This window comes from Marinomonas sp. ABL3_031, from assembly GCF_056161265.1.
On the sequence record NZ_JBSWYU010000014.1, the window covers coordinates 57672 to 106593 of the forward strand.

The 48922-nt window shown below is 42.3% G+C and carries 45 protein-coding genes (1 of these 45 running past the window's edge); 21 read left to right on the forward strand and 24 right to left on the reverse strand.

The window, feature by feature from the left end:
* Positions 1–242: the 5' end (the start) of a bifunctional D-glycero-beta-D-manno-heptose-7-phosphate kinase/D-glycero-beta-D-manno-heptose 1-phosphate adenylyltransferase HldE gene (gene hldE / locus ACXAH2_RS14620; protein ID WP_475079508.1), read on the reverse strand. It extends 1186 nt beyond the left edge of the window; 242 of the gene's 1428 nt are visible here — the first part of the coding sequence; its start codon is at positions 240–242; its stop codon lies off the left edge, out of view.
* Between the two features lie 96 nt (positions 243–338).
* On the opposite strand from hldE, the gene ACXAH2_RS14625 reads away from it, so the two are divergent.
* Genes ACXAH2_RS14625 through waaF form a run of 3 tightly spaced genes read left to right on the forward strand, consistent with a single transcriptional unit; the run spans position 339 to position 3437 of the window.
* On the forward strand, positions 339–1499 hold the full coding sequence (locus tag ACXAH2_RS14625) for an AGE family epimerase/isomerase (protein WP_475079510.1): 1161 nt from the start codon (positions 339–341) through the stop codon (positions 1497–1499).
* A gap of 2 nt (positions 1500–1501) precedes the next feature.
* On the forward strand, positions 1502–2449 hold the full coding sequence (gene rfaD, locus ACXAH2_RS14630) for an ADP-glyceromanno-heptose 6-epimerase (RefSeq protein ID WP_475079511.1): 948 nt from the start codon (positions 1502–1504) through the stop codon (positions 2447–2449).
* Positions 2442–3437 (forward strand): lipopolysaccharide heptosyltransferase II, encoded by a 996-nt coding sequence (gene waaF, locus ACXAH2_RS14635; protein WP_475079513.1) that lies wholly within the window; start codon positions 2442–2444, stop codon positions 3435–3437. Before rfaD ends, waaF begins: the two co-directional genes overlap by 8 nt.
* 37 nt (positions 3438–3474) lie before the next feature.
* On the opposite strand, the gene ACXAH2_RS14640 is transcribed toward waaF, so the two are convergent.
* The 5 genes from ACXAH2_RS14640 to ACXAH2_RS14660 form a co-directional block, all read right to left on the reverse strand.
* Positions 3475–4263 carry a glycosyltransferase family 2 protein gene (locus ACXAH2_RS14640; protein WP_475079515.1) on the reverse strand — a complete coding sequence of 263 codons (789 nt, stop codon included), beginning with the start codon at positions 4261–4263 and terminating at the stop codon, positions 3475–3477.
* Complete coding sequence (locus ACXAH2_RS14645) at positions 4253–5017, reverse strand: glycosyltransferase family 2 protein (protein ID WP_475079517.1); 765 nt, start codon at positions 5015–5017, stop codon at positions 4253–4255. The genes ACXAH2_RS14640 and ACXAH2_RS14645 overlap by 11 nt, the downstream gene beginning before the upstream one ends.
* A gap of 5 nt (positions 5018–5022) precedes the next feature.
* Positions 5023–5961, reverse strand: a complete 939-nt coding sequence (locus ACXAH2_RS14650; RefSeq protein WP_475079518.1) for a glycosyl transferase family 90 — start codon at positions 5959–5961, stop codon at positions 5023–5025.
* 2 nt (positions 5962–5963) lie between these two features.
* On the reverse strand, positions 5964–7133 hold the full coding sequence (locus ACXAH2_RS14655; protein ID WP_475079520.1) for a nucleotide sugar dehydrogenase: 1170 nt from the start codon (positions 7131–7133) through the stop codon (positions 5964–5966).
* A 119-nt stretch (positions 7134–7252) separates the two neighbouring features.
* Positions 7253–8092 (reverse strand): sulfurtransferase, encoded by an 840-nt coding sequence (locus ACXAH2_RS14660; RefSeq protein WP_475079522.1) that lies wholly within the window; start codon positions 8090–8092, stop codon positions 7253–7255.
* A gap of 119 nt (positions 8093–8211) precedes the next feature.
* Between ACXAH2_RS14660 and ACXAH2_RS14665 the strand changes: the two genes are divergently transcribed.
* A complete protein-coding gene (locus ACXAH2_RS14665) occupies positions 8212–8979 on the forward strand; it encodes a TlyA family RNA methyltransferase (protein ID WP_475079524.1) in 768 nt (255 codons plus the stop codon).
* Positions 8980–8990: 11 nt separating this feature from the next.
* Here the strand turns inward: ACXAH2_RS14665 and ACXAH2_RS14670 are convergent, their stop codons facing one another.
* A complete protein-coding gene (locus ACXAH2_RS14670) occupies positions 8991–10403 on the reverse strand; it encodes an MATE family efflux transporter (protein ID WP_475079525.1) in 1413 nt (470 codons plus the stop codon).
* A 145-nt stretch (positions 10404–10548) separates the two neighbouring features.
* Positions 10549–12984, reverse strand: coding sequence for an endopeptidase La (gene lon, locus ACXAH2_RS14675; RefSeq protein WP_475079527.1), 2436 nt, complete (start codon positions 12982–12984; stop codon positions 10549–10551).
* Between the two features lie 242 nt (positions 12985–13226).
* Between lon and upp the strand changes: the two genes are divergently transcribed.
* Positions 13227–13883, forward strand: a complete 657-nt coding sequence (upp, locus tag ACXAH2_RS14680; RefSeq protein ID WP_475079528.1) for a uracil phosphoribosyltransferase — start codon at positions 13227–13229, stop codon at positions 13881–13883.
* 88 nt (positions 13884–13971) lie between these two features.
* Here upp and ACXAH2_RS14685 read toward each other — a convergent pair whose 3' ends face one another.
* The 3 genes from ACXAH2_RS14685 to ACXAH2_RS14695 form a co-directional block, all read right to left on the reverse strand.
* Positions 13972–14595 carry a LysE family translocator gene (locus tag ACXAH2_RS14685; protein WP_475079530.1) on the reverse strand — a complete coding sequence of 208 codons (624 nt, stop codon included), beginning with the start codon at positions 14593–14595 and terminating at the stop codon, positions 13972–13974.
* Positions 14592–15239: a TetR family transcriptional regulator C-terminal domain-containing protein gene (locus ACXAH2_RS14690; protein ID WP_475079532.1), complete on the reverse strand. Its 648-nt coding sequence runs from the start codon at positions 15237–15239 to the stop codon at positions 14592–14594. Before ACXAH2_RS14690 ends, ACXAH2_RS14685 begins: the two co-directional genes overlap by 4 nt.
* 373 nt (positions 15240–15612) lie before the next feature.
* Positions 15613–16776 carry a GGDEF domain-containing protein gene (locus ACXAH2_RS14695; RefSeq protein ID WP_475079534.1) on the reverse strand — a complete coding sequence of 388 codons (1164 nt, stop codon included), beginning with the start codon at positions 16774–16776 and terminating at the stop codon, positions 15613–15615.
* Between the two features lie 108 nt (positions 16777–16884).
* Here ACXAH2_RS14695 and ACXAH2_RS14700 point away from each other — a divergent pair, with 108 nt between their 5' ends.
* The 3 genes from ACXAH2_RS14700 to ACXAH2_RS14710 all read left to right on the forward strand — a co-directional run bounded on the left by ACXAH2_RS14700 (position 16885) and on the right by ACXAH2_RS14710 (position 20964).
* Positions 16885–17865, forward strand: a complete 981-nt coding sequence (locus tag ACXAH2_RS14700; RefSeq protein WP_475079536.1) for a glutathione S-transferase family protein — start codon at positions 16885–16887, stop codon at positions 17863–17865.
* Positions 17866–18042: 177 nt separating this feature from the next.
* On the forward strand, positions 18043–18891 hold the full coding sequence (locus ACXAH2_RS14705; RefSeq protein WP_475079538.1) for a glucosaminidase domain-containing protein: 849 nt from the start codon (positions 18043–18045) through the stop codon (positions 18889–18891).
* Positions 18892–19047: 156 nt separating this feature from the next.
* Entirely contained in the window at positions 19048–20964 is a 1917-nt protein-coding gene (locus ACXAH2_RS14710) for a beta-ketoacyl synthase (protein ID WP_475079540.1), read from the forward strand.
* A gap of 51 nt (positions 20965–21015) precedes the next feature.
* Here ACXAH2_RS14710 and ACXAH2_RS14715 read toward each other — a convergent pair whose 3' ends face one another.
* Positions 21016–21897 (reverse strand): LysR family transcriptional regulator, encoded by an 882-nt coding sequence (locus ACXAH2_RS14715; protein WP_475079541.1) that lies wholly within the window; start codon positions 21895–21897, stop codon positions 21016–21018.
* 139 nt (positions 21898–22036) lie between these two features.
* Here ACXAH2_RS14715 and ACXAH2_RS14720 point away from each other — a divergent pair, with 139 nt between their 5' ends.
* Positions 22037–22576: a YceI family protein gene (locus ACXAH2_RS14720; protein WP_475079543.1), complete on the forward strand. Its 540-nt coding sequence runs from the start codon at positions 22037–22039 to the stop codon at positions 22574–22576.
* Positions 22577–22595: 19 nt separating this feature from the next.
* A complete protein-coding gene (locus ACXAH2_RS14725) occupies positions 22596–23459 on the forward strand; it encodes a hypothetical protein (RefSeq protein ID WP_475079545.1) in 864 nt (287 codons plus the stop codon).
* A gap of 20 nt (positions 23460–23479) precedes the next feature.
* On the opposite strand, the gene ACXAH2_RS14730 is transcribed toward ACXAH2_RS14725, so the two are convergent.
* The 4 genes from ACXAH2_RS14730 to ACXAH2_RS14745 form a co-directional block, all read right to left on the reverse strand.
* Entirely contained in the window at positions 23480–23887 is a 408-nt protein-coding gene (locus tag ACXAH2_RS14730; protein ID WP_475079578.1) for a hypothetical protein, read from the reverse strand.
* 112 nt (positions 23888–23999) lie between these two features.
* The gene (locus ACXAH2_RS14735; protein ID WP_475079547.1) at positions 24000–24875 is read right to left on the reverse strand and encodes an SDR family oxidoreductase; all 876 of its coding nucleotides are present in this window, start codon (positions 24873–24875) and stop codon (positions 24000–24002) included.
* The gene (locus ACXAH2_RS14740; protein ID WP_475079548.1) at positions 24872–25651 is read right to left on the reverse strand and encodes a TatD family hydrolase; all 780 of its coding nucleotides are present in this window, start codon (positions 25649–25651) and stop codon (positions 24872–24874) included. Before ACXAH2_RS14740 ends, ACXAH2_RS14735 begins: the two co-directional genes overlap by 4 nt.
* Before the next feature lie 133 nt (positions 25652–25784).
* The gene (locus ACXAH2_RS14745; protein ID WP_475079550.1) at positions 25785–27341 is read right to left on the reverse strand and encodes a phosphoenolpyruvate carboxykinase; all 1557 of its coding nucleotides are present in this window, start codon (positions 27339–27341) and stop codon (positions 25785–25787) included.
* 503 nt (positions 27342–27844) lie between these two features.
* Here ACXAH2_RS14745 and gndA point away from each other — a divergent pair.
* Positions 27845–29368, forward strand: a complete 1524-nt coding sequence (gene gndA / locus ACXAH2_RS14750) for an NADP-dependent phosphogluconate dehydrogenase (RefSeq protein ID WP_475079551.1) — start codon at positions 27845–27847, stop codon at positions 29366–29368.
* A 119-nt stretch (positions 29369–29487) separates the two neighbouring features.
* On the opposite strand, the gene trmJ is transcribed toward gndA, so the two are convergent.
* Positions 29488–30210: a tRNA (cytosine(32)/uridine(32)-2'-O)-methyltransferase TrmJ gene (trmJ, locus tag ACXAH2_RS14755; RefSeq protein WP_475079552.1), complete on the reverse strand. Its 723-nt coding sequence runs from the start codon at positions 30208–30210 to the stop codon at positions 29488–29490.
* 258 nt (positions 30211–30468) lie between these two features.
* On the opposite strand from trmJ, the gene ACXAH2_RS14760 reads away from it, so the two are divergent.
* Positions 30469–31257 carry an inositol monophosphatase family protein gene (locus ACXAH2_RS14760; protein ID WP_475079554.1) on the forward strand — a complete coding sequence of 263 codons (789 nt, stop codon included), beginning with the start codon at positions 30469–30471 and terminating at the stop codon, positions 31255–31257.
* A gap of 65 nt (positions 31258–31322) precedes the next feature.
* Here ACXAH2_RS14760 and ACXAH2_RS14765 read toward each other — a convergent pair whose 3' ends face one another.
* The 4 genes from ACXAH2_RS14765 to ACXAH2_RS14780 form a co-directional block, all read right to left on the reverse strand.
* Positions 31323–32363, reverse strand: a complete 1041-nt coding sequence (locus ACXAH2_RS14765) for a Gfo/Idh/MocA family protein (protein ID WP_475079556.1) — start codon at positions 32361–32363, stop codon at positions 31323–31325.
* 82 nt (positions 32364–32445) lie between these two features.
* Entirely contained in the window at positions 32446–33111 is a 666-nt protein-coding gene (locus ACXAH2_RS14770; protein ID WP_475079558.1) for a YceH family protein, read from the reverse strand.
* A 13-nt stretch (positions 33112–33124) separates the two neighbouring features.
* Positions 33125–33910 carry a sterol desaturase family protein gene (locus ACXAH2_RS14775; RefSeq protein WP_475079559.1) on the reverse strand — a complete coding sequence of 262 codons (786 nt, stop codon included), beginning with the start codon at positions 33908–33910 and terminating at the stop codon, positions 33125–33127.
* Positions 33911–34058: 148 nt separating this feature from the next.
* Complete coding sequence (locus ACXAH2_RS14780) at positions 34059–35204, reverse strand: MalY/PatB family protein (RefSeq protein ID WP_475079560.1); 1146 nt, start codon at positions 35202–35204, stop codon at positions 34059–34061.
* Between the two features lie 369 nt (positions 35205–35573).
* Here ACXAH2_RS14780 and betI point away from each other — a divergent pair, with 369 nt between their 5' ends.
* The 5 genes from betI (at position 35574) to ACXAH2_RS14805 (ending at position 40816) form a co-directional block, all read left to right on the forward strand.
* Complete coding sequence (betI, locus tag ACXAH2_RS14785; protein WP_475079561.1) at positions 35574–36197, forward strand: transcriptional regulator BetI; 624 nt, start codon at positions 35574–35576, stop codon at positions 36195–36197.
* Positions 36198–36289: 92 nt separating this feature from the next.
* Positions 36290–37225, forward strand: coding sequence for a choline ABC transporter substrate-binding protein (locus ACXAH2_RS14790; RefSeq protein ID WP_475079562.1), 936 nt, complete (start codon positions 36290–36292; stop codon positions 37223–37225).
* An 84-nt stretch (positions 37226–37309) separates the two neighbouring features.
* Positions 37310–38155 carry a choline ABC transporter permease subunit gene (gene choW / locus ACXAH2_RS14795; RefSeq protein ID WP_475079564.1) on the forward strand — a complete coding sequence of 282 codons (846 nt, stop codon included), beginning with the start codon at positions 37310–37312 and terminating at the stop codon, positions 38153–38155.
* A gap of 3 nt (positions 38156–38158) precedes the next feature.
* The gene (gene choV / locus ACXAH2_RS14800) at positions 38159–39346 is read left to right on the forward strand and encodes a choline ABC transporter ATP-binding protein (RefSeq protein WP_475079565.1); all 1188 of its coding nucleotides are present in this window, start codon (positions 38159–38161) and stop codon (positions 39344–39346) included.
* Between the two features lie 186 nt (positions 39347–39532).
* Positions 39533–40816: an MFS transporter gene (locus ACXAH2_RS14805; protein WP_475079566.1), complete on the forward strand. Its 1284-nt coding sequence runs from the start codon at positions 39533–39535 to the stop codon at positions 40814–40816.
* 32 nt (positions 40817–40848) lie between these two features.
* On the opposite strand, the gene ACXAH2_RS14810 is transcribed toward ACXAH2_RS14805, so the two are convergent.
* Positions 40849–41454 carry a LysE/ArgO family amino acid transporter gene (locus tag ACXAH2_RS14810; RefSeq protein ID WP_475079567.1) on the reverse strand — a complete coding sequence of 202 codons (606 nt, stop codon included), beginning with the start codon at positions 41452–41454 and terminating at the stop codon, positions 40849–40851.
* Positions 41455–41540: 86 nt separating this feature from the next.
* Here ACXAH2_RS14810 and ACXAH2_RS14815 point away from each other — a divergent pair, with 86 nt between their 5' ends.
* Entirely contained in the window at positions 41541–42422 is an 882-nt protein-coding gene (locus ACXAH2_RS14815; protein WP_475079568.1) for an ArgP/LysG family DNA-binding transcriptional regulator, read from the forward strand.
* Between the two features lie 74 nt (positions 42423–42496).
* The gene (gene galU, locus ACXAH2_RS14820) at positions 42497–43333 is read left to right on the forward strand and encodes a UTP--glucose-1-phosphate uridylyltransferase GalU (RefSeq protein ID WP_475079570.1); all 837 of its coding nucleotides are present in this window, start codon (positions 42497–42499) and stop codon (positions 43331–43333) included.
* Positions 43334–43414: 81 nt separating this feature from the next.
* Here galU and ACXAH2_RS14825 read toward each other — a convergent pair whose 3' ends face one another.
* Positions 43415–44350: an AEC family transporter gene (locus ACXAH2_RS14825; protein ID WP_475079572.1), complete on the reverse strand. Its 936-nt coding sequence runs from the start codon at positions 44348–44350 to the stop codon at positions 43415–43417.
* Between the two features lie 24 nt (positions 44351–44374).
* Positions 44375–45292, reverse strand: a complete 918-nt coding sequence (locus ACXAH2_RS14830) for a LysR family transcriptional regulator (RefSeq protein ID WP_475079574.1) — start codon at positions 45290–45292, stop codon at positions 44375–44377.
* Positions 45293–45419: 127 nt separating this feature from the next.
* On the opposite strand from ACXAH2_RS14830, the gene ACXAH2_RS14835 reads away from it, so the two are divergent.
* Both ACXAH2_RS14835 and ACXAH2_RS14840 read left to right on the forward strand, forming a co-directional pair.
* The gene (locus ACXAH2_RS14835; RefSeq protein ID WP_475079575.1) at positions 45420–46118 is read left to right on the forward strand and encodes a pirin family protein; all 699 of its coding nucleotides are present in this window, start codon (positions 45420–45422) and stop codon (positions 46116–46118) included.
* A 595-nt stretch (positions 46119–46713) separates the two neighbouring features.
* Complete coding sequence (locus ACXAH2_RS14840; RefSeq protein WP_475079577.1) at positions 46714–48339, forward strand: methyl-accepting chemotaxis protein; 1626 nt, start codon at positions 46714–46716, stop codon at positions 48337–48339.
* Positions 48340–48922 lie beyond the last annotated feature (583 nt).

Here is a 48922-nt window from a genome sequence, read left to right on the forward strand (position 1 = left end):
ACTTGAGCGTTCTCATCTTGGCCAACCACTCCAATCAAGGTAACCGACACTCCAAGCTTAGCTAGCCCCAATGCGACGTTAGCGGCCCCGCCTGGTCTATCCTCAATATTTGATACCTTGACTACCTGAACGGGTGCTTCAGGTGAAATTCTTGAGGTACCTCCATGCCAGTATCTGTCCAACATAACATCCCCTACAACGAGAATGTGTTTATCCTTAAAATTTAGGTAAGAAGAGTTCATAGCCATTTAATCATCGATTTTTCAAAGCCGACATCTTATCATAGTCCCCCTGCAAGTTGGACACGCGAATTTCATTAAAAATAAGGCTTTGTTAGCATGCTTGATTCAGCAATTTTGGATTGCCAATCTTTTGTTTTTTCAAAACTTCTTCCAAATTGGGCCAAGTATGGCCTGGATGATTCTCTAGGCTTCAGTTATGAAAGTTTACATCAAGATTGGACCGTCAACGCTGTAGGTCGCATTCGATTACTAACCCAATGCCGTCAGCTCTATACCTTCAGTCACGCCTGCCTTATTAGCTATTCATCAGAAAACCAAAAACTGTTTGAAGCCAAACTTAAGCCCCTGTTTGATTTCATTTTAGAACGCTATTACAAAGAAGGGCGTTGGATTTTTTCTTTAAACGATGACTTAAGTGAACAAAATACGGATTCAGATGCTTATGCACTCGCCTTTGTTTTGCTATCTTTCAGTTTTTACTACCGCGTAACCAAGGATAAAAGAGCTATTGAGTATATGGCCAAAACCCATCAGTTCTTGTTTGATAATATGCTCTCTCAAAATGGAGGTTTCTTCGAAAGCTACCCAATCGACAAAACGCAGACACGTCGACAAAATCCGCATATGCATCTGCTAGAAGGCTACATTGCTGCTTATGAAGCCACCCAGCAGGAAGAATACAAAGACGCCATTGCTATGCTTTTATCACTTGTTGAAGCGCATTTTTTTGACAAGAAAAACAAGACGCTCAGAGAGTTTTATACTGCAGATTGGCAATGGCACCCTGAAACGGGTCATCAAGTTGAACCTGGACACCATTTCGAGTGGGTATGGTTACTTTACAAAGCCAACAACATTCTTCCTAACGCAGAATATACCGATATTGCACAGCAACTCTGGTTGACCGCCACAAGACATGGCCTTGATCCAAATGGTGGCATTTACAATCAAATGGATGGCAACACTCTTTTAGCCACTGACAAAGAAAAGCGTATTTGGCCCATTACAGAATATCTAAAAGCCATCACGGCAATGCCAATTGGCACAGAAGAGAAGAGCTTGCGATTAACTCAAGCTTGTGAGTTCATGCTAAGCCATTACTTCTTAAGTACAGGCGGTTGGAATGAGCACCTTAACCAAGATAACACACCAAAGAGTTTTCCTCTCTCAGGCACAACCAGCTATCACATTTTTCTAGGCATTACAGAAATGCTAACATGGTTCAAATCAAACAACTTTCATCACGAATTGGATTAAATATGTTTATTGTTACAGGCGGCGCAGGCTTTATTGGCAGCAACATCATCAAAGCATTAAATGATCGAGGTATTACTAACATACTGTTAGTTGATGATTTAACTGATGGTAAAAAGTGTCTCAACTTGTCTGATCTTGATATTGCCGATTACATGGATATGTATGATTTTTTAGAGGCCATCAAACAAGACGCTTTGAAAATAGATGTCACTGCCGTATTCCATGAAGGTGCTTGCTCAGCAACGACGGAATGGAACGGAAAATATGTCATGGATGTTAACTATCAATATTCCAAGGCTGTTTTAGCATTTTGTTCAAAACATAACATCCCATTTTCTTATGCCTCCTCAGCTTCTGTTTACGGTTCAGGTCCTGTTTTTGAAGAAGCAAGACAATATGAAAAGCCACTGAACATGTATGCCTACTCTAAGTTTCAATTTGACCAATATGTTCGCTCTATTCTTCCAACATCAAAACATCAAATAGTTGGCTTTCGTTACTTCAATGTCTACGGCCCAAGAGAACAACATAAAGGCAGTATGGCGAGTGTCGCTTTTCATTTACGTAATCAAGTGTTAGCGAATGAAAATCCAAAGTTATTTGGCGCCTATGATGGTTATGAAGCAGGCGGCCAAAGCCGCGATTTTATTTATGTAGAAGACCTAGTAAATACTAAACTTTGGTTTTTGGATAACCCTAGCAAATCAGGCATATTCAATCTTGGTACCGGTAAAGCAGAACCTTTCAAGACCATTGCTGAAACCGTTATTAAGCATTATGGCAAAGGCGAAATAGAATACATCCCTTTCCCTGAACATCTAAAAGGCGCCTACCAGAGCTTCACTCAAGCCGATATTACGAAACTCAGAGAAGCTGGTTACACAGGCTCATTTAGAGGTCTGGCAGAAGGTGTTAAAGATTATCTAGGATGGTTAGATACTCATGGCTAAATATTTAATTGTTGGTCCATCATGGGTTGGCGATATGGTCATGGCTCAAAGTTTATTCATGACCATAAAGCACCAAGATCCAGAAGCCATCATAGATGTTACTGGCCCTAATTGGTCAGCGCCCATACTCGCCAGAATGCCTCAAGTCCGAAATGCTATTGTACTACCAACAGGTCATGGCGAATGGGGAATCAAAACACGCTTTGAAATTGGTAAAGACTTACGTCAAGAAGGCTACGACAAAGCCATCGTAATTCCGAGATCATGGAAATCCGCTCTAGTCCCTTTTTTTGCAAACATTCCTCACAGGATTGGCTTTAAAGGTGAACAAAGATACATTTTGCTCAATGAGCGTAGAAAGCTCGATAAAAAAATTTTAAATCAGACGGTGAAACGTTTTGTATCTTTGGGGGTGAATAATCAGGAGGCTTATCCGCCGAGCATTCTTCCTCAACCCAAGCTAACCATTGATAAAGCCAATCAAGATAAACTATATAAAAAACATTTACTATCTGAACGTCCTGCAGTTGCCTTAATGCCAGGCGCAGAATTTGGACCTTCCAAACAATGGCCTATTTCTCATTTTCATGAATTAGCCAAAAAACTAATCGACAAAGGATTTCAGGTTTGGGTTTTAGGCGGGCCCAAAGACCAGAAAGATGGCAATGAGATAACTCAAGGCCTTGGACAATTCGCAATAAACTTGTGCGGAAAAACTCAACTAGTTGACGCCATTGATTTGCTCGAGGCGGCACAAGTCGCCGTAAGTAATGACTCTGGGCTCATGCATGTTGCAGCGGCTGTAGGCACAAAAGTACATGGCATTTATGGCTCTACCAGCGAACTTTTTACACCACCTCTAACCGCAAACAAGGTCATTCATAATCTTCATTTAGAATGCGCTCCATGCTTTAAGAGAGAATGTCCACTTGGACATACAGATTGTCTGAAAAACATTTCATCAGATAGTATATTTCAGTCTATCTAACATATGGCCCTCTTATATGAAAGAGGGCCCCAAAATATTATCGAGGCAAATATTTATCGATACCGTTCGGACAATATTTTACTTTTTTGTTCTTTGCTTCTCGATATATTAAATCATTCTTTTCCAGCATTTCACGGCTATTTTCTTTATGATATATATGATAAACCACAGCACTGAATTTCAAATAAATACGATTCAGGCCTGAGTTAAGAAGCCGAATTACCATTTCACTATCTTCACGCCCCCATCCTTGGAAGTCTTCATTATAGCCATTAACTTTAATAGCGTCATCTCGCCACAAAGCAAAATTACAACCACGAGTAGAACGATCACTATTGTTAATTTTCGTTGCCAGCTTACTAAGGACACTTGATCTGATCATATTATGTCGGTTACGAATATCGCAAGAAAACATATTAGGTATAAAATTACTATCAAGCACTTTTTGACTTACCTTTTTCCCTAAAAGCACTCTCCCGCCCTGAACAAAAGCCCCTTCTTTGGCTGCCCGTTCATGATCTTCCACAAAAGTCTTCGGTAAGAACAAATCACCATCAACAATAATCAAATAATCTCCACTTGCCTTTGATATTGCCTTATTTCTACTGGTCGCAAGCCTAAAACCTTCGTCTTCCTGCCATGAATGAATAAGTGGTACAGGAAAATCTATCTGATAGGATTCAATTAACTGTTTAGTATCTTCTTTAGAACCGTCATCAGCAACAATGACTTCATACGGCAAACTAGTTTGCTTCTTAATGGAGCTTAAAGTAACAGACAAAGCCTCTTTCCAGTTATAAGTCGTAACAATCAAACTAGTTTTCATCTTTATTATACTCTCTTAACCAAAGGTCAATATATTTATAGAATGTTGAATGAGTAGCCAACCAAGCCAATATAAAACCATGACGCCCATCTAAAAAGCCTAATTTTAGAAAGTACATACGAATAAAACAAAAAAAAGCATGTGAAAGCGCTTTAGAAAGCGATGACTTTTTCCTTCCGACTCTATCATCAGCCCAAGCTTTTAAATATAAGTTAACTTTACTAGAGTAATGAAATAAACTGTCATAAGTATCATGATACAAAAAACCATCAATCCTAGCGGTCTTTTTCAATTCCGTTGAAATGACTTTTTCATGCACTAAAGCATTATCATACCCAGCAAGTTCCCGAGGATATAAACGTATAATCCAATCTGGACTCCAGCCTGAATGCTTAATTCTCTTACCAAATGCCGAACTAAGTCTATTCATATAATACAACTTAAAAACAGGCTCTTTCAGAACATTTAAAATATTTTCCTTCAATTTTTCTGACACATATTCATCAGCATCAATCACTAAAACCCAATCCGTAGTTAAATAACTTTGCGCTATTTGCCTTTGCCTTCCAAAACCTAACCAATTATCATGAACATAAACATCTGACGTATACTTTTTTGCAATACTAATTGTTTGATCTTCACTACCAGAATCAACTACAACAATTTGATCTGTCCAACCAAAAACTGAAGTCAAACATCTATCCAAACATTTTTCTTCGTTTTTTACTATCAGCAAAACACCTAATGTTGGCATATTTCTCAAACACCTTTTACTAAATAAAAATACTTTCTCGCAACCAATAACGAAATCAAAAAGTCGCTACTATCATTTCTGAATAATGAAACATGCTCCTTAGCATTATTAATTATTCTATTGGCTTCTTCTGGATGTAAATTATAGAAATGCACTTTCTCTTCCAAATCAGAGAAATCATCTTTCAACAGCACATAGTGATAATTAGGTATCAACAATCCTTCCATAAACCAAGTTTCAAACTTAGGCTTCCGCATCATTACTAAGGAATTTGATGACATCGCCCATTTCAAATTGGTTGCCACATCTTTTCCTTCTATACTGACAATATACCTATATTTCAATTGCTCAGATACACTTAAAAAGCCTTTATATTTTTCATCCACTTGGCTTGTATCATTATGCCCCACATCAGCAAAGTCACTGTTAAAATAGAGGTCAACAAAGTCTCTACGATGTTGGTGATATACCATGCCACGCCATACAGCTATTGGCTTCTTATCTTCAAAAGAAAGTTCATCATCGACAAATTGATAGTGCCTGATTGCATTTAACTTTAGTAGTATAGAGTTCTGATTATTATCTCCTATTGGACGACTCTTCACAAAAGATGGCGTATCTGGAACATGCGTTACATCGCCAAAAACAAAATCAAAACGTTTATCTTTTGGGAAATGTCTAATAACACGTTTCGTATCAGCAAAGTAAACAAAACTTTTTGTCTTTTTAAAATCACCAACTGAAACTGAGTTTTCGGAAGGGCTAAAGCTATTATCTAACTTACAGTAATAATTTACTCTATCTAACATCGGGTCAGTTACATGAGATGACTCCAAAATATCGTTAGCGCTTTTAACTGGCATTTTCAAAGCAACAGCTTCTCTCAAATAATAGAGAATTTTAGCCAATCGATTTTTGTAATATTCCCAATCTTTTTTTTTCATGTTCAAGCGTCACCACCAAACAAATCACGGGTGTAGACTTTGTCTGCGACGTCTTCCACATCATCCGTCATACGGTTTGCGACTATAACATCTGCAATCGACTTGAATTCTTGAAGGTCTTTGATGACTCGTGAATTGAAAAATTGAGATTCGTTCAAAGCTGGCTCATAAACCACTACCTCTACGCCTTTTGCTTTGATGCGTTTCATGATTCCTTGAATTGCAGACGCGCGGAAGTTGTCTGAACCAGATTTCATCACTAAACGATAAATGCCCACTACTTTAGGAGAGCGTTTAAGAATGGATTCAGCGATAAAATCCTTACGCGTCGCATTGGCATCTACTATGGCGCGGATCAAGTTGTTTGGCACCTTGTCATAATTGGCCAGCAACTGCTTAGTATCTTTCGGTAAACAGTAACCGCCGTATCCAAACGAAGGGTTATTGTAATGTTGACCAATGCGAGGATCTAAACCAACGCCTTGAATAATTTGACGGCTATCTAATTGATGAGATTCAGCGTAGCTATCCAATTCATTGAAAAAAGCCACTCGCATAGCAAGGTAGGTATTAGCAAAAAGTTTAATGGCTTCTGCTTCCGTCGAACCGGTAAGCAAAACATCGATATCTTCTTTTAACGCCCCTTGCACCAGTAAATTGGCAAACACACGAGCACGTTCAGATTCTTCTCCCACTATGATTCGAGATGGGTAAAGATTATCGTGCAAGGCTTTGCCTTCACGTAAAAACTCAGGTGAGAAGATCAAGTTTTGGGTAGCAAAGCGCTGTCCCGCTGATTCTGTAAAACCAACTGGTATGGTTGACTTAATCACCATGACAGCATTTGGGTTAATACGACAAACGTCCGCTATCACGGATTCAACGTGACGAGTGTTAAAGTAATTTGTCTCAGGATCATAATCGGTTGGTGTGGCGATGATGACGTAATCCGCCTCCGCATAAGCCTCTTCTTTGTTTAATGTCGCCTTGAAGTTAAGCTGGTCTTCTTTCAGGCTACGTTCTATATCTTTATCTTCGATAGGCGACTGCTTAGCATTCAGCAATTCTACTTTTTCAGGAATAATGTCCAACGCTACCACTTGGTTATGCTTAGCCAATAATAAAGCGTTTGAAATTCCTACATAGCCAGTTCCAGCCACTGCTATTTTCATCGATCAATACCTTATAACAAAGAATCCAAAATAAAAACGCGTTCTATTTTACAGTCTATAGCGGAATAGAAAATGCTTAATGTGACTTTTTATCGTTTTGGACCACCAAACACGAATAACTAAATTTCTTGCATCAAACGCAGCATTCTTTTAGACCACTGACTCCAAGACCCGACATACAACAATTTGGCATCGATTCCTGAGTAGTTTAAAGCCAAAATATTATGACATGCCGTCACACCCGAGCCGCAGTAGTACACATAATCATCGACAGGATGTGTAATCCAGTCTTGCCACTCAACATGCAGTTGCTCTGCCGGTTTAAATCGGCTTTTTTCATCCAGATTGTCCATGAAAGGACGGTTAATCGCACCGGGAATATGGCCAGCAACTGGATCCATGGTTTCATTTTCACCAGAAAACCTATCTTCAGAACGCGCATCCACCAGCTGGAATTGATTGGTCTCAAAATTTTCTACCAGCTGTTGCTCGTTCACTTGCCAAGGAAAGGTGACAGTCAAAAGAGTAGAGCTTGGACAAACGTCAGGAATCTGAGTCTCTACCACTCGCCCCTCTCCCATCCAAGCAGGAATGCCGCCGTTTAACACTCGAGTATTAATACCCTGTTGGATCAACATCCACCAGGCCCGCGCAGCAATGGCCCCTCCCATGTCATCGTACACAACCACATCACTGTCTAAATCTATCCCCCATTGCTGTATACGCAGCGCAAAACTATCAACAGGAGGAAGTGGATGGCGACCAGACGTCTGAGTTTCTTCGCCAGCCAATTCATGATGCAAATCGATAAAAATGGCCCCAGGAATATGACCCGCAAGATACTCTTGCTTACCTTTAGCCAAATCCGTTAGATAAAAGCGACTGTCCAAAATAACGAGATTCTCACTCCCTAATAAAGCAGCGAGTTCACTTGTAGAAATTAAAGTGTTTGGTTGCACGCAAAATCCTCGAATTTAGTTTTTTATTTAATAAAGGTTTGTTCTATCAATGATTAAACTTACTTAGCATAGCCCAATTTTGATAATATAAAGGCATTCCTCTTAACACTAGAACTATCATGCTACGTATCGATCTACTTCTTACCGAACAAGGCTTAGCCAAATCTCGTTCACAGGCACAAACCTTCATTAGCAAGGGACAAGTGAGTTATTGTCAGAATGGACAATGGCACATCGCCTCAAAAGCCAGCCTCAAGCTACCAAAAGATACCCAAATCGCAGTCCAAAAAGAGGATTCCGACAAATACGTTTCAAGAGGCGCATTAAAACTGGAAGGCGCACTAAAGCATACCCAGCTTGATATATCAGGCTTTCATGTATTAGATATCGGTCAATCCACCGGAGGCTTTAGTGACTGTGCAATACAGCATGGTGCCAGTCAGGTGGTTGGTATAGAGGTAGGTCATGGACAACTGGATGAAAGCTTACGCAATCATCCGCAGATAGTTTGCCTTGAAGGCATTAATGCACGTCATCTTAGCGAGACAAATTTACAAGGTCATATGCCTGAATCAGGGTTTGACCTAGCGGTCATGGATGTTTCCTTTATCTCACAAAAAAAGATACTTCCTCAGCTGCCAACTTTGCTGAAATCAAATGGCCATCTGATCACGCTAGTCAAACCGCAGTTTGAAGTTGGCAAAGAATTTATTGGTAAGGGCGGCATAGTCCAAGATCAAAACAAGGTAAAAGAGCTTGCTGTCGAGATACAGGATTTTGTTCAGCAGCTTGGCTTTGAAGTGAAATCTTATCTCGCAAGTCCCATCAAAGGCGGTGATGGCAATCAAGAATACCTACTTTGGGCCAGCAAGCAGGACAAGTATTAACATTGTAAATATCAGATGAGTTCGTCAAAGCCAGTAGAAGCACCAGATGGCATAGCTTCTCTCGTGGTAGACACATGAGACGCTTTATTTTCTTTTTCTCTCTGCTCTAGTTCAGCGATGTAATTTCTGGCCATATAAAATCCCATACAACCAAATATCACCGACCCAATTGCTTGGCCAAACAAGATCCCCTCTGCCCCCATAAACCAAGAAAATACAATAATAAGAGGCCAAGTTCCCAAGGTTGCCCGCCCAAAATTCAACATAGTACTGTTTAACGGGCGTCCTAAATTGTTAAAGGTAGCAATAGCAATAAACAATAAACTTTGAAAAAAGAAACTGAAGGACACAAAAGTTGCGAAGAAGCGAATCAAATCCGCTGTACCAGAGGAAGCATTAAATACCACCACCAACCAGTCCTGTGAAACATAAAGCACCCAACACAGTAGTAGACAATAGCCTAATGCATAAATAACCGCACTCGTCACAGCTTGATACATACGATCAAACCGCCCTGCTCCGTAATTCTGCCCAAGAATAGGCCCAACTGCACCGGACAAAGCAAACAAACCACCAAATACGACAGGTATAATACGACCAATAATCGCCACTGCGGCAACCGCATCATCACCAAACGACGAAGTATGTTCCATCACAATAGCATTCGCTAAAGGCGAAGATAAATTGGTCAACATAGCCGGCACAGCAATCATCGCAATGCTGCGGGTATCTTTAAAAAAGTCCATAAGATCAAATTCACCGAGCATCTTATGCACTTGTACCACACCATAATAAGCCACCACGACCATGGAGCATCGTGCGATTAACGACGCTATGGCAGCACCATCCACCCCAAGCCCGAAAGCAAAAATGAAAATAGGGTCAAGCACCGCATTAACCAAACCGCCCACCATGGTAGCATACATGGCACGCTTAGCATCGCCTAACGCCCGCATAATGCCCGAACCTATCATGCCGATCATGACCGCTGGCATTCCCAGAATTAAGATTTGCAAATAGCCGATTGCCAAATCAAGAGCACGTCCAGTAGCACCAATAAAGAGCAAAAGATGCGGAATTTTAGGCCACAAAAGCCACACTACAGCGGACGAAAAGAAAATTCCAAATGCCAACACATTGACGGCTCGTCGCTTTGCCAGCTCAACATTATGTTCACCTATCGCACGAGACACTAAGGCCGTCGCGGCAATGGAAACAGCAATACTCAAGGAAACGGTAAAAAACATGATGGTGCTGGCAAACCCTACCGCAGCAACGGCTTCTTTTTCCCCCAGCATGGATAAGAAAAGCATGTCAACCAAATCCACCAAAAACATACACATCAAACCCAATGCACTGGTCACCGACATGGTTACAACATGCTTAAAGGTTGAACCTTGTGTGAGTTTGGCCGAATTTGGCATCAACTTCCCCTAGCAAACGATATAAAAAAACCGGGCAAACACTGTCCACCCGGTAGGTATTATTTTCTCACGACTCAAGCATGATTAGAATGCCTTGTTTGTGAACAAATAACTGAAAAATCAGTACACATTGATCCATGTTATTTTAGTGCAAGTGCTTACCTGTCGAGTCAAACACCACTTTTTCAACATCGGCAAAGCGTTCTGCAAAATGCACTGTCATACCTTCTTTTACCGAGTCCGGTAATTCTTGAAAATCACGTCGATTCGGTTCAGGTAAAATCACTTCATTGATCTTGCTACGTTTGGCTGCGATGATCTTTTCACGAATCCCTCCGACAGCTAATACCTGTCCTGTCAAGGTTAATTCTCCCGTCATCGCCAAACCACGTCGCACAGGCTCACCTTTTGCCAAAGACATCAAGGCCGTTGCCATGGTAATACCAGCACTTGGGCCATCTTTTGGCGTAGCGCCTTCAGGAACATGCAAATGCACCAGACACTTATCAAAAAACTCTGGTGAACTTTGATAACTCTTGGTATGAGAAAATACATAAGAGTAAGCAATATCAGCTGACTCCTTCATCACGTCCCCCAGTTTACCTGTTAACTTAAGACCACGAGCCAGCTCATGAACCTTAGTAGCTTCAATCGGTAATGTGGCCCCTCCCATTGACGTCCAAGCCAAACCGGTTACCACACCGACACCTTGCAAGGTTTTTTCAGGGCGGAAATAAGGCATACCCAACAAGCTCTCAACATCTTTCACGCCCACATTAATGTGCTCTTTTTCGCCCGTCATGAGTTCCACAACCGACTTACGCAGTATTTTTTGCAATAACTTATCTAAACCTCGCACACCCGCTTCACGGGCATAATGTTCAATCACATGACGTAATGCCGCATCCGTGATGTTCAGTTGCTTTTTCAATAATTTGTTTTTCTTCAGTAATTTAGGCCATAAATGCTGTTTCGCAATAGCAAGCTTTTCATCCGCTATGTAACCCGAAAGACGAATCACATCCATACGATCCAATAAGGGAGAAGGAATAGTATCCAGCTGATTGGCGGTACAGATAAACAAGGCTTTGGACAAATCGACACGCATGTCCAAATAATGATCGAGAAATTCATTGTTTTGTTCAGGATCCAAGGCCTCAAGCAAAGAGGACGCTGGATCTCCTTGGAATGATGAGCCGATTTTGTCTATCTCATCCAACATGATCACAGGGTTTTCGACTTGAACATCTTTTAACGCTTGCACAAACTTACCAGGCAAAGCTCCTATGTAGGTACGACGATGACCTTTAATCTCAGCCTCATCTCTCATCCCGCCTAAACTAAATCGATAGAATTTACGATTAAGCGACTCTGCGATGGATTTACCAATGGACGTTTTACCCACTCCCGGAGGACCGACCAATAACAATATTGAACCGCCCATCTCACCACGGTGCGCACCCAATGCCAAAAATTCAATAATACGATCTTTAATGTCACTCAATCCAGCATGATGAGACTCTAATACCCCACGAGCCGACTGAATGTCCAAGTTATCCTCAGAATGCACACCCCAGGGTAAGGACGTTGCCCAGTCCAAATAATTACGTGTTACGCCGTATTCTGGCGAGCCTGTTTCTAGAATACTGAGCTTATGTAACTCTTCTTGAATCTTGTCCGCGACAGGCTGAGTTAACGTTTTCCCTTGCAAGCGTTCTTCAAAGGTTTCCACATCAGAAGTGCGATCGTCTTTGGAAATTCCCAATTCCTTTTGAATCACTTTTAATTGTTCACGTAAAAAGAAATCCCTTTGATGTTTGCCAATTTTGTCGTTCACTTCCGCACTGATTTCATTTTGCAAACGAGCAATTTCGAGCTCTTTACGCAACAAGGTTAGTGACAAATGCATGCGCGCTTGCACTGGAATCGTCGCCAACACATCGTATAACTCTTCCGGTTCTGCCGACGTAATGGAAGCAGCAAAATCCGCTAACAAGCCTGATTCATTGAAAGAAAAGCGACCTAAATACTGACGCAAATCTTCGCTAAACAATGGATTCAAACGAATCAGTTCTTTAATCGCATCCAAAATAGCAATGGAATAAGCTTTGGCTTCATCATCACTGGCTTTTGCATCATTGACGTAACGTACTCTTGCCAAATAAGGTGCGGTATCGCTTAACCATTCGACTACCTCAAAACGCTTTACACCTTGAGCCAAGAAAGTCAATTTATCACTTTGTTTTTCGGCCTTATGAATACGAGCGGCGCAGCCAATCAATCGAAACACTTCCACCGGAGGAGCACCTTTACCCACTTTCTCTGCATACATCAAGCCAACAGCCGCTTGTGGATGCTCAGCAATATGTTCAACCGTGTCTTCCCATTGCTCAGCGTCCACCATCACAGGTTGCACTTGAGCAGGAAAAAAAGGACGGCTGGAAATAGGCAGAATGTATAAGGTTTCAGGCAACACATCGTCCGGTAAAGCGAGCGCTTTGGGATCGCTAATGACCACACTTTCCTCTTCTGCCATTACATCGTTATCGTCTTGATTATCTAAAAAATCGTCATTACTCATTATTCAATCCAATTCTTTCATTGGGAAATTCTCAACCCGCTTTCATGGCAGATTTAACCAGTCTAATGCTTGTCTATGTTGTGACTATCTTAAAGAAATCAATCCCCACTTGACCTAAGCTACCACTAACCAGAAGGACAAGATTAATGATTTAGCTAAAAACCACTTAGTGCTATCATGAGCACAAATTTTGCAGGGCAATGATTGAATACCAAAGCACGCCAATGAAAAGGAAAATACGCATGACTCGCGAAGAACTTTTAAAAAAGTACAACAACATTTTTGTTATCCAGCACCCTTTCGTAAAACACAAGCTGACTAGCCTAAGAGACAAAAACACCAGCACTCGCGAATTCAGAATGCTGGTAGAAGAGTTAGGCACTTTGATTGGTTACGAAGCAACTCGCGATTTGGATACCATGGATATTGAAGTAGAAACGCCACTTGAAAAAGCCATGAGTCCCGTTCTTAAAGGTAAAAAGCTGTGTATTGTCACCATTATGCGTGCCGGTAATGGTCTTGCTGAAGGGGTTTTAAAACTATCACCTTCTGCACGTGTTGGTCATGTGGGTTTGTATCGAGATCCAGACACCAAACAACCTGTCGAATACTACTTAAAAATGCCACACTCAGTGAACGAGCGAACCATTATTGTGGTCGACCCTATGTTAGCAACAGGCAACTCTGCCATCATGGCCATTGAAAAAATGAAAGAAATGGGCGCTTCTGACATTCGTTTCATCTGCTTGTTCGCTGCTCCAGAAGGCATTCAAGCATTCAAAGAAGCGCACCCAGATGTGGCAATGTATATTGGCACCATTGATCGCGGCTTAGATGATCATGCTTACATCCGTCCAGGTGTTGGTGACGCTGGTGATCGTATTTACGGTACTCGCTAAGCCTAAACACTCAGTTCGATAAACACAAAAAAACGCCACAGAGCCAAACCCTGTGGCGTTTTTATATTTTCCTACTGGATTCTAGTTTCTAATTTCGAAGCGCCAAATACCCACCAGCACTCATCATAATACTACCAGCAACTCGATTAAGCCCTTTCATGGCTGAATTGGATTTCATCATTTTACGAGCCTGAGAAGCACTTACAGCAATCAGAGTTAAACCCATCATCAAGGCGATAAAAGCCAACATTGAAGCCCACATAATATCCAACCTTGTCAAAAGTGTAAGATCCATAAAGGTCGGCAAAAAGGCTATATAAAACAAAATAACCTTAGGGTTAGAAGCAGAAATCATAAAACCCTGAACAAAACTGGCCATCTGTTGTTTTGAGGTATTCATTGTCGTCATTGCATCTGTATTAGCCTCAATTGGCGCGACCCACATTTTCCAACCAAGGTAAATGAGGTAAGCAGCGCCCAAATAGCGAATGGCTAAAAATGCGCCTTCCATAGTTTGCGCCACAACCGCTAGCCCATAACATGCCATGACTAAGTACAGAATATCACTGACCGCCATTCCGGCATTCAATAACACACTGGCCCTAGCTCCTTGGGACATACTGCGTGCGATAATGGCAAAAACACCCGGACCTGGCGTAATACTAAAAATAAAAATGGCGATAAAAAAAGTAATACTACTTTCAATGGTCATGACAGTCCCTTTACACCACAACCTGCTAATACCATGCGCGTAATAAAGGCTTTCGCCTCCTCATAGTCGCTCTCTTCTAAAACGTCTTTTTGCAGCATGATTCTTACTTGGGCATCAAAATCAGCATAGGTTTGTGTCATCGCCCAAATACTAATAAACAAATGTTCAACTGGCACTGAGTCCATCAAACCATTATTAACCCATGTCTCAATTGTGGCTTTTTCACGACTTAACTCAGTGACAAACAAACGACGCAAATAGTCCAATACAAAAGGCTCTTCCCCAATCAAGGCCATAGCAAACACTTTTGAGGCGTTTTTATCGATTCGAGACTGGTCTATCTTTTCACTGATGTAGCGAGTGAGGTTATGCTTCGGCCCTTGCTCTACATTAAACTCACTTACCGAGTTGAGCCACAACTTCAAGATACGTTCCAGAACAGCCTCTAATAAATCCTTTTTGGAACGATAGTAATAATGCACATTCGCTTTAGGCAAACCAGCTTCATCAGCAATCATTTGCGTGGTCGTTTTGGCTAACCCTTGACGGGCAAAAACTCGTTCCGAAGTTTCTAGAATAAGAGTTTGATTTTGCGCTCGAATATGCGCTTTCAGCTGATCTTTAGGTCGTTTTGCGTCGCTCAAATCTAGCCTCGCTGATATGCTCATAAGTTAAAAAGGGGGACCTGTTTATCCTCAACAGATAAAAACAGAATAACATTTTTTCCCATGGTCACGAAGCACGCTCTAACAATTCCCTTAATGGCCTACTTTAATTGGACTTTTCTTCTAGCATAAAAAAAGGGAGCCTAAGCTCCCCATTTCCCCTCGTAACAGAGACTCAAATAACTATAGGCATTCATTATCTAAGCTAACTGTTACACCACGTTGGCGCTGTGATTAAAGTATGTAAAGACTCACACACCTTAATGTTCTCGAATTCTTAATAGGATTATAGACAGCTGAATTCGCAGTGCAATAGGTGAAACTAAAAAAATTGACCATTTGTTCAATTTTTTTAGTTTCTCGACACATTTTTAGCTGGCAAAGACTTAGAAACCCGATTTCGACCCTTCTTTTTCGATTGATACAGGGCCTCGTCTGCACGCTTAATAACAGATTCAGGGTCTTCACCACTGACGGCAAATGCCACTCCTATACTTACGGTCACACTGACATCCGTGTCTTTTTTCGCTTTAGGGTCAAATACTTCCACATCCGCTTCTTCAATGCTGGAGCGCACTGTTTCCAACACTTGTTCTATCTCTCTCAGTTCACAACGCCGAAATACCAGAGTAAATTCTTCACCACCATAACGAAAAGCATGACCCGGGGAGGAAAAGACTTTCAACTGTTCTGCCACAGTCCTAAGCACTTTATCGCCCATATCATGGCCATAGGTATCGTTAAATTTTTTGAAATGATCCACATCCACCATAGCAATGGCATAGTTTTTTGATAAACCGACTAACGCTTCATTCAAAGCCCGACGACCAGGCAAACGTGTCATATCATCCAAATAGGCCATTCGATAACTTTCCATTATTAAAAACCAGATCCACAACAAACATTGTGCGGATAACATAGTGTCATATTGCCCGTCGGAAACACTAAAGCGAGAGATAATAATAAGACTGATGACACTGACTAACCCACAGGCATGAAAAGCATCGTTGCTACGCCACCAAGCCGCTGACATTAATAAAATACTGACAACCAAACCTGCCCACAGCAGAAAGTCAGACCAAGTGAAGGGAAATTGCCAAACAGCTTGATCAAGAAAAGAAAAAGACACCCAATGTCTTTCGATGGCATAACACCAGGCCACCAACATAGCAACAAACAATAGGCGGTTCACAGCGAACTTATTAAAAAAGCCGCGCTCTTTAACAAAGGCTAGTAAAGCAACACAGAAGCAGGAAACAACGAGGTAAGCTGTAATTGACTCCGTTTGCTCAGAACCTCCATATAATTTGGGAATCAGCAACAAAATTACCAGTATAAAAACTCGACCTTTGTTGAAGTGCCATGCTAATAAAATTGCGATCACAGCTAAAATCAAAGGCATCAAAGGCAAGATGCCAATCCAAGCTGGCGGTAATACACCAATGTATAAACTAGCGTACACACTCAAGAGCAGAATACAGCATGGTGCAAACAAAGAACCAAAACGCTCAGACATAAAACCAAACCCATCGAATCGTTCGATTAAATACGACCAATATATTGCCCCGAATTGATCGGGTTTTCATTAATAATATGTATAAAATTACAGATTGAGGAAATTATTATGGGGTTATTAGTAGATGGACAATGGGTCGACCAATGGTATGACACCAAAAAATCTCAAGGGAAGTTTGTGCGCTCCGAGGCCATATTTCGTAATTGGGTTCAGTCGCCTAACGACTTTGATGTCACTCAAAGCCAGCATTTCCCCGCTGAAAAAGATCGTTATCACTTGTACGTTTCTTTAGCTTGTCCTTGGGCGCATCGTACTCTCATTTTTCGTAAACTCAAACAATTAGAAGACATTATCAGTGTCAGCTGCGTGCACCCTGATATGCTAGAAAACGGTTGGCACTTCTTAAAAGACCCAGCCTTTCACGACGCACACATAGAAAGTGGTGATCCGCTTTATCACAGTGAATTCGCACATCAACTCTATACCAAGGCCAAAGCCGATTATTCTGGTCGAGTTACCGTGCCTATTTTGTGGGACAAAAAAACTCAAACCATAGTATCGAATGAATCCGCAGACATCATTCGGATGTTTAATACGGCTTTTAACGATTTAACGGGAAATACACTAGATTTTTATCCAAGCGAACTGGCGGACGACATCGATGACCTTAACGAACGCATATATCACACGGTGAATAATGGTGTGTACAAATGTGGTTTCGCGACGACACAAGCGGCCTATGAAGAGGCCTTAACTCCCTTATTTGACACTCTTGAGTATCTCGAAGACAAATTACAAAGTCGTCGCTACCTAATAGGCGAACAACAAACAGAAGCGGATTGGCGTTTATTCACCACCTTGATTCGTTTTGATCCTGTGTACTTCGGTCACTTCAAATGCAATCTCAAACGTATTCTCGACTACCCCAATATTAACCGCTATCTACGTTCTTTATATGAGCATGAAGGCATCTCAGAGACAGTAAATTTTGATCATATCAAACATCATTACTATTTCAGTCACAAAAATATTAACCCTACTCAGGTAGTCCCTATGGGGCCTAATAATCTATTTTTGGACAACAATTAGTTCCAGCAACCATGACAAAGCCCTGTTATATCAGGGTTTTGTCAGCATACTTCCTAAAGACTGTTAAATTGACGATTTTTTAAGGATAATGGGCTCACTTTTGATTTAACAAAATGCTTTGCTCATCGCTTTCAATGAAAGCGATCCAATATAAAAAGTTTAAAGTTGTGGTTGTTTATGGAAAAGAAAATTCTCTGGGTTATTACGGCGATACTGATTTTAGTGTTATGGATTAAGACCAACCCTTTTCAGGATGAAGACGAAAAAAGTAAGAAAGAAACCAGTTCAGCGCAAACCGAGTATGATGCGACGGAGGATGAAAAAAGTTATTTTGAAAGCCATCCCATTCAGGCTCAAGCCCCCGATTTTAAAGCAATTAGTGACGTTAAAGCGCGAAAAAAAGCTTTTTTTGAATACCTTTCTCCTTTTGCCAAGGAAAAAAATGCACTTATTCTCGAAGATCGCCAACGTCTCGCTGGCTTAATGGAAAAACCAAACAAACTGTCGAAACAAGACATTAAATGGGTCTCCAAGCAGCGTAAAGACAATAAACTAAAAGTTTTAGAAGCCTATTCTACAAAAGATCTACAGGCACTGATGTTGCGCCTCGACATTATTCCTACTTCACTCGTATTGGCACAAGCTGCTAATGAATCAGCGTGGGGTACTTCACGTTTTGCGACCAAAGGCAATAACTACTTTGGTCAATGGTGCTTCCGTAAAGGATGTGGCTTAGTACCTGAATCTCGAAACTCTGGTGCGGACCACGAAGTACGTAAATTTCATGATGCCCGTGAATCTGTATTCGCCTACATCGATAATTTAAACACTAACTCAGCCTACAAAACACTACGTCAAACCCGCGCTGATTTACGACAAAAAGGTGAAGTGGTAACCGGCTTAGCCTTGGCTCAAGGTCTTCAACATTATTCACAGCGTGGCCAAGCTTACGTAAAAGAAATCATTAGTTTGATTAATTACAATAAGTTATGGCAATTTAATCGTACTCAAACCAGTAATGAGTAAGCATTTTTTATTTCACTTTTTTTCGAACGACAAAGGGAAAAAATGTAATAGAATGTAAAACCGGATTACTTAATTACTATGACTGGGGTAGCTTAGCGCCGCCCCCTTCATAACAATCAAGTCATATTTATTCACTTATAAAACGAGGAAATTCACTTGGCCCGTTTACCTGTTATTATTGGCTTTGGCGGAATTAATTCGGCTGGACGTACGTCATTTCATCAAGCATATCGTCGTATCGTTTTCGATCTTCTGCCAAGCTCAATCCAGCAGGATGTGTTACTGGATCTTGCTACGCTAACCAATATGGCGGAGCACAAAAATGGACTTTGGCATACCGAATCAGGCGAATCTCTGGATGCAGATTCGCTTGTTGATAGCATAAGCGAAGAGCTACTGGCTCGCACGTTAATCCGCCGTATACACCCAAGTCTATTTGATGTTGATCATGTTACCATCCATAAATCCGCATCTTTACAAGCAGTGTCTGGCGAAGAGGCTTTTAGTTTCCGAACTAAAACTCGCTCTTTGCCAAGAAACAAACCTGCTAATTGGAAAGTAACACCCATTTCCGACACCATCAGCGAAGTCAAAGTTGAAGGCAACCTGGAAACCTTCGTCAAAGACACCAAACCTTTGGCTGTCAAATCGGCAGGACAACTGCCTACCGGTTTTGATGCAGGCAAACTCTACCAGAGCCGTAACCACCCACGTGGTCTACAAATGACAGTGTATGGCGCATCGGATGCAATTAAGAGCAGCGGCATCGACTGGGAAGTCATTCGGAATAAAGTTAGTCCTGATCAAATGGCGGTCTACGCTGCAAACTCTATCGGACAAATGGACGACCTAGGTTTTGGCGGCATGCTGAAATCGGCCTTGATGGGCAAACGCACCACCTCTAAGCACTTACCCTTAGGCTATGCCCAAATGCCTGCTGACTTTGTCAATGCTTATCTATTAGGCAGTGTCGGTAATGTTGGAACTTCCATTGGCGCTTGCGCAACCTACTTCTTCAACTTAGAACGGGCTGTGGATGGCATCAAAACCGGCAAATTCCGCGTGGCCATGGTAGGTGGCAGTGATGCTCCCATTACACCAGAAATTATTGAAGGCTTCCGCACTATGGGCGCATTGGCAGAAGACGTTTCCTTGCTAGCCCTTGACAAATTGAGCCAACAGGATGAGCCTGATCATACTCGCAGTTGCCGTCCGTTTGCTGACAACTGCGGCTTTACCATCGGCGAATCCAGTCAATGGACATTGTTAGTGGATGATGAACTTGCAATCGAATTGGGCGCGCAGATTTTTGGTTCCGTTCCTGCCGTGTATTCTTATGCTGACGGACACAAGAAATCTATTTCCGCACCAGGGGTTGGTAACTATTTAACCATGAGCAAAGCCATGGCTTATTTAGAAAACCTGATTGGCAATGAGGGATTAACCAAACACACCTTTATTCAGGCTCATGGTACCAGCACGCCGCAGAACCGCGTGACAGAATCCCATGTGTTAAGTAAAGCGGCGGCCAGCTTTGGCGCAACCGACATGCCAGTCACGGCGATGAAAGCCTTTTTAGGACACTCTCAAGGCACTGCAGGCGGCGACCAACTGCACCTTTCTTTAGGTGTTTGGCAGGATGGTATTCTACCTGGTATCACCACTTCGAAAGCCATTGCAGAAGACGTGTATCAAGAAGGTTTGAAGTTCCAACTTCAGCACGAACACTATGGGAAATCGCATTTCAAAGCAGCGCTTTTGAACTCTAAAGGTTTTGGTGGCAACAACGCCACGGCGATACTGTTATCACCACAACAAACTCTCGACATGCTGGAAAAGCGCTATTCACCTGCGCAAATGTCAGCTTATCAAGAGAAGCATCAAGCGGTTACTGCAGCCGCGCAAGAGTACAACCAAGCAGCCATTCGCGGTGAAGTGCTACCAACTTATAAGTTTGGTTTCAATGTCTTAGGAGGAGAAGAATTAGACATTACTAACCAACACATTAAGCTACCTGGTTATGATCTTTATGTTGATCTTCACATTGATAATGATTTTACTGACCTAGTCTAATCCACATCGCCGTTTGAATGTCTTATAAAATCATTCAAACGGCGCTTTTAACTACAAATGTTCTTGTAAAAATTCAAGCAGCAAGCGCGTTTTCTGCGACATCAATTTACGCTGTGGATAAATAGCGTGAAAACTTAATTCATACCCTTTCCATTGTGGCAAAACACTCACCAGAGCGCCGGACTCAATATGCTTAGACACCAGAAAATCTGGTTGATAAATGACTCCAACCCCTTGTAAAGCTAATCGTACTAAGGCACCACCATTATTCGCTCGACAATTACCTGATACCACCACTGAACGACGCTCTCCATTAGCACCACTAAAACTCCAATGATCAGATGTCGTTGTATTGGTATAAATCAGGCAATTATGCTTCGATAAGTCCTCTAAAGACGAAATCCTGCCATTACGTTCAAGATACTTTGGAGAGGCGCACACATAAGACCCTGTTGTACAGAGCTTACGCGCCACGAATTGATCGCCTCCCAGCATACCGCCTCGAATAGCAAGATCAACACCCGACTCCGTCATGTCAACACGTTTGTCATTAAAATCCACATCCAATTCAATCTGCGGATACAAACGACTGAAGCTATCAAGCAAAGGCACTAAGTGAGTCAAACCAAAATCCATTGGCACGTTGACTTTCAATAAACCTTTTGGTTTTTGAGTCAACTCCCCTATTTCACTTTCTGCTTCTTCCAAAGCATCTAAGATGGCAATACAATGTTGATAATATCTTTGACCAGCATGCGTCACACTGATATTACGAGTGTTCCTTTGCAATAACTTGGTGCCTAATTCGTTTTCAATGGAATTAATATACCGGGTCACCATTGGTCTTGAGATTCCAAGTGAATCACTCGCTAACTTAAAGCTCTCCACCTCATACACTCGGCAAAACACCTTCATTGCTTGAAACTTATCCATTTCATTTTCCGCATTATCAAAAAGTTCCCAATAGATTATTTCATTATAGTTAATATTGAATTATTTTTTTAGAGGATTATTTATTAAATAAAAAAATCTAAACTAAAGGAATAACTTACTTTTTAACTAGGAGAACACAATGAAATTATTAACCATTAGCGCTTTGGCATTGGCCTCTAGCCTTTCTTTTGCAGCAGACTACAAAGTGGATGCCGCTCACTCTGCTGTCATTTTTAAAATTGGTCACTTGGGTGTAAGCACTACAGTGGGTCGCTTTGATGAGTTTAGCGGTGATTTTTCATACGGCGACGATGGTAAATCTGGCTCAGCAACACTGACTATTCAAGCGGACAGCGTAGATACTAACCACGATGCTCGTGACAAGCACTTGCGCAGCCCAGACTTTCTTGATGTGAAGCAATTCCCAACATTAACATTCAATAGCACTGAATTTGACGGTGATACACTCACTGGTGACCTAACACTGCATGGCGTAACTAAACCTGTAACGTTCGAAATTGAAAAAATTGGCGAAGGCAAAGATCCTTGGGGCGGCTACCGTTCAGGTTTTGAAGCGAAAACCACAATCAACCGCAGTGATTTCGGCATCACTTACTTCATCCCTGGTGTTACCGACGCAACAGAAATTGAAGTCTATGTGGAAGGCATCCGCCAGTAATATTAGTTAAGGAAAAGACATGTACGATCAAGCCAGCAATTCTAATTTAATCATGCTATTACATACGGCAGTTTACCCCTTTTTTGCCGCTTTAATAGTCAGCTTTATTGCTGGCAAATTATTGCGTTCAGCGTCTTTTCTTGGCTACCTCGGTGGTTTCTTGGTTGGGCTGGGGCTGATTCATTCAGGCCTCAGTTTCCCACCCAAGCAAGCCATGGATTATTACACGATAAGTGCCATTTTAGGCATTTTGACTTACTTAACTTTAAGTAAAACTCAGCTCTCTTCGGTACTTAAATATGGTATCAGCCTGATACTGGCCTGCTTATCATTCTATGCATTACTTAATCCTGTGTTAAAACATTCAGGCATGCCAATCAGTTTAGCTTGGAGCTTAGTAAGTGCCTTATTGGTGGTGATTTATCTTGCGCTAAGCCATCTAGCCGACAGCAAACAAGACGAAGCTAAATCTGGTATAGAAAAGTTACAGCCTCATTTGCCAATGATTGGTCTGATGATAGTGGCAGGTGGTGCGGCTCCAGTTATTTCTATTGGGGGCAGCTTATTGATAGGGCAATTATTAGGTGCGTTTGCTGCGGCAAGTTTTGCTTATCTCTTGATTGTACTCTTGCTCTCTAAACACCAAGAATTCAGCAGTGCAGCAGGCATTATAATTTTAGCTGGGCTGATTACTCAAAGTCATGTATTAGCAGACATTCCATTAAGTGTTATGTTTTTGATTAGCGCTTCCTGCTTTGTCACGCCTATTGTCAATGGCTTAACCAACAAGACCATACCAAGCATACTTAGCCAAGCAATCATTAGCATTGCAATCAGCGGTGTCTGCCTTTGGTTGGTATGGCCAGAGAGCAGCCTCTACTAAAACTTCACCACACTTAAAGATTAATCTTTAAAAATAGATCTAGATGGTCGCCATAATGGCAAAATAAATGCCATTATGGCGCAATTCACCGCACTGTAGGATAATAAATAGACTGAATCGTTATAGTCTATTTCTAAATGCATAGCGACAATCATGAAGTTTGGCAGCACAATGAATAACCAAATAAAAATGGCTAGCGTAAATTGGCCAAGTCGAGTTAAATGACCCACTCTTACCATTAACCATGCAGTAAACCACAAATATACAAAGCTTGAGCAAAAGAAAATTGTTAATACATCCCAAGTTGGCAGCTGTGCCCCTTGATGGAACACAGACCTACCCAAAAATTGAGTAGGTGTTGATGCATACCAAAGAACGCCAACCACAACTTGAAAAACAAATACGACCATTACCGCTTTCAGATTCATTTTATGCACGTCAACTCCTGCTCTATCTGCATATCAAAGGTCAACCACTGACCTTGAAAAGACATGAGCAACATGCAATCCATAATTGAATCATCTGTTGTTCATATCTTATTCAACTAACTTGATACAGTTCCTTTACCAGACTTCTTAGTTTTGATCTCCAGGGACGTTGTTTAATACCAAAATGGTTAAATACTTTACGACAAGACAAAGACTGCCGCTTCATCGCCATTTGTGGTACGCCTTCTACTGTTTCCAATGGCGTCTCTACGTCCACTTGAGCTCTTGAATCAAATTGCGCGGCAGTTGTCACAATCGCCTCAACCAATCCAACCCAACTAATTTCTTCCGCACAGCAATAATGATAAATACCTTTATTATCCGCACCATAATGATCTTGATTGATCATAGACAATACCACTCTCACTAAATCTGAGACAGGTGTTGGACTACCAATCAAATCATCTTTATAAGCAAGATTAACGCCACCCTGAATAGACTCCAACGTGCGACAAACAAAGTCATCCCCTTGTCCACTAAACAACCAACCGGTACGCAGAACAATATTTTGAGGATGATGTAAAACCGTAACCTCTGCCTGAATCAAAGCCTTTGCATAAGCACTTTGACCATCAGGCAAATCCGTTTCTGTATAAGCCAGCCCTTTACCACCAGAGAATACTCGGGCGCTGCTTAACATAATCAATGGCGCCTTTGCCTCCTCACTGAGAAAGGACAAAGTCGCTAAAAACTTCTCATAATCGGTTTGCAAGGCGTATCGCAAACTTAATGCGTCAATCACAACATCATACGACATAGCCGCTAGTTCTTTACGGCGATTTGAGTCAAGCAATAAAGCTTCCTCCGGGCACAACCAGCTAAACTCAGGCCTATCCTTGGTTTGCTGAATAAAAGAAGCCCCTACTTCTGTTTCTGAGCCCAGCAGCAAAATACGGATGGATGCATTAATATCTTGTGTATTGTTCAAAGTAAGCCCTCATGCCACTTAGGAAAAACTCTCAGTAGATTACCATAGCTGTCGACAGCAATCTGCTCTACTTCTTCCATCCTAACCTGAGCAACATGTTGCGCTACTTGAATCACAGACAAAGGCGTATTAATTTGCCCCTGCTTACCAAATAATGGCATATCCGGTGAATCCGTTTCTAGTACATAAGCCTGTCGGCCCAGAGCCGCCAATACACGCTGGGCTTTTTTCGCTCGCGGATAAGTAATTGTGCCGCCTATACCCAATACAAAACCCAATTCCAAAAAGCGTTGCGCCTGCTCATAACTACCGTTAAATGCATGTATGACACCGCCACACTTCAAACCAACACGACGCAATAATTGATGCACCAAGTCATAACTTTTACGCGCATGAATCACCACGGGCAAATTCAAACTTTTCGCTATCTGTAATTGACGCATAAAAAAATCTTTTTGAACGTCCATATCATAGGAACCAGGCCAATTATCTAAACCTATTTCACCAATGGCCAATACATCATCAGCTTCACATGCCTCTGCCAATGCATCCAATTCCCCCAGCTTTGCTTGCGCTAAAAAGTAAGGGTGCAAACCGTAAGCTATCCGCCACTGCGAATAGCGTTTCGCCAAACGACTTAGCGTTCGCCAAGAAGCTGCCGTCGTAGCTGGCACCAAAAAGCCTTTTATCCCCGCCGCATCACAGTTCAACATTAACTCATCACGAGTCTGATCAAATACACCAAAATCAAGATGGCAATGGCTATCAATATACATATACAAAAGATTACATTATTTATAAGGCTAATGGCTAGCTTAAATTTTAACCAAAAAAACAAAAAATTTTACGCCCAACAAAAAAGCCGCAACTCAGTTGCGGCTTTTTCAAAAAACTATATGAAATAAGCAATTACAGCGCTGGACCAGCCTTTAAGATCGTCTCAGATACGGTGTCAAATTTCTTAAAGTTTTCCACAAACTGAGCAATCAAATTGTTTGCCTGCGCTTCATACGCTGCTTGGTCAGACCAGGTTTTACGAGGATTCAAAAGTACACTATCCACACCAGGCACCTGAGTCGGTACATCCAAATTCACATCGGCTAAATGCTCTGTTTCAACATCCGCTAATGCGCCAGACTGAATCGCAGCAATCACAGCACGCGTGGTTGGAATGCTAAAACGTTTTCCGCCTTGACCATGGGCACCTCCAGTCCAACCGGTATTGACCAAGTAAACCTTACTGCCAAACTCTTCAATACGCTTAATCAAGAGATCGGCATAAACGTCAGCAGAACGAGGGAAGAAAGGTGCGCCAAAACAAGTTGAGAAGGTTGATTTGATACCTGTACCAGCCCCCATTTCAGTGGAACCGACCAAAGCCGTGTAACCACTCAAGAAATGGTAAGCGGCTGCTTCTTTGCTCAAAATGGAGACAGGTGGCAAGACGCCTGTTAAATCGCAAGTTAAGAAAATGATGGCATTTGGTTCACCAGCGCGATTCTCTGGTGCTCGCTTCTCAATGTGCTCTCGCGGATAACCTGCGCGACCATTTTGTGTCAAAGAAGTGTCCGTGTAATCCGCTACACGAGTATCAGGGTCCAGAACTACGTTTTCCACAATCGTACCGAACTTAATTGCCTCCCAAATAATGGGCTCGTTCTTTTTCGACAGATCAATGGTCTTAGCGTAACAACCGCCTTCAATGTTAAAGACAGTATCTTTACCCCAACCATGCTCGTCATCACCAATAAGAAAACGCTCAGGATCCGCAGATAAGGTTGTTTTACCAGTACCAGATAGGCCAAAGAATAAAGTCACATCTTCGTCACTACCTACGTTCGCCGCACAATGCATAGGCAGCACATCATAAGCAGGTAACAAGTAGTTTTGCACAGAAAACATGGCTTTTTTCATTTCACCAGCGTAACGCATACCTGCAATCAGTACCTTACGCTCAGCAAAATTCAAAATGACACAGCCATCAGAATTGGTGCCGTCTCTTTCTGGCTCACAAACAAAACCTGGCGCATTTAGAATTTGCCATTCACCTTTATCGTTTGGATTATATGTATCAGGACGAATGAACAAGTTACGACCAAATAAATGATGCCAAGCAGTTTCCGTTCGCATAATGACTGGAAGATAATATTCATCGCCCGCACCAACGTGAATATTTGATAAATACGTTTCTTCGCCATCCAAATAAGCGGTTACGCGCTCCCATAAAGGAGCAAATTTTGTTTCTGAGAATGGACGATTAACAGGTCCCCAGTGAATACTATCTTTACTAGATGCTTCTTCTACAATAAAGCGATCCATTGGAGAACGACCTGTACGAGCACCCGTTTCAACAACAAGTGCTCCATTATCGGCTAGAACCCCTTCGCCATTTTGCAATGCCTTTTCCACCAACTGTGATGTGGTTAGGTTCTTGTGAATTCTAGTAACTTCCGATGCGGAGTTCATTACGCTTAATCCTCTGTACGATAAGGTTTGAGTGGTTTTTTTGTTATCTCTTTGGAAAGATTTTTATTTGTAAAAATGATAGTAACAAAAGATTCTAAGAAAGCATATTGTTATAACAAAGTGTTATTTTATTACCATTTTGAAAATCAATAATACTGGTTAATTCATTGTTTTTTATAAAATTATGTTAAGCATCTCAATTTGAAAGACTAAAAAAACACTAAGATGATGAAATAGTGAACAATATTTCTGTAGTTTTCTTTCTTTTTGGTAGTCTTTCTACTAAATGGAAATCCAATCACCAAAAAGTACATCGAAAAGTTAAGGAGAAATTTTGTAAAATTTTACGACTATCACCTTACAATCTTTAAGGCTACTAGCCATCACTCTCATTTTTTCTCGTTTTTTAGTTTTTTCTCCTCCTTATCATCTCCTGCATTTTCCCACTTCATGGTAAGATTATTTCCTCAATCCCCAATTGTTCAAAAGGTTGATCGATATTTATGTTAGAAACGAATCAGAACTGCAATATAGGATTTGTCGGCCTGGGTGTCATGGGAAAAAACTTGGCCTTAAACTTAGCTGATCACGGCTATCGAGTTGCAGGTTTTGATCTGGACACACATAAAGTGAAAGATGTTTTAGCCACAGAAACAGCTGAGCGTCCAGATGCTTCTGCTCCAGCCAGAATCATCGGCTGTGACAGCATGGAAAACATGTTATCTAACTTAGTAAAGCCACGCGTTATCGTTGTGTTAGTACCTGCTGGTGAACCTGTTGATGCGGTTTGTGAAAGTTTGATTAAAGCTGGTCTAGAAGCGGATGACATAGTGGTTGACTGCGGTAACAGCCAATGGACGGATACCATTCGTCGCGAAGCGGACTACAAAGAAAAATTCAAGTTTTTCGGTACCGCCGTTTCCGGCGGTGAAGTTGGCGCTCGCTTTGGACCTTCTTTAATGCCCGGCGGCGACGCTGATTCTTGGAAATATTTGCAACCTATGTGGGAAGCCGTGGCGGCCAAAGTCGATAAAGATGGCAACCCAATAGTGAGTAATACGCCGGGACAACCAGTGACTGAAGGTGAACCTTGTACAGCCTATCTTGGTCCTGATGGCGCGGGTCATTATGTCAAGATGGTTCATAATGGTATCGAATACGCAGACATGCAATTGATTTGTGAAGCTTATCACTTATTACGTTCACTATTAGGTTACGAACCAGAAGAGATCGGTAAACTGTTTGAGAAATGGAATAAAGGGATATTGAACAGCTATTTGGTAGAAATTACCGCCGACATTTTACAGCAATACGATCACAAAACGGGTGCGCCTTTGGTTGATATGATTCTCGACAGTGCGGGTCAAAAAGGCACTGGTCGTTGGACCTCTATCAGCGCAACACAAATGGGGATTCCAGCTGGCATCATCAGTGAATCCGTTTACGCTCGAGCCCTAAGTACACTAGCCACAGAGCGTGAGCACGCAGCCAGCAAACTGGTTGCCGATGTGGAAAGTGGTGAGATTGAAGCCAGCGAAGTAGAAACCGCTATTGAAGAAGCCCTTTACTGTGCGAAGATTTGCGCTTACGCACAAGGTTTCCAAATCATGCGGGCGGCTCAAAAAGAATACAACTGGACTCTTAATTTCAGTGACATCGCCAAAATTTGGCGCGGTGGTTGTATTATTCGCGCTTCTTTCCTACAGAAGATAGCGGATGCTTTCACTGATAACCCTCAGCTAGAAAACCTGTTGTTGAGTGATTACTTTGCTGATGCCATGGCAAGCAAGCAAAAAGGCTTACGTAAGGCCGTTGTGTTAGCCGCACAATCAGGTATTCCCACACCGTCCTTCTTCTCTGCTTTGGCTTATTTTGATGGCTATCGTTCCGAAGTCGTGCCTGCCAATTTATTGCAAGCGCAACGTGACTATTTTGGAGCGCATACCTACGAGAGAGTCGACGGTGAAGCTGGTCAGAAGTATCACACACATTGGCAAGAAGAAGGTCGTCCGGAACGACCAGCTTAATTAAACACCTCTTGAAAACCAACAAAAAACCACCTTATCTCATTTCGAGCTAAGGTGGTTTTTTATGTACAGAGTGATGAGACTTAACGCCTCTCGCCCATTTTCAAATAGCCTGCAATTTAGTTGTTCATTTGCTTTTCCATTGCCGTTAGCATGCCGCGTAGCATACCGTATTCTTGTTGATCCAATCTGGAACGCTGAAACAAACGACGAAACCTTGGCATGACCTGCATAGGCATGTCTGGATCGAGAAACTCAATATCGATTAATACTTTCTCTAAATGTTCCAACAAGTAATCCACCTGCTCTACAGTTGACGCTGGCACATCCCATTTATTTTGCACCGCTGGCGCTTCTTGATTCAATAGACTCTTCATACGCAATTCATAGGCAATCACTTGTACTGCTGCCGCCAGATTCAACGAACTAAAAGAAGACACGGAAGGTATGTGTACATGGTAATGACAACGCTGCAATTCTTCATTGGTCAAACCTCTGTCTTCGCGACCAAAGACAAAGGCGGTTTCCAAGCCTTCATTAAATACCAAGTCAGCAGATTCACGAGGGTCTACCAAAGGCCAAGGAATGGTTCGCTCGCGTGCACTCGTGCCAATAACCAACTGACAATCTGCCAAGGCTTCCTCAAGGGTATCCACGACAACGGCATTCTCAAGGATATCGGTCGCCCCTGAAGCTCGACTGATGGCTTCTTGACTCGGATATTCACGTGGGGCAACCAGGTAAAGATCGGCCAAGCCCATGTTTTTCATGGCACGTGCAGCGCCGCCAATGTTGCCAGGATGCGACGTATTCACCAGAACGATGCGAACTTTATTTTGCATTTTGTCAGTAACTCATTTTGGAATCGGTTTAAGTCGGACTATGTTACCAGAAAAATTTCCCTATCCCGTATTTGTTTAGTTTTTAACCAACTCCCCCCTAGCCTAAGCAGAATATTTAAGCTAGAATTCTCGCTCAAATTTTGGCAGTTAGATGGTTACATCTGGCCGCCCGCTCTTTAACACTTTATCTGGCAACTGGCTTGTTCTCACAAGGGACGGGCAGTGCATACTTAATGACAAATTAATTGACGGTAAATTATGCAACCTAGAATCAATGTCACACTAAAAGCAGCTCGTGCCGCTGCAGAATACATAGTTCACTCACAAGAGAAATTATTATTTGATAAGGAACAGGGTAAATCTGCTGCAGAAGTATACGCTGCTGTTTGTTCTGGTGCTGAGCGCAGCATTGTTTACCACTTGGAAAAAGCTTACCCAGCCGACACCATCACCACTCGCCTGCAAGGCAATGTACAAACGGGTGAAGAAGGCGAATGGATTATTGACGCTATCCAAGGACAGCATTTATTCTCTCGCGGTCTAGCTGGCCACGTTATTACCATTAGTTATTTGGTTGCCGGAAAAGTGGAACACGCCCTAGTGCTTAACCCTCACACTCGCGATGAGTTTTACGCCAGTAAAGGTCGCGGTGCTTACCTAAACAATTCTCGTATTCGTAGCAGCGCTGCTCGCGGATTAGAAAACACTACTTTAGCTGCTCAGTTCCCTGCCACTGAACGCACAGCAACCTATCTTGCTGGTCAATTAGCTATCCTATCAGACGTAGCGCAACAAGGTGCTCGCGTTGTGATGCAAGATGCGCCAGCACTTATGCTAGCCAATGTTGCCGCAGGTCGTTTGGATGCCGCTTGGGGCATCCAATTACAAGAATGGGAAATGCAAGCGCCATTGTTCATCGCTAAAGAAGCGGGTGCATTGATTGCTGCTTTTGACGGCTCACCAAAACTCGGCTCTGGTGATGTATTGTGTGCTGCGCCACGTTTGTTCAAGACGTTGCTGCCAACATTAAATAAGCACCTAAAATAAGCTTTTAACAAATATGAAAAGGCTCTGATCGTTTTGATGGTCAGAGCCTTTTTTATAACAGAATATTAATGTTTATGATGATTGTGTTCATGATGATGGTGATGTAAGTCTTCCTCAGAAGGCATTTCTTCACCAGGGTAATACAGCCCTATGTCTTGTCTAACTTCATCCAAAGTAGCGATCAGTTCTAAACTATCCTGCCAACTGTGATTAGGACTTTGCAGCAAGCCCTCTTCTATGCATCGGTTTACTTCGTCTACTTCAAATTGATACCCAACGCCTGGAAAATCAAATTCAACAGCACGTTCGTTGTTGTCTGAATCCACAATACGGCATGACTTGGCACAAAACCATTCTGAATCAATTTCAATGTAACCTTTAGAACCCGATAAAATCGCGCGATTGGGATGACAAGAAATCAAAGAAGCTTCTAATGAGGCGAGTTGTCCACTTTCCCATCCCAATAAAATTTGCTCAAACACATCGACTTCGGTATCCCCAATGACGGCTTGGTTTTGTACAAAATCTGGCTTACCAAAGAAAAGTTGTGCCAAAAAGACAGGATAAATTCCCACGTCCAACAAGGCGCCGCCGCCCAATTCTAGATTCATCAGTCTGTGTTCTGGATCGTTTGGCGCAAGGAAATTAAAACTGGCTTGGATACTTTGCAAATTGCCAATTTCGCCTTCTTCAACCCACTCTAATACTTGCTCGATAACAGGATTAAATCGCGTCCACATGGCTTCCATCACGAAAACCTGGTGATGCTCCGCTAAATCATAAAGCTCACTTGATTGTGCTTCATTGAGGGTAAATGGCTTTTCACACAACACAGCTTTACCTGCAAGAATACAAGCTTTTACCAACTCGTAATGATGCACATGAGGCGTAGCGATGTAGATAACATCCACTTCATGACTGTTGATTAAGGAAAAATAATCTACAAATGCCAATTCGATATCGTATTTGCTCGAAAACGCATCTGCAGAAGATTTGTTTCTGGAGGCGACAGCGCGTAATTCTCCTGATTTCACATACCGAAAATCATTCGCAAAAGCGTTAGCAATTTGCCCTGTTCCGATAATTCCCCAGCGTAAAGTATTCATCGCTATTCCCTCTTTAAAAATCAGCCACGTAGACCGTATGATCAATCGCAAAAAATGCGCCTAAGTGTGACCTCATTGACCATTATAGTCCATCGCCATTTTCCAATTCTTGAATTCGGTCAATTAACTGTGCAACTTTTGCTTCTAATTCACTCACTCGCCCTTCTAAAGTGAATGAAGTCTCTTCAATTTGCCCTGTCTCACCGTCTTCATTCAAAAGGGGTTGTGGGTCTTGATGCACACCGAAACACTCTTGATAACGCTGCTCTCTTTTACCTGCCTGTTTTGGCAGTAGTCTGACAAAAGGACCTCCTTGCATGTCTTGCAACGCCATTAATGTAGCTTCCAACTCGTCTAGGTCACTAAAACTATATAAACGGCCACTGCGGGATCTCAGTTCACCCGGCGTTTGCGCTCCTCGCAAAAACAACAGACACAAAATGGCTGTTTGCCCATCATTAAATTGCAAATCCGAAAATTCACTGTTGCAAAACCTATGTTGATACTTGCTAACACGACTATGTGAAGCGCTTACTTCCATGACCAAACCTCGTGCCACCAAGGCATCTATCGCTACCATTATTTCCGTTTCCGATAAGTTCATGACAGGTTCACGACTGGATTTTTGATTGCAGGCTGACTGTAAAGAATTCAAGCTAAGGGGATAATATTCTGGGGTGGTGATGGCTTTTTCGATCAAGCTGCCTATCACGCGCATTTCAACAGGGTTTAATTCATGAAAATTCATCCCTTTCTCCTTATCAAGATTTGCGAATCACCAATTTGAACGGCATCCATAACAGAGCTTTCAAAGACCTTGGTTGGTATGTTTTGGTTCCTGGTAAACCAATATTTAACGCTTCATCGCCCCCTATTGCCTGTGAGCATTTAGAAGCAAACAAAGTGTCCCAGATACTGAGAAAAAAACCGAAATTACTATTGGCTTCACTGTTCACACGAGAATGATGAATACGATGAAAATCGGGAGTGACAATCACTCGCTGCAATACCGCTTCCCACTTAGCAGGCAAACGTGCATTAGTATGATTAAACATAGCGGCAGCATTTAGTAAGACATCAAACAGCAAGACCGCAATAACAGGAATGCCAAGCAACAAGATGGCCGTTGCTTTTATCAATAAAGACAACAAAATTTCAAAGGGATGAAAACGCACCGCCGAACTAACATCGAGTTCTGGGTCGGTATGATGAACTCGATGCAGTCGCCATAACAATGGAACACGATGAAAAAGTCTATGTTGCCAATATATCAGGCAATCCAGCATCAATATGCTAAGCACAACTGAACACCAAACGGGCCAGTCTAGATGAGAAAGCAAGCCCTTGTCTTGCCCGAAAAAAGCAATCACACTCAACAACAAAGGCTGTACAAGACGCACACATACAGCGCCAATAAGCAAAAGCGCTAAGTTATGACACCAACGCTGCCGCCAGTTTAATAAGCGTCTTCGCGGTCGCAATGTCTGCCAAGCCAGCAGACTGATTAGCACTATACAAAACACCGTAAAACGTACGGAGAAATCCATCTATTACGACTCTCTTTTGGTCACTCAAAGCAAGCATCCGCTAAATCGAGCGTCCTCTAATAAACTCTGTAATTCCGTGACAAAGTCAAATGATGATTAAGACTTCATTTAAAAATATAAGTTCCTCTTAGAGACTTATCTCGCACTTTTATAGGACTCTTATGGCTTTTTCTATTCTGTCTAACGCTTGCTTCAATACGCCCAAAGAACAACCAAAATTCAGTCGAATAAAATTCGCATCCCCAAAATCCTTACCTGGAGACACCCCAACACCGGCTTCTAAGAAAAAAGCATAAGCGTCTTCTACTGGCAAATTAGAAGCGTCTATCCAGGCCAAATAAGTGGCCTCCAAATGACTAACGACTAAGGGGGTATCTGCCAACCTTTGGACTAGGTAATCACGATTGCGTCGCAGATAGGTAATTAGCGCCTGATGCCAAACCTGTCCCTCTTCATAAGCCGCCTGAGCCGCCGTTAAGCCCAACATATTTGGCGTTGGGATCAACCCTGCTCGACCCTGATTAAAGCGCTGTCGTAAGTAAGCATTCTCAATCACAGCAAAGGCATAACCCAAACCGGCTAAATTATAGGTTTTACTGGGTGCCATTAGGGTAATAGTACGTTGCGCAGCATCTTGATTGAGACTGGCGAAAGGGACATGACTAATCTCATCCAATATCAAATCACAGTGGATTTCATCGCTGACCACCAGCAAATCGTATTGATTTGCAAGCGCATGAATCTTCTCCAACTCATCTTTGCGGTACACTGTGCCACCCGGATTATGAGGATTACAAAGTAGCAGCATTTTGCTGTTTGCTTGCGCACAAGCCGCTTCAAACGCTTGCCAATCAGGCAACCAGCGCCCTTCTTGCAAGGTCATGTCAATACGCAACAAATCGCGCCCTGCCATCTCTGGCGCTTTAGTAAGGTGATAATACACAGGACCAGGTACCACAATGGCATCACCTGGCTCAGAAAAGGTTTGAACACTTAAATGTAGAGCACAAACCAATCCCGGCAAATGCACTAAATGTGCTCCTGATATAGACCAGTCATAAGAAGATTGTAAGTGTGTCTGAATAGCAGTCACCAAAGCTTTTGGAGTGTGAGTATAACCAAATACGCCTTGCTGTATCCTACTTTGCAAAGCGCTTTTAACGCATTCAGGCGCATCAAAATCCATATCCGCAACCCACATGGGAATCACACCCTCTGGGTATCTGTCCCACTTGTCACTGTGCATTGCAGAGCGATCAATCACCTGATCAAATAATGCTAACTCCGACATCATATTTTACGACTCCCATAGTCCATTTTAATCTCATCATAAACACATAATACGGAACGCATGAGCGTAATACAGACAACTCATACAGCAAACACAACTTGGAAAATACTTTTGCCCTACTATTAAACCAGACTGCCAAGGATTAAAGTTGGGCAATATTACGCAAGGTTTTTCTTAATATTTATCCCATACCGACATAAGTCTTATCAAAAAAGACCGAAAAATTAATTTTTTAATTATTTTTAATATATAAATCAATAATTTAAATTAATTAGAGAACTAATATTTAGAATTGTCAAGGGTTGACCTAATTTACACAATCGGCCTAGTATAGTTTTCGTTAAACAGCTGTTTAATAAAAAAGGTTTAATCATGCCCAAAGTAGGAATGCCTGAAATACGTAAACCTCAGCTCATCAAAGCGGCCATTAAAGCCATCGACAAATATGGCTTTTCTGGTGCGACAGTTAGCGTTATCGGCAAAAAAGCGGGAGTTTCTCCAGCCATTATCAATCACTACTTTGGTGGCAAGGATGGTCTATTCGAGGAGACCATGAAAAGCCTAATTCGCGAATTTTTTGAAGTTTTGTCACAGGAAGTCATAAAATCGCAAGATAAGCCCGCTAAATATAAAGTAATGGCCATTGTAACAGCCAGCTTTAGTCAATCCCAAACTCACCCCCAAGTGGTGAAAGCATGGATGGGCTTCTGGGCATCGGCAATGCATACACCATCATTGTTCCGTTTACAACGAGTTTACTCAAAGCGCTTACACACTGCTTTAGTGCACGTTTTAAAAACAGAATTCAGTGTACAAGAGGCGCGCAATATCGCGACTACAGTAGCTGCCTTAATTGACGGTATGTGGTTACAAGGCTCATTGGCTGGAGGCATACATAAAAAGACTTCGGCGCAACTGATTGAAGATTATCTGAATTTAGTTATGCCAGATGCAAATCAGCCCCCTGCGACGCATCGCATCGTAAGCATGGCATAAAATTTCAAAGAATTAGATAGTTTACATGTCATTCTAGTATTACTGGTAAAGCATAAATCAAGAGTTGATTATCACAAAAGAGAGGGTAAGGTATGTTAAACAAAGCAACAAAAACCGCGATCGCCATCAGTTTGGCTGGTGTATCCGGCTTCACTATGGCGGCAACTTGTTCAACTGTGCGTTTCTCAGACGTTGGCTGGACTGACATCACGGCAACAACCGCTATCACCAGCGAAGTCATTGAAGGCTTGGGTTACAGCACCAAAACTCAACTTCTGTCTGTGCCAGTCACTTATACATCCCTTGCCAATGGCGATATCGATGTTTTCCTAGGTAACTGGATGCCAACCATGCAAGCGGATATTGACCCTTACCTAAAAGCCGGCACGGTGGAAGACTTAGGCCCAAACCTAGTAGGCGCAAAATATACTTTAGCGGTTAGCAAAGACGCTTATGATGCTGGTGTGACTGACTTTGCTGAAATCGCCAAACACCGTAAAGAATTCTCAGGCCGTATCTACGGTATTGAACCTGGTAACGATGGTAACCGCATCATTCAGGACATGATTGACTCCAACGCTTTTGGTCTTAGCGATTTCCAACTCGTTGAATCCAGTGAAGCTGGTATGTTGTCACAAGTAAGCCGAAACACACGCCGTGGCAAATGGATTGTTTTCTTGGGTTGGGCACCACACCCAATGAACGCAAACTTTGACATGGAATATCTTGCTGGTGGTGACAACTATTTCGGCCCTAACTTCGGTGGTGCTAACGTACATACCAATATTCGCAAAGGTTTCCTAGAAGAATGTCCGAACGTTGGCAAGCTACTTACTAATCTAACATTCTCATTACCAATGGAAAATGAGATTATGGGTGCCATTCTTGATGATGGAAAAAAACCTGATGACGCCGCTCGTGAATGGCTAAAAGCCAACCCAGGTGTATTGGATACTTGGTTGGAAGGCGTTAAAACCACTTCTGGTGACAATGGCCTTAGCGCAGTTAAAGCTCACCTAGGTCTATAATACCCTCACGCATCATCACACATTACCCTGCTTTAAAGGTGTAATGTGTGATGCGTACTGTTTAATTTTCGGGAGAACTCTAATATGAATTGGCTGACGGATAATAAAATCCCTCTTGGCGCTTGGATGGAAAACTTTGTCGATTGGCTAGTTGATGCAGCTTCCGTATTTTTTGATTTAGTGTCTATGACGTTGGAATCCATGATCATCTCCATGGTAGACGCCATCGAATGGCTTCACCCTTTAGTGGTCATTGGCGCCATTCTAGCAGGTGCTTGGTTCTTGCATCGTAGCATAGGTCTTTTGGTCTTTATTGCCGCCGCCTTATTACTCATTATTAATATGGGTTACTGGATAGAAACGATTCAAACCTTAGTTCTCGTTGTTTCAGCAACCGCCATCAGTGTCATCATTGGGGTACCGATTGGTATTGCTGCGGCACATCGTCCTTGGCTGTACACTTTTTTACGCCCTATATTGGATTTGATGCAAACCATTCCAACATTTGTTTATCTCATCCCTACTTTAATTCTATTTGGTCTGGGTTATGTACCCGGTCTAATTTCTACCATTATTTTCGCCATTGCTGCTCCGATTCGTTTGACTTATCTAGGTGTCAGCAAAGTACCTAACGAATTATTAGAAGCTGGCTTGGCCTTTGGCTGCACGAAATCTAAATTACTTTACAAAGTAGAACTTCCAGCAGCCATGCCAAGCATTATGGCCGGCGTGACTCAATGTATTATGCTCTCTCTTTCCATGGTTGTGATTGCCGCCCTGGTGGGCGCCGACGGTTTAGGTAAACCTGTTGTAAGAGCACTTAATACCGTAAACATTTCTCAAGGTTTTGAGGCAGGTGTTGCTATTGTATTAGTGGCCATCATCCTTGATCGTATCTGCAAAACCCCATCCGTTAAGAACGAGGTTTAACTCATGGCCGTTGTATCAATTGAAAATGTCGATATTGTTTTCGGCGACAATCAAGAAAAAACCTTACCCTTAATGGACAAGGGTCACAGCCGTGATGAAATCCTTGGCATAACTGGCGATGTTGTCGGTGTACAAAACGCAAACATTGAAGTCAATGAAGGAGAAATTTGTGTTCTCATGGGGCTTTCTGGCTCGGGTAAATCGACTTTACTCAGAGCGGTAAACGGTCTAAATAAAATCGCTCGTGGCCGCTGTTTGGTTCGCGATGGCAAACAAATGGTCGATATGGCAAAATGTGATGACGCTACTCTACGTCATATGCGAACTCATCGCGTTTCTATGGTATTCCAAAGTTTTGCCTTAATGCCTTGGTTAACCGTATTGGAAAACGTGGCCTTTGGTCTTGAAATGCAAGGCATGCCAAAAGAAGAACGTTTGAATAAAGCGCGTGAACAATTAAAAATGGTGAGTCTAGACAAATGGGCAGACAAAAAGCCCGATGAGTTATCTGGTGGTATGCGCCAGCGTGTCGGCTTAGCTCGTGCCTTTGTCATGGACACAGATGTTTTGTTAATGGACGAACCCTTTTCTGCGCTAGACCCATTAATCCGTTCTCAGTTACAAGACGAACTGATTGAGCTGCAAAAACGTCTTAATAAAACCATCATCTTCGTGAGTCATGACTTGGATGAAGCACTAAAAATCGGCACTAAGATTGCCATTATGGAATCGGCTCGCATTATTCAAGAAGACGCACCTGAGCAAATTGTCCTCAATCCAGCGACCGAATATGTTGAGAAATTTGTTGCCCACACCAATCCGCTAAACGTATTGCGTGGCCGCTCTTTGATGACCGAAATTGATCAACTTGCCGTCAAAGATGATAAGATCATGGTTACCGATCAAGCTTGGCTAGAATTGGATGATGGTAAGCTGATGAAAGCGGCCAATGAGCAAGGTGAAATCACCACAGTGAAGTGGACTCCCGAAACCATTCTGACAAATACCCCAAAAGACGCTGTATTCCTAATACCTGTCAATATCGATATGCGTGAAGCGGTGGAAATTCGCTACCATGCAAACCAATTTATGGTACTGATGGACGACGATAAATGCGTTGGCGTGTTGCAAGACCATAACTTTTATCATGCTCTGTTGGGGAAACATTTTAGTCGAAACGAAAGTGCCTAATTTCCAACCCAAAGCGAGTCATACGACTCGCTTTTTTTATACCTCTAGTAAATCCCTTCATCGTCATCATAAGACTTATATTTAACATTGAATAAGGATTGCATTCCAAATTTGTATCGGTATAGTCTGCCGAAATATTAACCAAGACATTTTTGCTATTTCGTCAGCGTATTTGAAGGGCATGATATGCTAAAGCAAACCTTATTACCTATTTGGAGCCTGTTATTTGGCATTGCCATATTGACCGTCGCCAGTGCCTTGCAGAGTTCATTAATCGGTATTCGTGCCTCAATTGAATCCTTCAATACGTCTGCCACTGGTTTGATCATGTCGGCCTATTATTTGGGCTTTATTATCGGTTCCATGATAGTGCCTAACTGGATCAAAAATGTAGGTCATATACGAGTATTTGCCGCGGTTGCTTCCTTAGCTTCTATCACGATTTTAATGCAATCTGTTGTCGTAAACCCCTGGTTCTGGATGTTGATGCGTATGTTTACAGGCTTATGCTATGCCGCCCTCTTCATCGTCACCGAAAGCTGGCTAAACGGCATTTCAACCAACACCAATCGTGGTAGATTATTTTCGATTTACATCATTGAAATATGGGCTAGTCAAACCATAGGGCAAGCTTTGCTTAACATCGCCAACCCAGGTGGTTATGGCTTGTTCATCTTAACGTCTGTGCTGATCTCGTTGGCTTTGGTGCCTTTGCTATTGGTAAGAACACCGTCGCCAACCATTGATATTCCTGAAAAGCTCAACATCTTAGGGCTGATGAAAACGGCACCACTTGGGGTAACCGGTGTCATTATTGCTGGGGTGACCTCTGGTGCCATGCTTGGCTTGGGCGCTTTATATGCCAAAAATATTGGTATGAACATAGTACAAATTTCCATGTTCACAGGTGCCAGCTACATTGGTGGTATGTTATTGCAATGGCCGATCGGTTTGCTTTCCGATCGTCAAGATAGACGGGTCACGATTTTGTGGGTCGCTATTGTCGGTGCTGGAGTGGCTTTGATCGTACCATTTGGTTACAGCATGGACAGTCAGCTAATTATGATGGCAGGTATGTTCATGGTAGGCGCTTTTGTGTTCCCCATGTACTCCTTAGCCTCTTCGCACATTAATGACCAGTTACGTCCAGAACAAATCCTTTCCGCCAGTAGTGGTATCATTTTATTGAACGGTGTGGGGGGCATGTCTGGCCCATTAATTGCCGCTATCTTGATGGACTGGATTAGTCTCGACGCCTTGTTCTGGTTTGTTGCCTTGATGAACATAGTCGTCATTCTAATGGCAATGTACCGCATCAATTATCAACCGGCTATGGTCATCGAAGAGCAAGGAGATCAAATTCCTGTGGCGCTGGCCGTCTCCTCTGTGGCAACAGCAGAAATGTTGGCAGAGGCGGACACATCGGTACAAACAGATGAAAATCCGCACGAAGTGGAAATCAAACTTTAACGCCTAAAACGATTTCATTACGCCACCCAAGCTTAAAAAGGTTGGGTGGCAATTTGTATAGCAATGAACCAAATCAAGACCGCGTTAATACGATTAAACCAACGCCAAAATGCCGCTTTCTCCAGCCAAGCTGCACACAACCTTCCAACAAAAGCCAGTCCTAAAAACCACACTATAGAAGCCATCACGCCGCCCATGACAAACAGCCACTTATCGTCTTGCCATTGATTCGCCAAACTGCCAATCAAAATCATGGTGTCGAGATAAAAATGTGGATTTAGCCAAGTTACCGCCAACGCTGTCATGATAAGTGGCCAGACGGCTAGCTTCTTCGTATAGGCTTCGAGAATCAAATGTTCCTCTAAAAATGAGGCTCGCCACTTGCTGTAAGCAAACCCAACCAAGAATGCTACTCCCGCCCAACGCGAAGCCGCAAATAACCATTCATGGCTCTGAATGATCAAGCCCAGACCAAACGCCCCCATCATCATAGAAACAGCATCACTGACAATGAACAATAGCGCCAAGGGAAAAGCATAATGACGCTTTAGCGCCTGCTCTAATAAAAAGCTGTTTTGCGCACCCACCGCAATTATCAAACCACCACTGGTAATCGCACCACTCATCAACGCCAACATAACCATCTCCTAAGAATTGGCTTGATCTTAAGCAAACAAAACATTAAATTGAAATTAATTAAATTAAAACTACATTAGTTAAACTTATGTTTGATTATAAAGCTCTGATCAGCTTACAATCGGTCGTTAAGTACCAAAGCTTTGATAAAGCAGCAACGGCGCTGCACATTACCCAATCAGCCGTATCACAAAATATCAAACGTCTCGAATTAGAGTACGGGCGTCCGTTACTCATTCGTGCTAGGCCTGTTGTAGCCACCTCACTAGGAGAGAAACTACTGGCTCACTTAAATAAAGTAAGCTTGTTAGAAGAAGGCTTACAGGAAAGTATTCAAGGAGAAGTCAATCATCAGCCACTGAATATTGCGACCAACAATGACGTGCTAGCCACCTGGTTTATTCAGGTAATGCAAGCATTTGCTCACATCAGTAACACCAAACTGCACATCAAAGCCGCTGACCAATTGCAAACTCGCAGCATGCTACAAAAGGGTCAAGTGGTCGCTTGTTTAAGCCAAATAGGTACGCCTGTCGCAGGCGGCGATGTGATTTTTTTGGGCAATATGAGTTACGAACTGGTCGCTACTCAATCCTTTATTGATGACTATCTGCAAGGAGACATCAGCGTAGCATCCGTCGCGAATGCCCCTTCTTTGGTATACAACGAAAACGATGAATTATGGGAGCGTTATCAGACAGAATGTTTAAAAATCAAAACAGATGCCAACAACAGCCATTGGTACCCTTCCTCCCATGGTTTCGTTGAACTTGTCATGGGTGGCACAGTCTGTGCTTTAGTTCCTAGTGTCCAAGTTAAACAGCAGTTAGCAAACGGGCAGCTGATTTCCCTATTTCCAAGTGACAAAATCGCCTTGCCACTTTACTGGCATTGGTACAAACTTAACGCCCCAATATTGGATCGCTTAACTAAGGTGATAAAAACTGTCACACAAGATGTCCTATACTAAAGGCCATTAGAGAAACAGGCTGGCTACGCCCACGTTTGGACAGCCACTTTACACAGCCATTTTAAGGAAAAACTATGATTCGCAAATGTCTATTCCCTGTTGCTGGCTACGGCACTCGTTTTTTGCCAGCCACCAAATCCATGCCTAAAGAGATGCTTCCTATTGTTAACAAACCTCTAGTGCAATACGGTGTGGAAGAAGCAACAGCCGCGGGCCTTAACAATGTGACCTTTGTCACCGGTCGAGGCAAACGCGCCATTGCTGATCACTTTGATATCAGCTACGAGTTAGAACATCAGATTTCAGGGACCAGCAAAGAGAAATACCTAGAAGGCATTCGTCATCTTATCGACAATGTAAACTTTTCTTTTATACGTCAAAACAACATGTTAGGTCTCGGTCATGCCATATTAACCGGTGAACCTTTAATTGGGGACGAAGCTTTCGGTGTCGTACTCGCCGATGACTTGTGCTTCGGTGAAGAAGATGGTGTCATGGCACAAATGGTAAAACTGTATAACCAGTTCCGTTGTACTATAGTGGCTATTGAAGAAGTCCCTGAAGACGAAGTTCACAAATATGGCATCATCAAAGGCGAATCCATGATGGAAGGACTGTTCCGTGTCACCGATATGGTGGAAAAGCCAACCCAAGAAGATGCGCCTTCCAATCTCGCCATCATTGGTCGCTATATTTTGACACCAGATATTTTCGATAAAATCCGTAATACGCCTGCTGGCCGAAATGGTGAAGTTCAAATAACCGATGCCATTTTACAACAGGCAAAAGAAGGCTGTGTTCTAGCTTACAAATTCAAAGGTCAGAGGTTCGATTGTGGTAGTGTTGACGGCTTTGTCGATGCTACCAATTATTGCTATAAAAATGTCTACAAAGACCCAACGGAACCTTAGTAAAGTTCCGATTACTCAGTAATAGTAATCATGTAAGAACCAGCGCACAAAAACGGTGCGTTGGTTTTTTATTTGATGCCTTTATTGAATCAACAACTGACTCAACCAAATACAAATGGGCAAGGTGAAAATCGACATCAGAGTTTGTAAGGTAATATAAGCTGCCATTTTATCTGCGTCACCACCTAGCTGTTTGGCCAAAGCATATGCCGATGTTGCAGTTGGAACAAAACCGAACAAAACAGCCACTAAAGCAGGCAACCCAGTCACGTCCAGACACCAGCAAACCAAAATAATTGCCGCAGGAAAGATCAGAAAACGAGCAACCGCCGACAACCAAAAGTTAACACCAACCGAACGAATAGCGTCTATTCTCACACTTGCTCCAACTGCTAACAACACCATAGGCAAAGCAGATTTTGCCAGCATATCTGCCATATCTGACACCACCAAAATCGGTGTCAGTCCTAACACATTCAGACTGACTCCCAAAGCAATAGAAACAATCAGTGGATTGCGAATCAAAGCGCCACTTAATAATCTTGGTAGACTATGATTCTTCCCTGACGAGCCATGCATAATCACCATGGATATCACCAAAAACACATTGAGTGACGGAACCAAAATAGCGCCCCCCAATACCGCTAATAGCAAACCTTCATCACCATAAACACTGCTCGCAATGGCTAATACAATAAAGGTATTAAATCGCACACCAGCTTGCAGCATAGAAGAAGCCGTTGGTGCTTCAATCTTCATCAACCAAGTTATCAAAAAGACAAATACGCCAGTGACCGCAAGAGCCAACATCAGAATCAAAGCATAGTCTGCTAACATACCGTTAGAGAAGTCAATTTGTGACGTATTAGCAAACAATAACGCGGGAAACAGCAACCAGTAAGTTAGCTTATCCACTCCCCCCCAAAAACCCTCCATTGGAAAGCGCCAACGTTGACACAAGGCGCCTAACATTAGTAATGCAAAGACAGGTAAAATGGCAAGCGAAATGGAAAACACACATACTCCTTAGTGTTTAATACATTAGGGAACAATCGATTTACTTGGAGTCAATTGCCAATCTTGCAACACCAGTTGTTCAACAAACCAATTCAGTCCGCGACCTGGTTGTTCATTACGCCATGCTAGATAGGCCATTTGATTTGGTCTTGGCAATTCACACTGACGCACGACTAAACGACCATTATTCAGTTCATCACGAATTCTGTGTATAGGCAGATAACCAACCCCTAGTCCCAAACATTGCGCCTCAATTTTACTCTGCATGGAATCCACACGAACGACTTGACGCGCCTCAAATAAGCCACTGCTTCGAGCAGGTAAAATTTTTGAACTATCCGCCACCACAATGGCCGGATATTGACGCAAGTGCTGGGCGCTAATCTTGCCATCAAGCAGGGCTAATGGATGTGTCGGTGAAACAGCAAACACAAACTCCAGTTCTCCCAACGGACGAATTTGCACTTGTCCTTTCGGTAATTCTCCCGTCGCACCAATCACCAAGTCCGCCCTATCATCTTGTAAAGCATCCCAAGCACCACCAACCGCCTCTTCCGACAAACTCAATTCAACAGGTCGATTTTGATCCAAAAAACGCCCTACGACACTCATTAGCGGAGCAGACAATATGGCTGTATCTCGAGCAATTCTTAATCTTGGCTCCCAACCAGATTCCATCTGCTTAATAGAATCTTCCAGTCGTATTGCCGCATCCAAAATACCTCGCCCTTGCTCCAAAACCATTCGGCCTGCGGTAGTCAACACGGCTCTCTGCCTTGACCGATCAAACAAGGCAACACCCAGATCTTCTTCCAACTTTTTCACGGTATAAGTCAGAGCAGACGGCACTTTAAACAAGGCATCCGCGGCAGCAGAAAAACTACCTAACTGATGAATCGCATCAATCACTCGTAATGCTTCCAATGTAACAGCATGGGACATGGCTCACCTTTTGTTCAATTTTTTTGAAATACTAGCTCAAAAGCTTCCGATTTTCTTTCTTTTCTCCCACCACTAAACTGAACCCATTCGGTAATAATTCCATTACCAGTTATTTAGGAGACATATTATGATTCAATTACGCACAGCAGAAGATCGTGGTCATGCTAATTTTGGCTGGTTAGACAGCCACCATACTTTTTCTTTTGGCAGTTACTTCGACCCTCAACACATGGGCTTTTCCCACCTAAGGGTCATTAATGATGATACTGTCAGCCCAAGTGCTGGTTTTGAAACCCATGGCCACAAAGATATGGAAATCCTCAGCCTAGTGTTACAAGGCACCATCGCTCACAAAGACAGTACGGGGAACATTGAAGAGTTGCCAGCAGGTGAATACCAACTCATGTCAGCAGGCAATGGAATTTATCACAGTGAATTCAATGCATCAGACGAAGAAACATTGAAATTCTTGCAAATTTGGATTCAACCAAACCGTCTAGGTGGTGAACCGGGTTATCAACAAAAAGACTTTGGCGAAGCGGAAGGTATTACCAACATCATCACACCAGATGGACAAAATGATACTTTAGCTATCAAACAAGACATGCGTTTACATCAACTCATTATGTCTGAACAAAGACAACTGACTTGGCCAGCGGACACCAAACGTCGCTACTACATTCATCTCATTGAAGGTGAATTGAACTTAGCCGATGGCATTAATATGAAACCAGGTGATGGAGCCAAGCTGCAAAGTGTCAGTCAGATTGACTTCACTCAGCTGTCAGAAAAAAGAGTCAAAGCCTTGTTGTTTGATCTTGCCTAGCCATTAACCATTCAAAACCAGGCGCTTACTTGATATTCGATGATATTTTCATCAATACAGTAAAGTGCCTGAATATTAGTCTGTATATTTAATATCATGCAGCTCTTTTATAATGGTTTTCTGCCAATCACTCATAACACGACCTAATAATATGAGCAAACCGACACTGCCCACGCGTGTGAATTTCATTGAATTTTCGAATCCTCTAAAACAATGGTTAACCACACTATAACCAATAGAAAAGAGTTCTATGGCTGCACATGACAGCGACGTCAGCAGTATGAATTTCTCCGGCACTCTATTTGTACTTATGATGGAAACACTTAGCAACAATGAATAAATTAAAAAATAAATCATTTAGAAATATTTTTTAAATTTTTTTTCACTTTTTCCACCTATTTTCGATAGACAATCACATAGTGTATATGAAATTATCCCGCACGAAATCGCTATACAATGCGATGTAATTGATTTTAATAATGCATTTGAAGCGATATAGATAAAATTTATAAGAGTGAAGGAAGCAGCAATCTATTTTCTTTCAATCTCTATATCGTAACTGACTCAACGGCGATCTATTTAGGAAGTAGAAAATATGTCACTGAAATCATTAAAAATAGGCCATAAACTCTGGCTATTGATAGGTTCTTTCATAGGCCTTCTTATTATATTTGAAGGAGTCACCTATTCTTCCCTCTATCGTGAACTGCTTGAATCACGCAAGAACAATATAAAAGAGCAAGTTGAAAACACTTATTCCTTGTTAGAACATTATGCTCAATTAGCCCCAGTGATCGGCGAAAAAGCCGCCAAAGAGCAAGCCTTAGCAGCCGTCGAAAAATTACGCTACGGAAAAAATGGCTATTTTTGGTTAAACGACATGGAAGCGACCTTCTTAATGCATCCATTCAAACCTGCCATTAAAGGCAAAAACATGTTTAAGTCCACTAACCCAAAAGACATCCCAAAGTGGACAAATATCATCAATATTGCGAAAAGCCCATCTGGCTCTGGTTTTGTATATTATGACTATGTCGGTCCGCAGTTTGATGGCCCTGTAGAGAAAACCTCTTATATCAAATCCTTTAAACCTTGGGGCTGGGTAATCGGCAGTGGGTTACTGAACGAAGAAGTCAAAAAACAATTCTGGTCTAATTTAAGAAAATCTGCTTTGATTCAAATCATCCTAATCTCATTGGTGCTTTGGTTAAGCATGGCCATTGTTAAAGGCATCACTAGACCTCTTAAGCAAGTAACGGATCACCTTCAACAATTGGCTTCTGGCAACATGACGAATCAAATTGAGGTCGACAGAAAAGATGAAATCGGTCTCTTGGCAAATGCCTCTAATCAACTATCGTCATCTCTAAATTCAACACTGTCACAGGTTGCCAAAGCTGTAAGCGAACTGAATATTGTCTGTGAGCAGATGAAGAGCAGCAGTCAAAGCACGCAAAACGGTATGAATAATCAATTTCAGGAGATGGAATCTCTCGCAACCGCAATGAATGAAATGTCACACTCAATCCGTGACGTGGCTCAACATGCAAAAGAGTCTGCTGAATTCACAACATCGGTTCAAGATATCACGCGTCTAAGCAGTCAGGATCTGGATAGTACGAATACTGATATTCATAATTTGACGCAACATATCGACAGTGCAAACAAAGTCATACTCGAATTGCTTCAACAAACTGGCGATATCGATTCTGTGTTGGGTGTGATTGGGGAAATCTCAGAACAGACCAACCTACTTGCTCTCAATGCTGCGATCGAAGCGGCTCGCGCCGGGGAACTCGGTAGAGGGTTCGCAGTCGTTGCAGATGAAGTACGCTCTTTGGCAAGCAGAACCCAAGATTCCACAGTAGAAATTAAAAACATTATTGAGAAACTACAAAATCAGTCTGAAGAAGCTTCTCGATCCATGTCAACAAGCACAAAACAAGCGGAAAGTGGAGCAGATAAAGTACATACTGCGGCAGATAACTTAAGAAACATGCTTATTCAAATTGATGAAGCCTCTGCGCGCAGTCTACAAATTGCCGCTGCTTCAGATCAACAGGGCAACGTAGCGGAAGAGGTTAACCGAAACCTTATGGGCATTAGAAATGTCTCAGAGAAAGTCCTAGAAGATAGCAAACAAGTGTCTGAAAGCAGTATCCAAATTTCTAAGATGACAGCGGATTTGGAAAGCAAAATACGCCAGTTTACTTTTTCCTAGAAAGTTATCTTAAAGAACCGATACATTAATTTGCTCGAAATTGGAAAGTGCCAATTTCGAGCGATTTCTAGTGCATTGTATAGTAGCGTTGTTTTGTTGGAAAGTGCTTCGCTTTTCCAACCTAGATATTTATGTATTTGCAAGACCATAGGTTTGATGAGGGAGGCACGCCCCTTATCAAACCCGGTTTATGCATACAGTCCCAAGCAGCATAAGCCGCTGACGACGGCTGTGAAGCAACGCGTTGCTGTTTGGGATTGTGTTATATATTGAGTACTTAGAACGCTGAGAATATTTGAAACGACGCCCCATTCATGCCCTTGGGTACACATAGGATCTCCCATATTATCATCAATGATGGTTAACGCCTGCGGCGAATAAAAGCCACTTCTGAATTCGGGATGATCGTAGGTTTGATAAGGGTGGCACGACCGCTATCAAACGAGGAGTAATTTGACTTTCCTCCAGACGTAAAAAAGCCCTGACAGGTTATCCTATCAGGGCTTCTTATGTTTAAAGCTTGACGACGACCTACTCTCACATGGGATCTCCCACACTACCATCGGCGATGGCGCTTTTCACT

Coding starts and splice junctions, on each gene's coding strand:
- ACXAH2_RS14625 (WP_475079510.1), top strand. CDS start 339: ATGCTTGATTCAGCAATTTTGGATTGCCAATCTTTTGTTTTTTCAAAA.
- rfaD (WP_475079511.1), top strand. CDS start 1,502: ATGTTTATTGTTACAGGCGGCGCAGGCTTTATTGGCAGCAACATCATC.
- waaF (WP_475079513.1), top strand. CDS start 2,442: ATGGCTAAATATTTAATTGTTGGTCCATCATGGGTTGGCGATATGGTC.
- ACXAH2_RS14640 (WP_475079515.1), bottom strand. CDS start 4,263: ATGAAAACTAGTTTGATTGTTACGACTTATAACTGGAAAGAGGCTTTG.
- ACXAH2_RS14645 (WP_475079517.1), bottom strand. CDS start 5,017: ATGCCAACATTAGGTGTTTTGCTGATAGTAAAAAACGAAGAAAAATGT.
- ACXAH2_RS14650 (WP_475079518.1), bottom strand. CDS start 5,961: ATGAAAAAAAAAGATTGGGAATATTACAAAAATCGATTGGCTAAAATT.
- ACXAH2_RS14655 (WP_475079520.1), bottom strand. CDS start 7,133: ATGAAAATAGCAGTGGCTGGAACTGGCTATGTAGGAATTTCAAACGCT.
- ACXAH2_RS14665 (WP_475079524.1), top strand. CDS start 8,212: ATGCTACGTATCGATCTACTTCTTACCGAACAAGGCTTAGCCAAATCT.
- ACXAH2_RS14670 (WP_475079525.1), bottom strand. CDS start 10,403: ATGCCAAATTCGGCCAAACTCACACAAGGTTCAACCTTTAAGCATGTT.
- lon (WP_475079527.1), bottom strand. CDS start 12,984: ATGAGTAATGACGATTTTTTAGATAATCAAGACGATAACGATGTAATG.
- upp (WP_475079528.1), top strand. CDS start 13,227: ATGACTCGCGAAGAACTTTTAAAAAAGTACAACAACATTTTTGTTATC.
- ACXAH2_RS14685 (WP_475079530.1), bottom strand. CDS start 14,595: ATGACCATTGAAAGTAGTATTACTTTTTTTATCGCCATTTTTATTTTT.
- ACXAH2_RS14695 (WP_475079534.1), bottom strand. CDS start 16,776: ATGTCTGAGCGTTTTGGTTCTTTGTTTGCACCATGCTGTATTCTGCTC.
- ACXAH2_RS14700 (WP_475079536.1), top strand. CDS start 16,885: ATGGGGTTATTAGTAGATGGACAATGGGTCGACCAATGGTATGACACC.
- ACXAH2_RS14705 (WP_475079538.1), top strand. CDS start 18,043: ATGGAAAAGAAAATTCTCTGGGTTATTACGGCGATACTGATTTTAGTG.
- ACXAH2_RS14715 (WP_475079541.1), bottom strand. CDS start 21,897: ATGGATAAGTTTCAAGCAATGAAGGTGTTTTGCCGAGTGTATGAGGTG.
- ACXAH2_RS14720 (WP_475079543.1), top strand. CDS start 22,037: ATGAAATTATTAACCATTAGCGCTTTGGCATTGGCCTCTAGCCTTTCT.
- ACXAH2_RS14725 (WP_475079545.1), top strand. CDS start 22,596: ATGTACGATCAAGCCAGCAATTCTAATTTAATCATGCTATTACATACG.
- ACXAH2_RS14730 (WP_475079578.1), bottom strand. CDS start 23,887: ATGAATCTGAAAGCGGTAATGGTCGTATTTGTTTTTCAAGTTGTGGTT.
- ACXAH2_RS14740 (WP_475079548.1), bottom strand. CDS start 25,651: ATGTATATTGATAGCCATTGCCATCTTGATTTTGGTGTATTTGATCAG.
- ACXAH2_RS14745 (WP_475079550.1), bottom strand. CDS start 27,341: ATGAACTCCGCATCGGAAGTTACTAGAATTCACAAGAACCTAACCACA.
- gndA (WP_475079551.1), top strand. CDS start 27,845: ATGTTAGAAACGAATCAGAACTGCAATATAGGATTTGTCGGCCTGGGT.
- trmJ (WP_475079552.1), bottom strand. CDS start 30,210: ATGCAAAATAAAGTTCGCATCGTTCTGGTGAATACGTCGCATCCTGGC.
- ACXAH2_RS14760 (WP_475079554.1), top strand. CDS start 30,469: ATGCAACCTAGAATCAATGTCACACTAAAAGCAGCTCGTGCCGCTGCA.
- ACXAH2_RS14765 (WP_475079556.1), bottom strand. CDS start 32,363: ATGAATACTTTACGCTGGGGAATTATCGGAACAGGGCAAATTGCTAAC.
- ACXAH2_RS14770 (WP_475079558.1), bottom strand. CDS start 33,111: ATGAATTTTCATGAATTAAACCCTGTTGAAATGCGCGTGATAGGCAGC.
- ACXAH2_RS14775 (WP_475079559.1), bottom strand. CDS start 33,910: ATGGATTTCTCCGTACGTTTTACGGTGTTTTGTATAGTGCTAATCAGT.
- ACXAH2_RS14780 (WP_475079560.1), bottom strand. CDS start 35,204: ATGATGTCGGAGTTAGCATTATTTGATCAGGTGATTGATCGCTCTGCA.
- betI (WP_475079561.1), top strand. CDS start 35,574: ATGCCCAAAGTAGGAATGCCTGAAATACGTAAACCTCAGCTCATCAAA.
- ACXAH2_RS14790 (WP_475079562.1), top strand. CDS start 36,290: ATGTTAAACAAAGCAACAAAAACCGCGATCGCCATCAGTTTGGCTGGT.
- choW (WP_475079564.1), top strand. CDS start 37,310: ATGAATTGGCTGACGGATAATAAAATCCCTCTTGGCGCTTGGATGGAA.
- choV (WP_475079565.1), top strand. CDS start 38,159: ATGGCCGTTGTATCAATTGAAAATGTCGATATTGTTTTCGGCGACAAT.
- ACXAH2_RS14805 (WP_475079566.1), top strand. CDS start 39,533: ATGCTAAAGCAAACCTTATTACCTATTTGGAGCCTGTTATTTGGCATT.
- ACXAH2_RS14810 (WP_475079567.1), bottom strand. CDS start 41,454: ATGTTGGCGTTGATGAGTGGTGCGATTACCAGTGGTGGTTTGATAATT.
- ACXAH2_RS14815 (WP_475079568.1), top strand. CDS start 41,541: ATGTTTGATTATAAAGCTCTGATCAGCTTACAATCGGTCGTTAAGTAC.
- galU (WP_475079570.1), top strand. CDS start 42,497: ATGATTCGCAAATGTCTATTCCCTGTTGCTGGCTACGGCACTCGTTTT.
- ACXAH2_RS14830 (WP_475079574.1), bottom strand. CDS start 45,292: ATGTCCCATGCTGTTACATTGGAAGCATTACGAGTGATTGATGCGATT.
- ACXAH2_RS14835 (WP_475079575.1), top strand. CDS start 45,420: ATGATTCAATTACGCACAGCAGAAGATCGTGGTCATGCTAATTTTGGC.
- ACXAH2_RS14840 (WP_475079577.1), top strand. CDS start 46,714: ATGTCACTGAAATCATTAAAAATAGGCCATAAACTCTGGCTATTGATA.